The 56,613-nt window shown below is 68.6% G+C and carries 46 protein-coding genes and 2 tRNA genes (1 of these 48 cut by a window edge); 30 read left to right on the top strand and 18 right to left on the bottom strand.

Annotated elements, in window-relative coordinates; translation table 11 throughout:
* The 5 genes from ACZ5MC_RS18130 to ACZ5MC_RS18110 all read left to right on the top strand — a co-directional run.
* A protein-coding gene (locus ACZ5MC_RS18130; protein WP_464516444.1) for a bifunctional 3,4-dihydroxy-2-butanone-4-phosphate synthase/GTP cyclohydrolase II crosses the window boundary here: on the top strand, positions 1-1,074 show its 3' portion. The gene continues 132 nt to the left of window position 1, outside the view; only the last 1,074 of its 1,206 coding nucleotides appear in the window; its start codon lies off the left edge, out of view; the stop codon is at positions 1,072-1,074.
* Positions 1,075-1,110: 36 nt separating this feature from the next.
* Positions 1,111-2,361: a porin gene (locus ACZ5MC_RS18125; RefSeq protein WP_464516443.1), complete on the top strand. Its 1,251-nt coding sequence runs from the start codon at positions 1,111-1,113 to the stop codon at positions 2,359-2,361.
* A complete protein-coding gene (gene ribD / locus ACZ5MC_RS18120; RefSeq protein WP_464516442.1) occupies positions 2,361-3,464 on the top strand; it encodes a bifunctional diaminohydroxyphosphoribosylaminopyrimidine deaminase/5-amino-6-(5-phosphoribosylamino)uracil reductase RibD in 1,104 nt (367 codons plus the stop codon). The genes ACZ5MC_RS18125 and ribD overlap by 1 nt, the downstream gene beginning before the upstream one ends.
* Before the next feature lie 69 nt (positions 3,465-3,533).
* The gene (locus tag ACZ5MC_RS18115) at positions 3,534-4,220 is read left to right on the top strand and encodes a transposase (RefSeq protein ID WP_464516441.1); all 687 of its coding nucleotides are present in this window, start codon (positions 3,534-3,536) and stop codon (positions 4,218-4,220) included.
* Positions 4,220-4,657 carry a transposase gene (locus tag ACZ5MC_RS18110; RefSeq protein WP_464516440.1) on the top strand — a complete coding sequence of 146 codons (438 nt, stop codon included), beginning with the start codon at positions 4,220-4,222 and terminating at the stop codon, positions 4,655-4,657. The genes ACZ5MC_RS18115 and ACZ5MC_RS18110 overlap by 1 nt, the downstream gene beginning before the upstream one ends.
* A gap of 15 nt (positions 4,658-4,672) precedes the next feature.
* Here ACZ5MC_RS18110 and ACZ5MC_RS18105 read toward each other — a convergent pair whose 3' ends face one another.
* Together ACZ5MC_RS18105 and ACZ5MC_RS18100 are read right to left on the bottom strand one after the other, a co-directional pair.
* Positions 4,673-6,457: a CocE/NonD family hydrolase gene (locus ACZ5MC_RS18105; protein ID WP_306601883.1), complete on the bottom strand. Its 1,785-nt coding sequence runs from the start codon at positions 6,455-6,457 to the stop codon at positions 4,673-4,675.
* A 13-nt stretch (positions 6,458-6,470) separates the two neighbouring features.
* Positions 6,471-7,337, bottom strand: a complete 867-nt coding sequence (locus ACZ5MC_RS18100; protein ID WP_306601882.1) for a hypothetical protein — start codon at positions 7,335-7,337, stop codon at positions 6,471-6,473.
* Positions 7,338-7,463: 126 nt separating this feature from the next.
* On the opposite strand from ACZ5MC_RS18100, the gene murC reads away from it, so the two are divergent.
* Complete coding sequence (murC, locus tag ACZ5MC_RS18095) at positions 7,464-8,831, top strand: UDP-N-acetylmuramate--L-alanine ligase (protein WP_464516439.1); 1,368 nt, start codon at positions 7,464-7,466, stop codon at positions 8,829-8,831.
* A 51-nt stretch (positions 8,832-8,882) separates the two neighbouring features.
* Here the strand turns inward: murC and ACZ5MC_RS18090 are convergent, their stop codons facing one another.
* The gene (locus ACZ5MC_RS18090; RefSeq protein WP_464516438.1) at positions 8,883-9,137 is read right to left on the bottom strand and encodes a hypothetical protein; all 255 of its coding nucleotides are present in this window, start codon (positions 9,135-9,137) and stop codon (positions 8,883-8,885) included.
* A gap of 394 nt (positions 9,138-9,531) precedes the next feature.
* Between ACZ5MC_RS18090 and ACZ5MC_RS18085 the strand changes: the two genes are divergently transcribed.
* The 4 genes from ACZ5MC_RS18085 to ACZ5MC_RS18070 are packed head-to-tail and all read left to right on the top strand — an operon-like array spanning position 9,532 to position 15,090.
* Complete coding sequence (locus ACZ5MC_RS18085) at positions 9,532-10,950, top strand: YfcC family protein (RefSeq protein ID WP_306601879.1); 1,419 nt, start codon at positions 9,532-9,534, stop codon at positions 10,948-10,950.
* 11 nt (positions 10,951-10,961) lie between these two features.
* Positions 10,962-13,550, top strand: coding sequence for a M14 family zinc carboxypeptidase (locus ACZ5MC_RS18080; RefSeq protein ID WP_464516437.1), 2,589 nt, complete (start codon positions 10,962-10,964; stop codon positions 13,548-13,550).
* A 14-nt stretch (positions 13,551-13,564) separates the two neighbouring features.
* Complete coding sequence (locus ACZ5MC_RS18075) at positions 13,565-14,140, top strand: UbiX family flavin prenyltransferase (RefSeq protein WP_306601877.1); 576 nt, start codon at positions 13,565-13,567, stop codon at positions 14,138-14,140.
* The gene (locus ACZ5MC_RS18070; protein WP_306601876.1) at positions 14,140-15,090 is read left to right on the top strand and encodes a YheT family hydrolase; all 951 of its coding nucleotides are present in this window, start codon (positions 14,140-14,142) and stop codon (positions 15,088-15,090) included. The genes ACZ5MC_RS18075 and ACZ5MC_RS18070 overlap by 1 nt, the downstream gene beginning before the upstream one ends.
* A gap of 57 nt (positions 15,091-15,147) precedes the next feature.
* Here ACZ5MC_RS18070 and ACZ5MC_RS18065 read toward each other — a convergent pair whose 3' ends face one another.
* The 3 genes from ACZ5MC_RS18065 to ACZ5MC_RS18055 all read right to left on the bottom strand — a co-directional run bounded on the left by ACZ5MC_RS18065 (position 15,148) and on the right by ACZ5MC_RS18055 (position 16,965).
* Complete coding sequence (locus ACZ5MC_RS18065) at positions 15,148-15,726, bottom strand: superoxide dismutase (protein ID WP_306601875.1); 579 nt, start codon at positions 15,724-15,726, stop codon at positions 15,148-15,150.
* Positions 15,727-15,800: 74 nt separating this feature from the next.
* On the bottom strand, positions 15,801-16,346 hold the full coding sequence (gene folE, locus ACZ5MC_RS18060; RefSeq protein WP_306601874.1) for a GTP cyclohydrolase I: 546 nt from the start codon (positions 16,344-16,346) through the stop codon (positions 15,801-15,803).
* A 31-nt stretch (positions 16,347-16,377) separates the two neighbouring features.
* A complete protein-coding gene (locus tag ACZ5MC_RS18055) occupies positions 16,378-16,965 on the bottom strand; it encodes a hypothetical protein (protein ID WP_464516436.1) in 588 nt (195 codons plus the stop codon).
* Positions 16,966-17,057: 92 nt separating this feature from the next.
* On the opposite strand from ACZ5MC_RS18055, the gene purM reads away from it, so the two are divergent.
* From purM to ACZ5MC_RS18040, 3 genes are all read left to right on the top strand, one after another.
* Positions 17,058-18,095 carry a phosphoribosylformylglycinamidine cyclo-ligase gene (gene purM, locus ACZ5MC_RS18050; RefSeq protein ID WP_306601872.1) on the top strand — a complete coding sequence of 346 codons (1,038 nt, stop codon included), beginning with the start codon at positions 17,058-17,060 and terminating at the stop codon, positions 18,093-18,095.
* 19 nt (positions 18,096-18,114) lie between these two features.
* Complete coding sequence (locus ACZ5MC_RS18045) at positions 18,115-19,155, top strand: acyltransferase family protein (protein WP_464516435.1); 1,041 nt, start codon at positions 18,115-18,117, stop codon at positions 19,153-19,155.
* A gap of 65 nt (positions 19,156-19,220) precedes the next feature.
* Positions 19,221-20,828 carry an ABC-F family ATP-binding cassette domain-containing protein gene (locus ACZ5MC_RS18040; protein WP_464516434.1) on the top strand — a complete coding sequence of 536 codons (1,608 nt, stop codon included), beginning with the start codon at positions 19,221-19,223 and terminating at the stop codon, positions 20,826-20,828.
* Positions 20,829-20,954: 126 nt separating this feature from the next.
* On the opposite strand, the gene ACZ5MC_RS18035 is transcribed toward ACZ5MC_RS18040, so the two are convergent.
* The 3 genes from ACZ5MC_RS18035 to ACZ5MC_RS18025 are packed head-to-tail and all read right to left on the bottom strand — an operon-like array spanning position 20,955 to position 23,063.
* On the bottom strand, positions 20,955-21,827 hold the full coding sequence (locus ACZ5MC_RS18035) for a DUF4037 domain-containing protein (RefSeq protein ID WP_464516433.1): 873 nt from the start codon (positions 21,825-21,827) through the stop codon (positions 20,955-20,957).
* Positions 21,815-22,387 (bottom strand): DUF4125 family protein, encoded by a 573-nt coding sequence (locus tag ACZ5MC_RS18030; RefSeq protein WP_464516432.1) that lies wholly within the window; start codon positions 22,385-22,387, stop codon positions 21,815-21,817. The genes ACZ5MC_RS18035 and ACZ5MC_RS18030 overlap by 13 nt, the downstream gene beginning before the upstream one ends.
* Positions 22,374-23,063, bottom strand: coding sequence for a tetratricopeptide repeat protein (locus ACZ5MC_RS18025; protein WP_464516431.1), 690 nt, complete (start codon positions 23,061-23,063; stop codon positions 22,374-22,376). Before ACZ5MC_RS18025 ends, ACZ5MC_RS18030 begins: the two co-directional genes overlap by 14 nt.
* A 422-nt stretch (positions 23,064-23,485) precedes the next feature.
* Between ACZ5MC_RS18025 and hpdB the strand changes: the two genes are divergently transcribed.
* The 7 genes from hpdB to ACZ5MC_RS17990 all read left to right on the top strand — a co-directional run bounded on the left by hpdB (position 23,486) and on the right by ACZ5MC_RS17990 (position 34,020).
* Entirely contained in the window at positions 23,486-26,200 is a 2,715-nt protein-coding gene (gene hpdB, locus ACZ5MC_RS18020; protein ID WP_306601866.1) for a 4-hydroxyphenylacetate decarboxylase large subunit, read from the top strand.
* Positions 26,201-26,202: 2 nt separating this feature from the next.
* Positions 26,203-26,475, top strand: coding sequence for a 4-hydroxyphenylacetate decarboxylase small subunit (gene hpdC / locus ACZ5MC_RS18015; RefSeq protein WP_306601865.1), 273 nt, complete (start codon positions 26,203-26,205; stop codon positions 26,473-26,475).
* Positions 26,476-26,590: 115 nt separating this feature from the next.
* On the top strand, positions 26,591-28,051 hold the full coding sequence (locus ACZ5MC_RS18010; RefSeq protein ID WP_464516430.1) for an MFS transporter: 1,461 nt from the start codon (positions 26,591-26,593) through the stop codon (positions 28,049-28,051).
* A 22-nt stretch (positions 28,052-28,073) separates the two neighbouring features.
* Positions 28,074-29,024: a glycyl-radical enzyme activating protein gene (locus ACZ5MC_RS18005; RefSeq protein WP_306601863.1), complete on the top strand. Its 951-nt coding sequence runs from the start codon at positions 28,074-28,076 to the stop codon at positions 29,022-29,024.
* 31 nt (positions 29,025-29,055) lie between these two features.
* On the top strand, positions 29,056-30,387 hold the full coding sequence (locus ACZ5MC_RS18000) for an alginate export family protein (protein ID WP_464516429.1): 1,332 nt from the start codon (positions 29,056-29,058) through the stop codon (positions 30,385-30,387).
* Positions 30,388-30,494: 107 nt separating this feature from the next.
* Positions 30,495-32,411 (top strand): sigma-54 interaction domain-containing protein, encoded by a 1,917-nt coding sequence (locus tag ACZ5MC_RS17995; protein ID WP_464516428.1) that lies wholly within the window; start codon positions 30,495-30,497, stop codon positions 32,409-32,411.
* A gap of 22 nt (positions 32,412-32,433) precedes the next feature.
* Entirely contained in the window at positions 32,434-34,020 is a 1,587-nt protein-coding gene (locus ACZ5MC_RS17990) for a methyl-accepting chemotaxis protein (protein WP_464516427.1), read from the top strand.
* Between the two features lie 10 nt (positions 34,021-34,030).
* On the opposite strand, the gene ACZ5MC_RS17985 is transcribed toward ACZ5MC_RS17990, so the two are convergent.
* A complete protein-coding gene (locus tag ACZ5MC_RS17985) occupies positions 34,031-35,359 on the bottom strand; it encodes a hypothetical protein (protein WP_306601859.1) in 1,329 nt (442 codons plus the stop codon).
* 154 nt (positions 35,360-35,513) lie between these two features.
* Here ACZ5MC_RS17985 and ACZ5MC_RS17980 point away from each other — a divergent pair, with 154 nt between their 5' ends.
* Together ACZ5MC_RS17980 and ACZ5MC_RS17975 are read left to right on the top strand one after the other, a co-directional pair.
* Complete coding sequence (locus tag ACZ5MC_RS17980) at positions 35,514-36,086, top strand: sigma-70 family RNA polymerase sigma factor (RefSeq protein ID WP_306601858.1); 573 nt, start codon at positions 35,514-35,516, stop codon at positions 36,084-36,086.
* 53 nt (positions 36,087-36,139) lie between these two features.
* Positions 36,140-38,908: a serine/threonine-protein kinase gene (locus tag ACZ5MC_RS17975; protein ID WP_306601857.1), complete on the top strand. Its 2,769-nt coding sequence runs from the start codon at positions 36,140-36,142 to the stop codon at positions 38,906-38,908.
* On the opposite strand, the gene ACZ5MC_RS17970 is transcribed toward ACZ5MC_RS17975, so the two are convergent.
* From ACZ5MC_RS17970 to hrcA, 5 genes are read right to left on the bottom strand one after another with little or no spacing between them, the layout of a single operon-like run.
* Positions 38,909-39,700, bottom strand: coding sequence for an alpha/beta hydrolase family protein (locus ACZ5MC_RS17970; RefSeq protein WP_464516426.1), 792 nt, complete (start codon positions 39,698-39,700; stop codon positions 38,909-38,911).
* A gap of 22 nt (positions 39,701-39,722) precedes the next feature.
* Positions 39,723-40,892, bottom strand: coding sequence for a molecular chaperone DnaJ (dnaJ, locus tag ACZ5MC_RS17965; protein ID WP_464516425.1), 1,170 nt, complete (start codon positions 40,890-40,892; stop codon positions 39,723-39,725).
* 12 nt (positions 40,893-40,904) lie between these two features.
* A complete protein-coding gene (gene dnaK, locus ACZ5MC_RS17960; protein WP_306601854.1) occupies positions 40,905-42,770 on the bottom strand; it encodes a molecular chaperone DnaK in 1,866 nt (621 codons plus the stop codon).
* A gap of 39 nt (positions 42,771-42,809) precedes the next feature.
* Positions 42,810-43,511: a nucleotide exchange factor GrpE gene (locus ACZ5MC_RS17955; protein ID WP_306601853.1), complete on the bottom strand. Its 702-nt coding sequence runs from the start codon at positions 43,509-43,511 to the stop codon at positions 42,810-42,812.
* 35 nt (positions 43,512-43,546) lie between these two features.
* Complete coding sequence (gene hrcA, locus ACZ5MC_RS17950) at positions 43,547-44,605, bottom strand: heat-inducible transcriptional repressor HrcA (protein WP_306601852.1); 1,059 nt, start codon at positions 44,603-44,605, stop codon at positions 43,547-43,549.
* A gap of 84 nt (positions 44,606-44,689) precedes the next feature.
* On the opposite strand from hrcA, the gene ACZ5MC_RS17945 reads away from it, so the two are divergent.
* From ACZ5MC_RS17945 to mtnA, 3 genes are read left to right on the top strand one after another with little or no spacing between them, the layout of a single operon-like run.
* On the top strand, positions 44,690-45,544 hold the full coding sequence (locus tag ACZ5MC_RS17945; protein WP_464516424.1) for a hypothetical protein: 855 nt from the start codon (positions 44,690-44,692) through the stop codon (positions 45,542-45,544).
* 9 nt (positions 45,545-45,553) lie between these two features.
* Positions 45,554-46,198, top strand: a complete 645-nt coding sequence (locus ACZ5MC_RS17940; protein WP_306601850.1) for a class II aldolase/adducin family protein — start codon at positions 45,554-45,556, stop codon at positions 46,196-46,198.
* Complete coding sequence (gene mtnA, locus ACZ5MC_RS17935) at positions 46,195-47,208, top strand: S-methyl-5-thioribose-1-phosphate isomerase (protein ID WP_306601849.1); 1,014 nt, start codon at positions 46,195-46,197, stop codon at positions 47,206-47,208. The genes ACZ5MC_RS17940 and mtnA overlap by 4 nt, the downstream gene beginning before the upstream one ends.
* 156 nt (positions 47,209-47,364) lie before the next feature.
* Here the strand turns inward: mtnA and ACZ5MC_RS17930 are convergent, their stop codons facing one another.
* The 3 genes from ACZ5MC_RS17930 to ACZ5MC_RS17920 are packed head-to-tail and all read right to left on the bottom strand — an operon-like array spanning position 47,365 to position 49,943.
* Positions 47,365-48,120: a cupin domain-containing protein gene (locus tag ACZ5MC_RS17930; protein ID WP_464516423.1), complete on the bottom strand. Its 756-nt coding sequence runs from the start codon at positions 48,118-48,120 to the stop codon at positions 47,365-47,367.
* Positions 48,117-48,722, bottom strand: a complete 606-nt coding sequence (locus ACZ5MC_RS17925; protein ID WP_306601847.1) for an RNA polymerase sigma factor — start codon at positions 48,720-48,722, stop codon at positions 48,117-48,119. The genes ACZ5MC_RS17930 and ACZ5MC_RS17925 overlap by 4 nt, the downstream gene beginning before the upstream one ends.
* Before the next feature lie 9 nt (positions 48,723-48,731).
* Positions 48,732-49,943, bottom strand: a complete 1,212-nt coding sequence (locus ACZ5MC_RS17920; RefSeq protein ID WP_306601846.1) for a sensor histidine kinase — start codon at positions 49,941-49,943, stop codon at positions 48,732-48,734.
* Between the two features lie 97 nt (positions 49,944-50,040).
* Between ACZ5MC_RS17920 and ACZ5MC_RS17915 the strand changes: the two genes are divergently transcribed.
* The 5 genes from ACZ5MC_RS17915 (at position 50,041) to ACZ5MC_RS17895 (ending at position 55,963) form a co-directional block, all read left to right on the top strand.
* Positions 50,041-51,474 carry a sensor histidine kinase gene (locus ACZ5MC_RS17915; protein WP_306601845.1) on the top strand — a complete coding sequence of 478 codons (1,434 nt, stop codon included), beginning with the start codon at positions 50,041-50,043 and terminating at the stop codon, positions 51,472-51,474.
* Between the two features lie 71 nt (positions 51,475-51,545).
* On the top strand, positions 51,546-53,564 hold the full coding sequence (locus tag ACZ5MC_RS17910) for a S46 family peptidase (protein ID WP_306601844.1): 2,019 nt from the start codon (positions 51,546-51,548) through the stop codon (positions 53,562-53,564).
* Between the two features lie 13 nt (positions 53,565-53,577).
* Positions 53,578-55,644, top strand: a complete 2,067-nt coding sequence (locus ACZ5MC_RS17905) for a S46 family peptidase (protein ID WP_464516422.1) — start codon at positions 53,578-53,580, stop codon at positions 55,642-55,644.
* Between the two features lie 116 nt (positions 55,645-55,760).
* A tRNA-Lys gene (locus tag ACZ5MC_RS17900) sits at positions 55,761-55,837 on the top strand.
* Between the two features lie 51 nt (positions 55,838-55,888).
* Positions 55,889-55,963: transfer RNA gene (locus ACZ5MC_RS17895), tRNA-Glu, on the top strand.
* The last annotated feature ends 650 nt before the right edge of the window (positions 55,964-56,613 follow it).

The following is a 56,613-nucleotide window of genomic DNA, read 5'->3' as shown; positions in this document are numbered from 1 at the left end:
ATCAATTTCATGGCCACGCACGGCAGGGGCCTGGTCTGCCTGAGCCTCACCCGGGAGAAGGCCGCCTCGCTGGGCCTCGCTCCCATGGTCTCCGACAACTCCTCGCCCTTCCAGACGGCCTTCACCGTCTCCATCGAGGCCCGGGAAGGGGTCACGACCGGCATTTCCGCCTTCGACCGCGCCACGACCATACGCGCGGCCGTCGACGCCCATGCGGTCCCCGAGGACCTCGTCCATCCGGGCCATGTGTTTCCCCTCATCGCCAAGGACGGAGGCGTGCTGGTGCGGACGGGCCAGACGGAGGGATCCGTCGATCTGGCGCGCCTGGCCGGCCTGGCCCCGGCCGGGGTGATCTGCGAAATCATGAACGAGGACGGCACCATGGCCCGCATGCCGGACCTGGAGGTCTTCGCCGCCGTCCACGGCCTGCGGATCATTTCCGTGCAGGACCTCATCGCCTTCCGCCTGCGCAACGAGCGGAGCATCACCCGCCTCGGGGAGACCTCCATGCCCCTGCGCGTCGGCGGGGACTTCCGGGCCATCGCCTACCTGGACGGGGTCAGCGGAAAGACCCACATCGCCCTGGTGAAGGGGGAGATCGATCCCTCGGTGCCCGTCCTGGTGCGGGTCCACTCCGAATGCCTGACGGGGGACGCCTTCGGTTCCATGCGCTGCGACTGCGGCGAACAGCTCCAGGCCGCGCTGCGGCTCATCGAGGAGGAAGGCTCGGGAATCGTCCTCTACATGCGCCAGGAGGGCCGTGGCATCGGCCTGGGCAGCAAGATCAAGGCCTACGAGCTCCAGGACAAGGGCATGGACACCGTGGAGGCCAACGAGAAGCTCGGCTTCAAGGCCGACCTCCGCGACTACGGGGTCGGCGCCCAGATCCTCCGGGACCTCGGCGTGGTCGAGATGAAGCTCATGACGAACAACCCCAAGAAGATCATCGGCCTGGAGGGGTACGGGCTGCGCATGGTGGAGCGCGTCTCCATCGAAGTGGCGTCGAGGACGAGCAATGTCCGGTACCTCCTCACCAAGAAGCGGAAGATGGGGCACCTTCTGAGCATGGTGTAGCCCCGCCCCCCAACGAGACAACCGAGAGGAAACCCCATGAACAAGCGAATCGCAACCTGCCTGGCGGGAGCCTGCGCCTTCCCCGCCCTGGTCTTCGCCCAGGCCGGCCCCGTACAGATCTACGGCACCCTGCTGCCCTTCCTGGACAACGTGCAGACCTCCGGCGCCACCGCCCCGGGACTGTCCCCGGCCACCGGCGGCGCGAGCCTCGTGCCGGCCTCGGCCTACACCGGCATCAACCTGCCCTCCCGCAACCGCATCACCTCGGGCACCTCGAACCTGGGCTTCCGGGGCTCCCTGCCCGTCAGCGGCGATCTCAAGGTGATCTTCCAGATCGAGAGCGCCGTGAGCCCCGACGGCGACGCCCCCAACACCCTGGCCGGGCGCAACAGCCGCCTGGGCCTGGAGGGCGCGTGGGGCACGGTCTTCTACGGCAACTGGGACACCCCCTACAAGTTCCCCCTCCTGGCCGTGGGCCCCCTGCGCGGCCTGAGCCCCTTCGACAACGCCCTGACCACCAGCCCCGGCTTCAACGTCCCCGGCACCACCACCCAGACCGGCCGCATCAACGGCAAGGCCGACGCCGCCTTCAACCGCCGGCAGGGCAACAGCGTGCAGTACTGGAGCCCCGACATGAGCGGGCTCAGCTTCCGCCTCGCCTACTCCGTCAACGAGGGCCGGACCGTGGCCTCCCCCACCGCGCCCTCCATCAGCCCGGACATCCTGTCGGGCCTGGTGTCCTACCGCAGCGGCCCGCTGGTGGTGAGCCTGGGCTACGAGCGCCACAACGACTACTTCGGCCTCTCCCAGTTGGGCGGCGCCGCCGGCGCGACCCTGACCAACGCCTCCTCCCACGACGAGGGGCAGGAGCTCGTGGCGTCCTGGACCTTCTCCACGGGCACCAAGATCTCGGGCATCGTCGAAAACCTCACCTACGACACGAACGACACCGTGGTCGGCAACGTCAACCAGTACAAGCGCACCGCCTGGTACGCGCTGGTCCAGCAGCGCTTCGGGCCCCACCAGCTCTTCGCGTCCTTCGGCCAGGCCTCGGCCGGCAGCTGCACCAAGGTCGGCGGCGCCTCCGCCTCCACCGACGGCCTCGCCGGGCGGCAGTTCTCGCTGGGCTATACCTATTCGCTCAGCAGGGCGGCGGACCTCTTCGTTTCCTACTACGGCATGAACAACGACCGCTCCGCCTCCTACGCGGTGTTCCCCTCCCCGGGCACCGTCGCCCCCGGCGCCAGCACCAAGGGCTTCGGCATGGGCCTGCTCTACGCGTTCTGATGGACGCGGGCGCCCTGGCCCCCCGCGAGGCGGCGCTCCTCTGGAGCGCCGCCACCGGGGGGCCCTGGCCCGATCCCTCGGGGCTTGAAGGGGACGCCAGGTTCATGGCCATGGCCCTGGCCGCGGCCCAGGAGGGCGTGGGGCTGGCCAGCCCCAATCCGCCCGTGGGGTGCGTCATCGTCAGCGGGGGCCGGGTCATCGGAACCGGAACCCACCTCCGGGCCGGAGGCCCCCACGCCGAGGTCGCGGCCCTGGCCGACGCAGAGGCCCGGGGGGAGACCGCCCAGGGGGCCACGGCCTACGTGACCCTCGAGCCCTGCTGCCACCAGGGCAGGACGCCGCCCTGCACCGCGGCCCTGCTGAAGGCGGGGCTCGCGCGGGTGGTGGTGGGCGTCAGGGACCCCAATCCCCGCGTGGACGGCGGCGGCATCGCCCTCCTGAGGCACCGGGGCGTCCAGGTCACCGTGGGCGTCCTGGGACCGTCCTGCGCGGCGTTCCACGCACCCTTCTTCAAGCTCATCGGCACCGGGCTGCCCTGGGTGTCCTTCATCCTCGATCCCGGGGACCGCCCGCCTCCCGTGAAGCACATCGGCCAGGCCGTGCGCCGCTGCGCGGAGGCCGTGGTCATCGGACGCAGGACGGCCGAAGTGCGGGACCCGAGCCTCCGGGACGGCTGGCCCGTCCCCGCCCCTCCGCACCGCCTCCTGAGGCGCGTGGTGCTCGACGCCGGCGCCAGCCTCGACCCCTTCCGCCGGGTATGGCGGCCCCTGGACCACCAGCCCGTCCTGCGCGCCACCCTGGACGCCGCCCTCCCCCTGCAGGGCGTGGAGGACCTCCGCCCCGGTCCCGGGCCCAACGGCCTCAGCCTGGACGGCCTCCTGCGGAACCTGGCCGCCCGTGGCGCCGGCAGGGTCCTCTTCGAGGGGGGCGGGGACCTGGCCCGCAGCCTCCTGGCCCTGGACCTGGTGGACGAGTTCCACCGGTTCCGCCGGGAAGGCCCGGCCTTGCCGCTGTTCAAGGACCCGGTGCTGCGCTGGGCGGGCCGGACCCGGCTCAGGGTGGCGATCCCCGGCGGCACCTGGGAGGTCCTGAACCGGCCCTAAGAGGGTGTCTGCAAAATAACTTGACTTTCCCCGAAACCATGCGAAACCTATGTAGGCCTGGAGGTGCGCATGACCAAAGGGGAAAGCAAGGACAAGGGAGGACGTCCACCATCGTTCACCGAAGAGGACCTCGAAAGACTTCGGGCGCTCATCATGGCGGATCCACGCCTTACCCTCAGGGCCTTGGCAGCCCACATGGAGCAGTTGAACGGGAAGCAGTATTCGCCCATGGCAGTTTCCCGCGGCTTGGCCCGGCTGGGCTTTTCAAAGGTCGCGGCAAAGAAAATGATTGTGGCTCCCGCGCCATCACCTGAGGCCTCGGAAACGCGTTACCGTCCCGTGCATCGTCGCGAGCCCTCGCCTGGCTTATATCCGTCGAGCCTGACGGATTATGAATGGGAAGCGCTCGAGCCCCTCGTCGAGCGGCAGGGCGGTCGTGGGCGCCCTTCGGACCATGACCGGCGAATGATGTGGGACGCCGTTTTCTATCTTGTGAGGAGTGGTGCTCCCTGGCGCATGCTGCCTGCCGACTACCCTTCCTACAAGGCTGTATACGCATTCTTCGCGCGCGCACGTGATTCCGGACTGCTGGGCCGCGTCTACGACCGTCTGCACCATCTCTGGAGAGAAAGGGCCCAACGGGATCCACTGGCCAGCGCAGGGGCCATAGATAGTCAATCGGTCAAGACGACCGAAAAGGGGGGCCCCGGGGTTTCGACGCGGGCAAGAAAGTCAAGGGGCGCAAAAGGTTCGTAGTGGTGGATACGCTGGGCTTGCCCGTGGCAATCCAGATTCAGCCTGCCTCTGTCCAGGAGCGTGACGGAAGCCTACCTGTCATTGCGGAAGCCAAGCGCCGAGATGCACGCCTGGCCTTGATCTGGGGCGACAGCGGATTCGCATACGACCGAGTTGACAAGGCATGCAGGGAGGCCGGGATCGCGCTTGAGATCACCAGACGTCCCGGGGAAGGCATCCAATGGGTGTGGGCCTCGGAAGGGGAAGAGCCCGTGGTGAACGTTCCAGCCTTCCAGGCCCTGCACCATCGGTGGGTCGTGGAAAGGACCTTCGCATGGCTTGGCCGGTATCGAAGGCTGTCCAAGGAGTTCGAGGCAACAGTGGCCAGCAGCTTGGCCTGGATTGAGGTTGCCCTCATTCGTTTGCTTGTTCAGCGGTTTGGAGATGTGGCCGCGTGAATTTGCAGACACCCTCTAAGGCAGCACGCCCAGCACCAGCCTTGAGGGATGCTTCTCCCCGACCAGGATCTGCTGCTCCGCCTTCCGGAAATCCTCCGGCTTGGCGTGGTAGATGTCGGTGAAGACCTGGGGGTTGCGGTCCATGAGGGGGAACCAGGAACTCTGCACCTGGACCATCAGGCGGTGGCCCTTGAGGAACGTGTGGCACACGTCGTTGAGGGCGAAGGCCACCCGGGTGGGCCGGCCGGGGACGAAGGGCTCGGGGCGCTCGAAGCTGTTCCTGAACTTCCCGCGCATGACCTCGCCCCGCACCAGCTGTTCGCATCCGTCGGGGCGCACGTCGATGACCTTGACCACCCAGTCGGCGTCGGTGCCGGTGGTGGTGACCCAGAGGTCGGCCCGGACGGGGCCGGCCACCGGAAGGTCGCCTTCCAGGAGGGCCGTGCTGAAGGTGGCCACGTCGGGCCGGCCGTCCACGAAGCGCTGGTCGGCGGTCATGTACTCCTTGGGCATGCCGATGTCCACCCCGTCCCAGAAGGGGACGGGGTGGGCGGGGTCGCTGACGTAGGACGCGGCGCCCTCCGGGCCGGGGCCCTTGAAACCCAGGCGGGCCCCGGCCTGGAACCAGAGGCTCACGGGCCTGGCTTCCTGGGGCGGCCAGCTCGAGAACCGGCGCCAGGCGTTGGACCCGGTCTGGAAGACGTAGGCCCCGGGAAGGTGGGGGTCGGGCGCGTCCTTGAGGTGGTGCATGAAGAACGGGAATTCGATGCGGGCCTGGTAGAACGTGGAGGTGGCCGAACCGAACTCCACGCCGCCCAGGCGCTCCCCGGAGCTCCGGCCCCAGCCCCCGTGGAACCAGGGGCCCATGACCAGCCGGTGGTCGGTGGCGGGGCTCTGGCGGTCCAGGGTCTTGTGCACCTGAAGGGTGCCGAAGAGGTTCTCCGCGTCGAACCAGCCCCCCACGGTGAGGACGGCGGGGCGGACGTCCTTGAGGTGGGGCCGCAGGTCGCGGGCCTTCCAGAAGGCGTCGTAGGTGCCGTGGGCCATCACGTCGTTCCAGAAGGGGATGCCCCCCTTGAGGTAAAGCTCGTTGGCCCCCGTGAGGGGTCCCATGGCCAGGAAGAAGGCGTAGCCGTCCCGGGTGCCGTGCCGGAAGGGCGTGGGCCATTTCTCCGTGGGATGCGGACGGGGGCGGCCGAAATCGGCGATGAAGTTGAAGAGGTGGGGCAGCCAGAGCGCCCCGTTCCGGTGGAAGTCGTCCCCCGCGAACCAGTCGGCGATGGGGGCCTGGGGCGAGACGGCCTTCATGGCGGGGTGCGCCCCCGCCAGGGCCGCGGCGGCGTAGAAGGCCGGGTAGCTGATGCCCCACTGGCCCACCCTGCCGCTGGAGGGCACGTTCTTCAGCAGCCAGTCCACGGTGTCGCGGGTGTCGGTGGCCTCGTCCACCCCCGCGCCGTCCAGCACCGGGGTCAGGTCCACGAAGGTCCCTTCGCTGCGCATGCGCCCGCGCACGTCCTGGTAGACGAAGATGAAGCCCTCGCGGGCGAAGAGCTCCGAGGGCCCCAGGGTGTCCGGGAAGGTGTCCTCGCCGTAGGGACCGGCCCCGTAAGGGGTGCGCTCCATGAGGACCGGCAGCTTCCCCTGCGCCGCGCGGGGCGTGTAGATGGCCGTGAACAGCCGCACGCCGTCCCGCATGGGCACCATGGCCTCGCGCTTGACGTAGTGGTCCCGGATCCAGGGCACGCCCTGGGCCGGGGCCTGGAGGGACGCCAGGGCCAGCAGGGGGAGCCAGGGCCTCATGCCCTGCCCGCCGTCATGGGGCGGGGGCCTTGGCCGCTTCGGTGTCCGCGGGGGTCGGCTCCTTCACCTCGAGCTTGGCCTGGGCCCAGATGCCCATGACCGCCGGCAGCGCTGGCGCCGGAGTCGCCTTGGGATCCCAGCTGCGGTCCACCTTGAGGGTGAAGGGGTTCTCCTTCGTGGCCATCCAGCCCGGGTCGTCCACGATGACGTAGACGGTGTTGGCCAGGTCCACCGGGTTGGTGTAGGAGACCTCGGGGTTGCCCGTGGGGATCAGGTTCTGGAGCATGCCTTCGCGCAGCTGGCCCCACCGGTCCACCATGGCCAGGCGGAACCAGCCTTCGTTGGAGTGGTGGAGCCGCACGTGGAGCTTCTGCTTGCCGGGGACCACGAAGGCGTAGGCCCTCCAGCCGGCCGGGAAGTAGGACGACCCGACGATCTCCTCCGCTTCGCCCCCGGCGGTCACGGGGATGAAGCCCCTGCGGGCCATGTGCTGGATCTCTCCCATGATGTCCCGGGTCTGCCAGTACGAGGTCTCCGGCCACAGCCTGACCCTGGGGGTGGCCCGGGGGATCAGGACCTGGGACGACGACGGGGGGGGCAAGGTCCTGGGGCGGTCGACGCGGACCATGCCGCGGGGGACGGTGTGCTGCACGCCGGGGTGGGATCCCCGGTGGGCTCCGCCCTCCCCGCGCTGCGCGCCGGGCGTGAAGGTCCGGGTGTCCTGGGACGCGGGCGGGGCCGGGGCCGGGGGCGGGCTGGGCATGGACCGGGGCTCCATGGTGCGCCTTTCCGTGGCTGGGCCGGATTTCTGGGCCAGGAGGGCGCTTCCGGCCAGGGCCAGGGCGAGAACGGCAAGTGCGGGGCGGGCTGCGGTTCGCATGGGTTGCTCCCTGGATGGGGAATCGGATGTCGCCATCGAGCGGTTCCGGGGTAAAAGATCCTCGGTTGGGGGCCTTGGTTTACGCCCCTTGAAGGTATCCTGGAATATATCTGCAGGGAGTCGAAGGTGTTCGGGAAAATCCAGCATATCCATTTCGTGGGCATCGGCGGCATCGGGATGTCGGGCATCGCCGAGGTGCTCGTGAACCTGGGCTACCAGGTGAGCGGTTCGGACCTCAAGGAGAGCGCGGTCACCCAGCGCCTTTCCGGCCTGGGGGTCCAGGTGGCCGTCGGGCATGATGCGAAATGCATCGAGGGCGCCCAGGTTGTGGTGATTTCCAGCGCCGTGAAGGGCGACAACCCCGAGGTGGTGGCCGCCCGGGCCGCCAAGATCCCCGTGATCCCCCGGGGCGAGATGCTCGCCGAGCTCATGCGCATGAAGTACGGCATCGCCATCGCCGGCTCCCACGGCAAGACCACCACCACCAGCATGGTGGCCCAGGTGCTCAGCCAGGGCGGCATCGACCCCACCATCGTCATCGGCGGCAAGCTGGGCGCCATCGGCAGCAACGCCAAGCTGGGCAAGGGCCCCTTCCTGGTGGCCGAGGCCGACGAGTCCGACGGCAGCTTCCTGCTCCTGTCCCCCACCATCGGCGTCATCACCAACGTGGACCGGGAGCACCTGGACCACTACAAGGATCTGGCCGAGATCATGGACGCCTTCTCCCAGTTCGGGAACAAGGTGCCCTTCTACGGCTCGGTCTTCGTGTGCATGGACGACCCCAACGTGGCCATGCTGCGGCCCCGCCTCAAGCGCCAGGTGCGCACCTACGGCACCAACCCCCAGGTGGACATCCGCGCCCTGGATATCCGCATGGAGGGCTGGCGCGCCCTCTTCCGGGTGCGGGCCTTCGGGGAGGATCTCGGGGAGTTCTCCATCGGGGTCCCCGGCCACCACATGGTCCTCAACGCCCTGGCCACCATCGGCGTGGCCCTGGAACTGGGCGTGGAGCGGGACGTCATCCGCGCCAGCCTCGCCAGCTTCACCGGCGCCGACCGGCGCTTCCAGAAGAAGGGCGAGCGCAAGGGGGTCACGGTCATCGACGACTACGGCCACCACCCCACCGAGATCGCCGCGACCCTGGCCGCCGCCCGCAAGGGCTTCCCCGACAAGCGCATCGTGGTGGCCTTCCAGCCCCACCGCTATTCCCGCACCCAGGCCCTCCTGGAGGAGTTCGGCCGGGCCTTCTTCGACGCGGACGTGGTGCTGGTCACCGACATCTACGCCGCCAGCGAGCCGCCGATCCCCGGGCTCACGGGCCGCTCGGTCGTGGACGCCATCCTGGCCCACGGCCAGCGGGACGCCAGCTACGTGCCCCGGGTGGACGACCTGGCCAAGGTCCTGGACGGGCTCACGGAAGCGGGCGACCTGGTCATCACCATGGGCGCCGGCACCATCACCACCGCCGGTCCCGCCTTCCTGGCCCTGCCCTGAAACGGCAGCGGCCCGCTTCGCAGCGGGCCGCTCGTCAGGCTTGTGAGTTGATCACTTGCCCTTGTAGTCCTTGAGCCACTTGACGTCCACATCGGCGGCCTTCTTGGCGGCCTTCTGGGTCATGAGCCACTTGCCCATCTCGTTCAGGTCGCCACCCTTCTTGGGGGCGCCGACATGGCAGGAGGCGCAGTTCTTGACGGAGTCGATGCCGGCGGCCTTGGCGGCGGCCACGAAGGGCATCTTGGCCTGGGCGGGGATCGCCAGGGCGAAGACCGCGGCGGCGAGGAAGAGGGTGGATTTGCGCATGTTGCCTCCGTTGGGAAAGCCGACCCGGGTGCGGGCGGGTGGACCGGATGAACCAGGATAGATGCAATCGAGAGGTGTGCATCCTGATATCAGGTTATCAAGATCGATGCCAATCTCCGGGGGATTCCGGAGTGGATCCTCTTAAAATAAAAATATTCATAAAAAATAGTTAATGAAAAAAAACTTCCATCATTCAAAATGGAGGTCATTCCCCTCTGCGCCCCAGCGAATCCTCAGCGCCTCTGCGTTTAATTCTTTTCTTGGTTGAGCTTGGGCGATTGGGTAATGGACTGGCGAGCAGACAGGGTCTTGAAAGAAAACGAAACGCAGAGGCGCTGAGGGTTCGCTGAGGCGCAAGGGAAAGAATTTCAAATCGGGTTGGTTCGGAGGTCCCATGCAGGGCGGACTGGTGCAGTCGCTGAAGAAGATGAAGATGCCCCACACCCTCGTGGTGGTGGAAACCTTGGTGCTGCTGGTCCTGGTGCTTTCCTGGCTGATCCCTTCCGGGGAGTTCACCCGCGTCGCCGTGAACGGGCGCATGGTGCCCGACCCCGCCACCTACCACGTGCTGGTGCCCAAGATCTACGTGAGCGCCTCCATGCTCCTCCTGGCGCCCATCCGGGGGTTCCTGGACGGGGGGCTGCTCATCGCCTTCCTGCTGGTGATCGGCGGGGCCTTCAACGTCCTCAACGACACCGGCGCGGTGGAGTTCGGCATCAAGAAGCTCACCAAGGCCATCGCGGCCCGGCCGACCCTGGAGTTCCTGCTGATCCCCGTGCTCATGGTGGTCTTCTCCCTGGCCGGGAGCATCTTCGGCATGGCGGAGGAGCTGATCCCCTTCGTCATCATCTTCATCCCCCTGGCCCGGAGCCTGGGCTACGACTCCATCGTGGGCATCTGCATCCCCTTCCTGGGCGCGGCGGCCGGGTTCGCCGCGGCCTTCTTCAACCCCTTCACCGTGGGCGTGGCCCAGAAGCTCGCGGGGCTGCCGGTGAATTCCGGCCTGGGCTACCGCGTGTTCAGCTGGTTCGTCGGCACCGCCGTGGTCACCGCCTACGTCATGCTCTACGCCCGCAGGATCAAGAAGGACCCTGCCAAGAGCCCCGTGTACGAACTGGACCTGGCCCGGGGGCCCGTGGACCGCAATCCCGAGGCCGAGGAGCCCTGGACCGTCCGCCACCTCCTGGTGCTGGGGATCTTCGCGGCCGCGCTGGTGCTCCTGGTCTACGGCATCATGGCCAGGAACTGGGACATGGACGCCATGGCCGCCATGTTCCTGGGCATGGGCATCGTCCTGGGCCTGGCCTCGGGCATGGGCGGGTCCCGCATCGCGCAGTCCTTCGTCGCCGGCGCCAGGGACATGGTGGGCGTGGTGTTCATCGTGGCCTGCGCCCGGGCCCTCCTGGTCATCGCCCAGGACGCGCGGATCCTGGACACCATGCTCTTCCACAGCAAGAACCTCATGTCCGTGCTGCCCCGGCCCGTCATCCCCCAGACCATGTTCCTCATCCAGGCCGTGATCAACTTCTTCATCCACTCCGGCACGGCCCAGGCCGCGCTGACCATGCCCATCATGGCCCCCCTGGCCGACCTGGTGGGGATCACGCGCCAGACGGCGGTTTACGCCTTCCAGCTGTGCGAGTTCGTGAACCCCATCCTGCCCACCTCGGCAGTGACCATGGGCGTCCTGGGCGCGGCCAAGATACCCTGGGAGAAGTGGGCGGGCTGGTTCCTCCCGCTCCTGGGAATCGTCATGGTGATGGGTTTCCTCCTGCTGATCCCGCCGGTCCTGTTCCACTGGGGCCCCTTCTGAAGAGCCGCCCCATGCGCATCCTGCCCGCCCTCGTCGCCCTGCCGCTGGCGGCCCAGATCACGTACCCGGGCAGGACGTACCGGCCCGAAGTGCCCAGGCCCGCGGTGGGCCGCGCCTACACGCCGGACGCGGCCCTGGCCGCGGCCCTGGCGGGCATCGCCTCGGCGAAGGACCGGGTTCGCGTCTACACCTACAACGTCACCGAAGAGGGCAGGCCCCAGGTGCTGCTGGCCATCTCCAGCCCGGAGAACCTCGCCAGGCTCGACGCCCTGAAGGCCGACAACGCGCGCCTGGCGGACCCGCGGACCCTCTCCGAGGCCGAGGGCAGGGCCCTGGCGGCGCGGAACCCGGCCTTCGTGTGGCTGGGCTACTCCATCCACGGCGCCGAGCCCGCGGGCACCGAGGCCGCGCTGGCTGTGGCCTACCACTTCGCGGCCTGCCAGGATCCCGAGGTGCTCGGGCAGCTCGGCCGGACCGTGCTCCTCCTGGACGTGACGCAGAATCCCGACGGCCGGGCCCGGCACCTCCAGGCCGTGGCCGAGGTGACCGAGGGGGAGAACCCTTCCGATCCCCAGGACGCCCAGAACCAGGCCCGGTGGCCCACCGGCCGCTTCAACCACCGCCTCTTCGACCTCAACCGCGACTGGGTCTGGCAGACCCAGGGGGAGAGCCGCGCCAAGACCGCCCTCTTCCTGTCCTGGAACCCGCAGGTGCTGGCGGACCACCACGAGATGAAGCCCGAGGGCAACTACTTCTTCCCGCCCGGCATGGCGCCGGTGCACCAGGCGCTGCCCGCGCCCTTCGGCGGCGGGTGGCAGAAGACCTTCGGCGAGGCCCTCGGCAAGGCCTTCGACGCCCAGGGCTTCGCCTACTTCACCCGGGAGATCTTCGACCTCTTCTACCCCGGCTACGGCGACTCCTGGGGCTGCTTCCAGGGGGCCGTGGGCATGACCTACGAGTGCCCCAGCCCTGGCGGCCTGGCCTACCTGCGCAAGGACGGGGACCTCCTGACCCTGGAGGCCCGCGTGCGCCGGCACGTCACGGCCAGCCTCGCCACCGTGGCGGTGGCCGCCGCCCGGCGCGAGGAGCTGCTCCTGGACTACCACCGCATGCGCCGCGAGCGCCTGCGCGCCCAGGGCGCCTTCCTCCTGGGCCCCGGCGCCGATCCCGGGCGCACCCTGGCCCTGGTGCGCCTCCTGCAGCGCAACGGCATCGAGGTGGTCCGCACCACCGGGGCGGTGCCGTCGGCGGGTCTCGAGGCCGTCCTGCCCGGAGCCGTCCCGGCCCAGATTCCCCAGGGCAGCTACCTAGTGCCCCTGGACCAGCCCCGGGGCGGTCTCGCCGAGGCCCTCCTGGAGCGCCGGGCCGCCTTCGGCCCGAAGCCCAGCTACGACGCCACGGCCTGGAGCCTTCCCCTGGCCTTCAACGTGCCCGCCTGGCGCGCCCCGGTGCGGCCGAAAGTGGGGACCGAGCCGGTGCGGGACGCCGCCGACGCGCCGCTGCCCCGGGCGGGCTACGCCTACCTGGTGTCCTCGGGCGCCGAGGGCCGGGACCGGGTCCTGGAAGGCCTCCTGAAGGACGGCTTCCGGGGCTCCGCCGCCCCCGCGCCCTTCGTGGCGGGATCCCGCGCCTACCCCGCGGGCACCGCCATCTTCACCCTGCTGCGCAACGACGCGGCCCGGCTCGAGGCCCGCGCAAGGGACCTGGCCGCCCAGGCTCCGGGGGTCGTCACCGCCGTGGATTCCAGCGCGGTGGCTTCGGGGCCCGACCTGGGCTCCGTGAAGTCCCTGGCGCTGCGGGCGCCCCGGGTGGGCCTGGTCATGGACGCCCCCGCCGACCCCACCGCGGTGGGCGCCGTGATGCAGGCCCTGCTCGAGGCCGGCATCCCCTTCACCCAGCTGCGCGCGGGCCGGCTGGCCCAGGCCGACCTGCGCCGCTACAGCCACCTCATCCTCCCCGACGACAACGGCCTGGGCGCCAAGTGGCAGGCCGCGCTGGGACCCGCGGGCGCGGCCCGGCTCAAGGCCTACGCCATGGACGGCGGGGTGCTGGTGGCCATGCAGGGCGGCAGCGCCTTCGCGGCGCGCTCCGGCGTGAGCGAGGCCGGCGTGAGCTTCCTGGCCCGCAGGGACGAGGAGGCCCGCCTCAAGGAGAAGGATCCCAAGCGCGAGGCCGCCGCCCCGCCCCTGCCCGAGCGCACCCTGACCTGGGCCCAGCGCGAGGACCAGGGCCTGATGGAGTCCATCCCCGGCGCCATGCTCAAGGCCGACATCGACGGAACCCATCCCCTGGGCTGGGGCCTCAACGCCGCCGAGGGCGCCGTGCTGGACTCCAGCGATCCGGTGCTGGAGCTGAGCCCCGGCGGGGAGAACCCCCTGCGCTTCGGCACGGGCGACCTGAACCTCTCAGGCCTCCTGCCCCCGAAGCTGGAGGCCAAGGTGCGCAACTCCGCCTACGCGCTGAGGGAGCACAAGGGCCGGGGCGCGGTCATCCTCTTCTCCGGGGACCCCGTGCACCGCGGCTGCGCGCCCCTGACCACCCGTGCCTTCTACAACGCGCTGTTCTTCGGGGCCTACGCGCCCCAGGACGACGAGGACTAGGTATCCTGTAGGCCATGGAGAATCGGCGCATCATCCTCGCCATCACCGGCGCCACCGGCGCGGCCTTCGGCGTGGCCGTGGCCCGGCGCCTGGCGGCGAACCCTCGGGTGGCGCAGGTGTCCCTCCTGCTCTCGCCCACCGGGCGCCGCTGCCTGCTGGACGAATGCGGGCTGCGCGCGGAGGATGTCGTGGCGCTCTCCCCCAAGCTGCGCCACCTGGACGAGCGCAACGTGGGCGCCGACATCGCCAGCGGCAGCCACCGCCAGGACGGCATGGCCATCGTCCCCTGCAGCGCGGGGACCCTGGGGCGCATCGCCTCGGGGGTGAGCGACGGCCTGGTCACGCGCGCGGCCGACGTGTGCCTCAAGGAGCGCCGCCCCGTGGTGCTGTGCCTCCGGGAGACGCCGCTCAACCGCATCCACCTGGAGAACATGCTGCGCGTCCATGACGCCGGCGCCGTGGTGATGCCGGTCATGCCGGGGTTCTACCACAAGCCGGAGTCGCTCGACGACCTGTACCAGGCCTTCGCCACCCGGGTCCTGGACCAGCTGGGGCTGCCCGAGGCCGACGCCCGCAGGTGGGGCGGCTGATGGAACGTGCGCGGCCCGGGCTGGCCTGCGTCCCTCCGCCGTGGGCGAGGGGCGCCCACCTGCAGACCATCGCCGCCCAGTTCCTCCCCAATCCGCCCGCCGACCTGCCCTGGGAACGCCTCCGCCTGGACCTGGGCGACGGGGACGCCCTGGCGCTGCGGGCCCTGGACGGCACCTCCGGCGTGGCGGTGCACCTCTTCCACGGCCTGGGCGGGAGCGTGGACGGCCACTACATGCGCCGCCTCGCCGCCGTGCTCCACGCCCGGGGCCACGCGGTGCTGGCCGCCAACCACCGCGGCGCCGGCGAGGGCGCCGGGCTCGCCAGGCAGACCTACCACAGCGGGGCCACCGGGGACATGGCGGCGGTGCTGCGCCTGGGGCGCCGGCGCTTCCCGGGCCAGCTTCAGGTGGCCGTGGGCTTTTCCATCAGCGCCAACATCCTCCTGCTCCTGGCCGGGCGGGACCGGCACCTGGACCTGCCGGACCGGGCCATCGCGGTCAATCCCCCAGCGGATCTGGAGGCCTGCTCCGTGCGTCTGGGGCGGGGCTTCAACCGGGTCTACGACCAGTACTTCGTCCGGCGCCTGCGCCGGGAGGTGGCGGGGCGCCCAGGGGGCGAGGCCGCGCGCGCGGCGCGGACGCTGCGCGCCTTCGACGCGGCGTACACGGCCCCCCAGGCCGGCTTCCCCACGCGGGAGGCCTACTACGCGCTCTGCTCCTGCGGCCCCCACCTGGCCGGGATCGACGTGCCCACGGTGATCCTCACCTCCCTGGACGACCCCTTCGCACCGGCCGGGGACATCCTCGTCCAGCCGCGCTCGGAGGCCGTGCATCTGCACGTGGAGGCCACCGGCGGGCACATGGGCTACGTGACGCGGAACCTCCCGGGCCACCGGTGGCTGGACTACGCGGTGGGCCACTACCTGGACGGCCTCACGGCCCGTTCCTGAGTTCCGCGCACATGCGACGGGCCCCCGGTGGGGGCCCGTCGCAGGTACCGGAGCGGCCTACTTCGCGAAGCGCTTGGAAACCTCGGCCCAGTTGATGTTCTCGTTGAAGGCGTTGATGTAGTCGGGGCGCTTGATGCCGTAGTCCACCATGAAGGCGTGCTCCCAGCTGTCCAGCACCAGGAGCAGGTCCTGCTCGATGGGCAGGCCCAGGTGGTGCTCGGCGACGAAGTAGGTGTGGAGCTTGCCGTCGCGGCGGTTGCGGGTGAGCAGGGCCCAGCCGGGGCCGCCCAGGGCGGTGGCCTTGAGGTCGGCGACGAGCTTGTCCTTGCCGCCCTGCGCGTCCAGGGCCTTCTGGAGCTCGGGGGAGATGGAGCCGTTGGCGCCCAGGTTCTCGAAGTAGAGCTCGTGGAGGAAGGAGCCGTTGAAGGCCACGGCCTCGCGGCGCTTGAGCTCCGTGTACTCGTTGAAGGAGTAGTTGGGCTTGGTGTTGTCGGCCTCGGCCAGCTTGGACTCGATCTCGTTCAGCTTGGCGATGTAGCCCTTATAGAGGGTGAAGTGCTGGTCCAGCTGGCTGTCGCTGAAGCCTTTGAGGGCGCCGCCCTTGAGATGATCGTAATTCTTGGGTTCATAAGCCATGTATGCCTCCGAAGCATGCGCGAGTGCGTCGCGTATATCCTACCAAACAAGTCGGGATCGGAAAAACAAATTACTTAAGAATTGAAACTGGACGGCGGGTGGGCCAGCCACTGGCCGCCCAGGACCACGGTGGTCACGGGCACATTGGGGGTCTTGAGGCCCCGGTGGGACATGCAGGTGTGCACCGCCACCAGCTTCACCCCCCAGGCGGCGGGCCGCAGGTGGGTCTCCAGGGCCCGGGCGATCTGGTGGGTGAGGCGCTCCTGCACCTGGAGGCGGTTGGCGAAGCCCTGGATGACCCGGACCAGCTTGGAGAGGCCCACCGTGCCGCCCTCCCCCGGGAGGTAGCCGATGGTGGCGTAGCCCTCGAAGGGGGCCAGATGGTGTTCGCAGGTGCTCACGAAGGGCACCCGCTCAAGGATCACGGGGCAGGGGGCCAGGTCCCCGGGGAGGGGCTGCAGCTCCAGGGCCGGATCCTGCGCGTAGCCCCCGAGGCGTTCCGCCCAGAAATCCGCCACCCGCTGGGGCGTCTCGGCCAGTTCGGGCGAGGCCGGGTCCGCCCCGAAGGCCTTCAGGAGCTCCCTCACCGCCGCCGCCGCACCCGCCGTGTCGAACGCCATGGACACCTCCAGGTGTCCAGGGTGCCACCAATCAGGCCAGGAGGGTGAAGGTGTTGTTCATTGCGGCCAACTGGGCGGCCGCCGAAGCCTGGAGCAGGTAGGTCTGGCTGGTGGACGTGCCCGCTCCGGAGGTCTTGTCGGCCGCGGCGGCATTGGCGGCGGCCTGGGACGCGGCGTCCGCCGTGAGGTTCCCGCCGCCGTAGGCCTTCTGGGCCTGGGCCGCCAGGAGGGCGAGGGCCGAGCCGCTGGCGGTGGCCGGGCCGAATCCCGAGAGCCCCGCCGAGCTGTCCCCGAACAGCTCGGACAGGGAGGAGGAGCTGGTCGTGCTGGAGAGGCCTGAGACGAGCTGGGAGGTGCTGAGGCCCAGGAGCCCGGTGGCGGTGGTGCCGGCGTCGGCCGTGCCGGCGGCCTGGAGGGCCTTGCCCTGGGTATAGATCGCCGAGACCAGGGGGGCGTTGTTGGTCTGGCTGATCAGGGACGTGAGGGGGTCGGAGGAGGTGCCCTGGGCGTTGGAATAGGCCTGGGCCAGGACCTGGAAGACCGCGTTCGCCCGGCTCGTCGTGGCCAGGGTCGACTGGTAGCTGTAGGTGCTGAGTGCGGAGGTCGCGTCGATGGTCATGGTCCACCTGGTCTGCTTATCGGCAGGGCGGGGCGGTTCCGATAGGGCAAATCCGGCCTTTCTTGTGGGATCATCGGAGCCTGGAGAGTTCCATGCCCGAGACCAAAGTCACCTACGCCGCCTCCGGCGTGGACATCAACCGCCAGGACGACGCCCTGGCCCGGATCAAGCCCCTCGTGAAGGCCACCCGGACCCCCGGCGTCCGCAGCGACCTGGGCCTCTTCGGAGGCCTCTATTCCGCGAAGTTCGAGGAGGGGGACCCCATCCTGGTCAGCTCCATGGACGGCGTGGGCACCAAGATGAAGGTGGCCCGCCTCGCCGGCACCTGGGACACCGTGGGCGCCGACCTGGTCAACCACTGCATCAACGACATCCTGGTGCAGGGCGCAAGGCCCCTCTTCTTCCTGGACTACGTGGCCGCCCAGCGCCTGGAGCCCGCGGTCATCGAGCAGATCGTCCGCGGCATGGCCGGGGCCTGCTCCGAGGGGGGCCTGGCCCTCATCGGCGGCGAGATGGCGGAGATGCCCGGGGTCTACGCGGAGGGCGAGGTGGACGTGGCCGGGACCATCGTCGGCGTGGTGGACGAACCCCTGCTCCTGCCGCGCCTTTCCGCCATGGCCCCCGGGGACGTCCTCATCGGCCTGCGCTCCTCGGGCCTGCACACCAACGGGTACTCCCTGGCCCGGAAGGTCTGCTTCGAACTGGCCGGGCTCAAGGTGGACGACCTTCTCCCCGGCACGGACCAGACCGTGGCCCAGGCCCTCCTGGCCGTGCACCGCAGCTACCTGCGGCCCGTGCTCCCCCTGGTGCGCGCGAAACGGCTCGTCGGCATGGCCCACATCACCGGCGGGGGCCTCACGGACAACCTCCCCCGCGTCCTCCCGTCCCATCTGGACGCCGCCATCGACACGTCCAGCTGGGAGGTCCCGGCCCTCTTCCGGTTCCTCATGGAACGCGCGGGCCTGCCCCTGGACGACGCCCGGCGCTCGTTCAACCTGGGCGTGGGCATGGTGCTCATCGCCCCCGCGGCCGGCGCCGGGGAGGTGCTGAAGGACCTGCGCGAGGCCGGCGAGGCCCCGTGGGTCCTTGGCGAACTGGCGCAGGGGACCGGGAAGGTGACCTATCGCTGAGCCCACGTCCAAGGCCCGGGTGGACTCCCTGGACATCTTCCGGGGGCTGATGGCCTTCGCGGTGGCCATCTACCACTTCGCCAACTGGTATCCGGTGTTCCCCGCGGGCCAGTTCGCCGCCTACACCACCAAGAAGGTGGGCGCCTACGGCGTGGAGGGCTTCTTCATCATCAGCGGCTTCTGCTTCTTCTACCTGTACGGGGCGGAGGTCCTCACCGGGCGCGGGCTGCGGGACTTCCACCTGAAGCGGTTCTTCCGCATCGCGCCGCTCTACTACCTGGCCGTGGCCGCCAACCTCGTCTTCGGCCTCGAGGCGGGGCCCGGCCACACCCTGCGCATGGTCGCGGAGAACGGCACCTTCACCTTCGGGCTCATCCACCCCAACCACTCCCTGGTGACCGGGGGCTGGTCCATCGGCATGGAGTACGTCTTCTACCTGGCCTTCCCCCTCCTGGCCTGGGCCGCGGCGCGGTGGAGGCCCTTCCTCGCGGTGGGCACCCTGGCCCTCCTGGCCCTGTCGGCGCCCTGGTCCTTCACCTACGTCCCCCAGGCCTCCTTCGACGGCGACATGAAGTTCCACGCCTACGTCCAGGTCGCCAACCACGCCTTCCTCTTCCTCATGGGCGGGCTCGTCGCCCAGGCCCGGCTGGCCTGGAAGGGCCGCCTCACCACGCTCCAGTTCCTGGGCCTCTGCCTCGCCCTGGTGCTGGCCTTCACCCTGCGGCACCGGAACTTCTACGACGACTTCGAGATCATGGTGGGCTGGCCCCGCTACTACTTCTGCCTCGTCTGCTTCGCCGCGGTGGCCGTGTTCGCGTTCTACGACTTCCCCGACTCCCTGGTGAAGACCGCCGGCAAGTTCCTGGGCGAGGTGAGCTACTCGGTGTACCTGCTCCACCCCCTGGTGCAGGAGGGACTCCTGCACGCCGTGCCCGGGGGCCTGGGGCCCTGGACGGGGTTCTTCCTGGGGCTGGCGCTGACCATCGGGCTCTCCGCGCTGACCTTCCGCTTCATCGAGAAGCCGATGATGGGACTTGGCCGGAGGCTGTCCCGTACCTAGGCCGCAGGAATAACCCTCGATTTTTTACATGTTTCCGCTATAATCATAGGTTTGCGGGGACCTGGATGCTTGCAGTACAGAATGTGACGATGCGCTTCGGCGCCAGGATCCTGTTCGAGAACGTCACCACCACCTTCCAGAAGGGGCGGCGCTACGGCCTCACCGGTCCCAACGGCAGCGGCAAGTCCACCCTGATGAAGGTCTTCACGGGCGAGATCGAGGCGTCGGCCGGAACCATCCAGCGGCCCGGGAACATGGGCGTGCTGGCCCAGGACCAGTTCGCCTTCGACCGCTACCGGGTGGTGGACACCGTCATCATGGGCAACAAGGTCCTTTGGGACGCGCTCCACGAGCGGGACCTGATCTATTCCAAGGCCGGGATCACCGACGCCGACGGCATGCGCCTTGGCGTCCTGGAAGGCATCGTCGCCGACGAGGACGGCTACACCGCCGAGGGCGACGCGGCCATCCTGCTGGAGGGGCTGGGCGTGCCGGAGCAGCTCCACGAGCGCGCCATGGGCGAGGTCCAGGGCGGCCAGAAGGTCCGGGTCCTGCTGGCCCAGGCGCTGTTCGGCAATCCCGGGGCCCTGCTCCTGGACGAGCCCACCAACCACCTGGACCTGGAGTCCATCCACTGGCTGGAGGGGTTCCTGGCCCGGTTCAAGGGCACGGTCATCGTCATCTCCCACGACCGCCATTTCCTGAACGCCGTCTGCAACCGCATCGCCGACATCGACTACCAGACCATCACCCAGTACACAGGCGGCTACGACGACATGGTCACCCAGAAGCTGGAAGTGCGCACCCGGAAGGAATCCGAGAACGAGCAGCGGGAGAAGAAGATCGGCCAGCTGGAGGGTTTCATCCAGCGCTTCGGGGCCGGCACCCGCTCCAGCCAGGTGAACTCCCGGCGCAAGGAAGTGGAGCGCCTGGCCCTGGACGACCTGGCCTCCACCAACATCCAGCGGCCCCACCTCCGGTTCGGCGCGGAGGTGCCCGGCGGCAGGCATCCCCTGGCCCTGGAGGGCGTCTGCAAGGGCTACGACGGCGAGGACGGCCGCATCGAGGTGGTGCGCTCGTTCACCGCCGCCGTCGCCCGGGGCGAGAAGATCGCCCTGGCGGGCCGGAACGGCTCGGGCAAGTCGACCCTGCTCAAGGCCCTGCTGGAAGGCGCCCCCGGCGTCACGGAGGCGGATCGCGGCCTCGATTCCGGGGATGTGAAGTGGGGCCACGGCGTGGAGGTCGGCTACTTCGCCCAGGACTTCCGCGAATCCATCCCCGCCGGCCACACGCTGGTGGACTGGCTGCGGCAGTTCGATCCCGAGGCCTCGCTGGAGACCATCCGGAAGGTGCTGGGGCAGATGCTGTTCACGGGCGACGAGGGCCTGAAGGACACCGGGGTCCTCTCCGGTGGCGAGGCCTGCCGGCTGATGTTCTGCAAGCTCATGCTCCAGAAGCCCAATTTCCTGGTGCTGGACGAACCCACCAACCACCTGGACCTGGAGGCCGTCATCGCCCTCAACTCGGCGCTGAAGGACTACCCCGGCACCCTGCTGCTGGTCACCCACGACGAAGGGCTGCTCCACGACGTGGCGACGCGGGTGTGGTCGGTCACGGAAGGGGGGATCGAGGACTTCCAGGGGTCCTATGCCGAGTTCCTGGCGAGCCGGTAGCCCCGGGGTTTCCCGGACTCGGGATGAAGGGGGTTGTTAAGGGCAGGAAGATCCCCGTCCATCCCATGAATCCGATTGAGGGGAAAGGGCAGGATAAGGCCTGGCCGGGCCTTTCTCATGGTTTGCCTAGCCATCCACATTCGGGTTCATCGACATCAGCTCGCCAGGCAGGCCCTGGCGGAGTTCCCGGGCGTGGGCCAGGAGGAACGTATCCCGGCTCCCGGTGAGGCCGCCCAGAGCCTGGACGAGGACCGCCGACGCCGCTTCCGCGCGGTCGACGCGCTCCCCTGGCGTCCCCGCCCGCGCCAGCCCCTCCAGTTCCGCGGCCAGGGCGGGATCCGGGAGGGCCCGGAACATCCACTTGTAGAAGGGCCGGTAGCGGCGCGCCAGGAGGTAGGCCGCGCCCATGGCGTGGCGCAGGAAGGCGGCCTGGGCCAGGGCGGCGGCCACCACCTCGCCGCGGCGCAGGGCCCGGGGCAGGTTGTACTGCCCGGCCTGGGCCGCCGCCTCCAGGCACGCGGCGAGCTTGTGGAGGCGCACCGGTTCCGGGTAGTGGTCCAGGAGGCGCTGCCGGTGGGCCGTGAAGGCCCCGCAGCGGTCCGCGAAGACTTCGCCGTTGGTGCAGGCCGCCAGGGCGTGCTCGGGGATGGCCAGCCACTCCGCGGCGGTCTCCGGGGGGCGTTCCAGGCCCGTGAAGCGGCGGTAGAAGGCGCCCGCCTCCAGGACGCCGGTGCGCCCCGGGGTGGCGCGCACCGGGTACCCCTCGAAGACCTGCGGCAGGTCCGCGAGGACCGCCTCCAGGGGGGCCGCGGGATCGCCGCGGCGGAACCAGAGGCACACCGCGGGGCCCCAGTCGTGGTCCCGGGACACCTCGTCGTCGAAGCCGAAGCAGTCCGAACCCTCCCCCACCAGGCCCGCGGCCGCGGGGAGGCCCCCCAGCCGGGGCGCCACCTCGCGTTCGAAAAGGCGCCGGGAGAGCCCGAGGCCTACTGGCAGCACTTGAACTTCTGCATGCGGGTCTGCGCCTCGCTGGCCTCGATGTCCCTCCAGCCCATGCGCTGGAAGAGGTTCGTGTACCGCTCCTCCACGAGGTTGCGCCCCTCGGCCTGGGCCGACCGCATGAAGGCGTGGTACTGGAGCAGGGTCGCGTCCGAATAGGTCTCCAGGTCCGCGGCCATGTAGGTGCTGAACTGGTCGCCGCGCCCCGTGAAGGTCAGGGGGTAGCGCCGGTTCACGGCCAGCATCCAGTCCGCCTCCACGGCCACGATCTCGCCGATGAGGGGCGTGTCCTTGAGGGGCGGGATCTGGCCGGCCATGCGGGCGTACTTCTCGGTCATCAGGTTCCGGCCCTGGGCGGTGGCCTCCACCAGCTGGGCTTCCATGGGGTCCAGGACCTCGGGGGGGAGCACGGAGTGGCTCATCCAGCGCATGAGGCGGAAGGTGCCCTCCTCCTCCTGGCAGGCGGCGGGTTCGCTCGCCTTCACGCTGTGGAACATGGGCCACTCCAGGTCGATGATGCGCTGGATCTGGGGTTCGGTGACGAGGTCAGACGGCTTCATGGGGCGTCCTTTCGGGGGTCATGATCTGGGCCAGGCGGTCGGCGTAGCTGGGGGCCAGCGTCCGGAGCAGAGTCTCCTGCCGGCGGGTTTCCCCGGGGTCGCCGGCTGCCCAGGCCAGGACTCCGAGGTGGAAGTGGGGGGGAGGGAAGGCGGGGTCCAGCGCGATGGCCCGGCGCAGCACGGCCATGCCTTCGGCGTGGCGGTCCCGCATGCCCAGGGCCAGGCCCAGGCCCCACAGGGCCGGCACATGGTCGGGGTTCCTCGCCAGGGCGGCGTCGTAGGCCTCCAGGGCCTCCTCCAGCCGGTCCAGGGAGCGCAGGGTGGTGCCCAGGAAGGCGCGAACCTCGGCGGACCCGGGAAGCCGGCGCGCGGCTTCCTCCAGGGTCGCCAGGCAGGCCTGCATGTTCCCGGTCTGGCCCTGGGCCATGGCCAGCTTGATGAGGGCGTCCTCCCCGGGGAAGAGATCCGCGGACCGCCGCAGGGGCGCCTGGGCCTCGGCGAACCGCGCCAGCCTGAACAGGATGAGCCCGTGGAGGTAGTGGGCCTGGGCGTCGCCGGGAAGGGAAAGGGCGAGGTCCGCGAAGAAGGCGAGGGCCCCCTCCCGGTCGCCATCCTTGTAGCGGAGCAGGCCTTCGGCGTAACGCGGGGGCGGGGCGGAATTTTCGGTCTGGGACATGGGTCTGCCTTGCCGGAACAGATACTATATTGGTCACGGAATGCAGGCATTGCACTAAAATCGAGTGTAATAATTGCTGACATCTGCGTCAGCTTTTGAAACGTTCATCTCATGACGGATCTCAAAATTTAGGATAAGCCTTTTGTTACATGCATTTTGACGAGAAAATACCGATTTTGGCTGAAGGCTGATTTTGTCCCAAATAAAATCCTTGGGCTCAAAATTCGTTACACATTCCCAAACCGGCACCGCGGATTCCGTCCGGAGACCGTTTCCTGAATACCTAACTATTATATATTCCATCAAATAGAAAACACCGGGTTCGGGTTGGCACCAGGTTTGCATACCTGGGTTGTCCGACTCCCATGCTTTTCCGGCCGAATCGCCGGCCAATCACACATCCACCACTATGGAGGCATCTGATGCCCAAAAAACTCAAAGAGGTGCTGGTCGAAGCCGGCATTCCCATGGATTTCGAGTCGGGCGGCCATTCCCCGGCGAACCTCACGGACCGGGAAGTCGTCAAGGAGCCCCACGCCCGCGTGAAGGCCCTCAAGGACATCTTCATGCAGACCCTGTCCTCGGCCAACAACGAGTTCCCCTACTGGTATTCCCGGGAGTACTTCTCCCTGGATTCGGAGATCCCGGTCATCCGCCGCGCCCAGGCCCTGAAGACCGCCTTCAGCCACCTGACCCCGGTCATCTACCCCGGCGAGCTGCTGGTCATGCACAAGGCCCCCTTCTTCCGCGGGTCCTTCCCCATGCCCTGGCTGTCCGAGGGCTACTACATGGCCAAGGAGGACGAGCTCTACCAGGACGCCCTCAAGCGCGGTTCGGCCTCGGCCGACGAGCACTCCAAGTTCGGCACGGGCGGCGGCAACGTCACCAAGAGCTTCGGCAAGGTCGTGTCCCTGGCCGGCAAGTTCGGCATGCGCCAGGAAGAGGTCCCCGGCCTCCTGAACCTGGCCAAGAAGTGGGTCGGCAAGTCCGTCGACGACCTGGGCCACAAGTACGAGCAGATGGTCCCCGACTACGAAGTGAAGGAAGCCCTCATGCGGAACATCTTCTGCATGTTCGATTCCGGCTACACCCTGCCCCAGGGCCGGGAAGTCATCAACTACTACTACCCCCTCGAGTACGGCATCGACGGCCTCCTCGCCATCGCCCGTGAACTCAAGGACAAGGTGGCCGGCCGCGCCGACGGCGACGGCATCAAGGGCACCAACCGCCTCTTCAACTACGAAGCCATCATCCTCGTCCTGGAAGGCATCAGCACCTGGATCAGCAACTACGCCAAGGAAGCCCGCCGCCTGGAAGGGCTGGAGAAGAACGCCGTCCAGAAGCGCGAGTACAACCAGATCGCCGAGCGCCTCGAGTACCTGGCCCACGGCAAGCCCCGCGACTTCCGCGACGCCATCCAGATGATCCTCACCTTCCACCTGGCCGTGCTGAACGAAGACGCCATCTCCGGCATGTCCCCCGGACGCATCGGGCAGGTGCTCTATCCCTACTTCGAGCAGGACATCGCCGTCGGCCGCATCTCCGAGGACGAGGTCATGGAGCTCCTGGAGCTCTACCGCCTGAGCATCTCCTCCATCGACTGCTTCGCCTCCGCGGGCGTCGTGGGTGGCGTGCTCTCCGGCAACACCTTCAACACCGTCAGCATCGGCGGCCTCACCAAGGAAGGCAAGCACGCCTGCAACCGCCTGGAATACCTGCTGCTGGAAGCCGGCCTCACCAACGCCATGCCTCAGCCCACCCTGGCGCTGCTCTACGACGAGAAGCTCCCCGAGGACTTCCTCCTGCTGGCCATGGAGACCATCAAGACGGGCGTCGGCTATCCCGCGTTCATGAACAACCAGAGCGCCATGACCTTCATGATGAACCAGTACGGCGCCGAGGGCATGACCCCCGAAGAAGCCCGCGCCTGGGCCATCGGCGGCTGCCTCGAGTCCTCCGCCTGCTGCTGGAAGCCCCTGCACCTGAACGGGAAGGAATACTTCATTCCCGGCGGCGCCGGCCAGCCCACCTCCGTCGGCGTGCACTTCCTGGCCATGCCCAAGATCCTGGAAGCCGTCCTCTGGAACGGCGTGGATCAGCGCACCGGCCAGAAGGTCTTCGAGCCGCACAACCGCACGTTCACCACGTACGACGAGCTCTGGGACCAGTTCAAGCTCTACTGGCAGAAGGCCGTGGACGTCCTGGCCCTGACCAACAACGTCCAGCACGACATCTGGCGCAAGAACAACATGGCGGTCATCAACTCGCTCATGAAGCCCGATTGCATTGACACCGGCCACCTCATCGACGAGAAGGGCTACCGCTACAACGCCACCTACAACGTCGAGAGCGCCGGCACCATCACCGCCGTCAACTCCCTGGCCGCCATCAAGAAGCTGGTCTACGTCGACAAGTCCGTCACCCTCGAGGACCTGAAGAAGGCCGTCAAGGACAACTTCGGCTTCAAGACCGCCAAGGAAGTGAACTCCTTCTCCCTGTCCGACCAGGAGAAGCGCGAGGACGGACCCAGCGCCTGGGACAAGCTGCACTTCATGTGCCTGCAGGCCCCCAAGTACGGCAACGACGAAGCCTTCGCCGACGAGATCCTGCTCGAATGGGAGAACTTCTTCTGCCCCGACTGCTCCAACTACGAGTCGCTGTTCGCCCACAAGATGTATCCTTGCCAGATCTCCGTGTCCACGCACGGGGCCATGGGGTCGGCCACCATCGCCTCCATGGACGGGCGCCTCGCCGGCACGACCTTCGCCGACGCCTCCCTCTCAGCCTTCCCCGGCACCGACCGCAACGGCGTCTATGCCCTGCTGAACTCCGCGGCGATCTGGGACCACACCATGAGCCAGAACTCCCAGCTCAACATCAAGATCCACCCCAGCGCGATCCAGGGCCCCAGCGGCTCCCGCAAGCTCCTGGACCTCTGCCAGGCCTACATGCGCAAGGGCGGTTTCCACATCCAGTTCAACGTCGTGGACACCAAGGTGCTCAAGGACGCCCAGGCCAACCCCCAGAACTACCGCGACCTGATGGTGCGCGTCGCCGGATTCACCCAGTACTGGGTCGAGATCGGCAAGCCCGTCCAGGATGAACTCATCGCCCGCACCGAATACGAAGGGATCTGAACATGACGACCAAACTCAACCACCGCGACTGCCAGAACTTCGCCGCCATCGACGTGTCGAAGGGCATCTGCCACCTGACGAAGAACATCGTCCTGGCCGACACCGAACAGTGCGAGAACTGCGCCCCGCTGAGGAAGTGCTCCGGCTGCAAGCAGTTCTCCGCCACCAAGGACGTCATCGAAATGGGCGTGTGCGGGGCCTCCAAGATGGACCCGAAGTTCTTCGCCTATCCCGACATGGTCGCCACGACCTGTGAGATGTACCAGTCCCACTGAACCCAGGCGCCCCTCCAGAACCTTCCTGGCCTCCGCGGAACCTCGCGGGCGCCGGGAAGGTTTGCGGAAGGGGGAAGATCAGACACCAAATGCGTCACAAATGGGAGCAATCCTCATGGAAGAGAAAAACGCAAAATTCTACGGCTGGTCCGTGGTGTTCGCCTCCTGGCTGGCCGTGTTCTGCCTGTTCGGGTACCGGGCCACCTTCGCCATCCTCAAGGGCCCCATGGCCGTCACCCTGGGGTGGACCAGCGCCGAAGTGACGCTGGGCTATTCGCTCATGATGGTCGTCTACGCCGTGGCCGCCTACTTCAGCGGCATGATCCTGGACAAGTGGGGCACCAAGCCCGTCTATGCCGTGGCCGCCGTCTTCGGCGCCCTGGGCTTCGTCCTGACGGCCCGCATCGATTCCCACCTGGCCTACCTCTTCACCTTCGGCCTCCTGGGCGGCATCGCCACCGGCATGCTGTGGGTCACCTCCACCGTCTCCGTTCGTAAGTGGTACATCGGCAAGTCCTATGCCACCATGTGGGGCTTCGCCTTCGCCGGCGGCCCCATGGCCCAGTTCGTCCTGGCCCAGGTGGTCAAGCCGACCCTCTCCGCCAGCCAGGCCAAGCTCGACGGCGCCATCCGGCCCCTGATCGAGGGCGGCGCGGCCATGGCCCCCAAGCAGCTGGCCCTGGCCATCGCGACCAAGCTCAAGGACCCCGCGGTCCTGGCCATGGCCGACGTGAAGAGCGCCCTGCAGGGCCTCGAGCACGCCTGGCGCTACCAGATGACCATCCTGGGCGTCATCGTCCTCATCGCCCTGGTGGTGGCCGTCCTCGTGGCCAAGCAGTCCCCCGAGCGCTACGGCCTCAAGCCCTTCGGCGCCATCCCCGCCGCGCCCGGCACCGCCGCCGTGGCCGAGATCGACTGGACCATCGGCGAAGCCTTCTCCAAGTACGCCATCTGGGGCGGCATCCTCACCTTCCTCACCAGCATGATGGGCGAGTTCCTCATCTGGACCCAGGTCGTCAGCTACTGGACCCAGGACGTGGGCTACAACCTCAAGAAGGCCACCAACATCTACGCCCTCATCGGCCTTGTCGGCATCTTCTCCATGCCCATCATGGGCAAGGTGGCCGACCTGGTCGTCCAGAAGGTGGGCGTCGAGGCCAAGGGCCGCAAGATCATGCTCCTCGTCGGCCCCGCGACGGGCGTCATCGCCTGCCTCCTGCTGCTGGCGAGCCCCTCGGGCGACATCTTCGCCTACATCGCCTGCGTCATCTTCGCCATCTACTGGGCCATCGTGCCCGGCGGCGTGGTGGGCTACACCGGCGCCATCTACGGCCGCAAGACCCTGGGCAAGATCTGGGGCCTGGCCACGATGATCGTCATGGGCATCGGACCCTTCCTCGGCTCCTACATCGGCGGCTGGCTGAAGGACTTCTCCGGCAAGTACACGTACTCCATCTGGTTCGCCCTGTGCGCGTTCGGCGTCTCCATCCTGCTGGCGTCCACGCTGCCCCTCAAGGCCGAGTACAAGAAGACGGCGGCCTCCAAGCTGCCCATGGAACCCGAATTCAACAAGTAGCAGCGGAATGCCAGGAGACAAGGTGACCATCCCGACCGAACCGTCCACGCCCACCGGGCTCATTTTCGACATCCAGGCCCACTCGGTGCATGACGGCCCGGGAACGCGGACCACCGTGTTCATGAACGGATGCCCTTTCAACTGCGAATGGTGCTGCAATCCCGAAGGACTTTCCAGGAAGCCCGTGGTCATGCACCGCGACGGGCGGTGCCAGCACTGCGGGAAGTGCATCGAAGCCTGCCCCAAGGGAGCCATCTCCCTTGGGGCCGACGGCGTCGAGACCTTCGACCGGAGCCTGTGCACGGACTGCACCACGTACGAATGCGTGGAGTTCTGCTACCACGAGGGCAACGTCCTCAGCGGCAAGCGGTACACCATCGACCAGATCATCGCCATCTGCCAGCGGGACCGGGCCTACTGGGGCAGCGGCGGCGGCGTGACGTTCTCCGGGGGCGAACCGCTCCTCCAGCGGAACTTCATGCTCCCCCTCCTCAAGCGATGCCGGGAGATCCGCATCAACACCTGCATCGAGACCACCGCGAGCCTGCCCTCGGACTACTTCATGGAAGCCGCGGCCCTGCTCAACTGGATCTTCGTGGACATCAAGAACATGGATCCGGTCGCCCACAAGGCGAAGACCGGCGCCGACAACGCGCTCACCCTGAAGAACCTCAGGCTGCTGGGAGCCTCGGACCTGGACTGTTTCGTCGTGATCCGCATCCCGGTGATCCCGGGCTGGAACGACTCCGAGGCCAACATCCGCGCCACCGCGCGGTTCGTCAAGGAGTGCGGCCTGGAGGTCATCAACCTCCTCCCCTTCCACCGGCTCAGCGAGTCCAAGTGGCGCCAGGTGGGCGAGGACTATGCCTTCAAGGACATCCCGGGAATGACCCTCGAGGACCTGAAGCCCCACGCGCAGTGGGTCAGGGAAGAGGGCATCACCTGCTACACCGGCTGGGAAACCCCCTTCTGAGCCGCCCCCCCTCGAATCGAATGGAGTGACCATGCGAATGAATTGCAGGACCCTTGTGACCGCGCTGTCGGCCACGCTCGCGCTTTCCGCCCAGGCGCCGACCACCTTCGACGTGGGCTTCGAGGAGCGCGTGCGTTCCGAGGAGTGGAACAACATCACCGACCACAGTGACAAGATCAACGACGGCCACCTCCACTACCGCATGCGCACCCGTCTCTGGGGCCAGCTGAACATCGGCAAGGACCTGGAGCTGGCCGCGGGGCTGGCCCAGGAGAACCGCAAGGTGGTCCGCCCCGACGTGCCCTACAACGGCCGGCAGATATTCTTCGAGACGCTGTCGCTGAACTGGCGCTTCGCGCCGGGCTGGGCCGTGAAGGCCGGCCGGCAGGACATCATGCGGGGCGAGGGCTTCGTGTTCATGGACGGCAGCGCCCTGGACGGTTCCCGCTGCGCCTACATGAACGCCATCGACCTCACCCGGAACCTGGGCACCGCCTCGAAGCTCGAGTTCATCGCCATCTCCAATCCCCGGCAGGACAAGTACCTCCCCCGCCTGAACGACCCCAGCGACCTCAACCTGGTGCAGCGGCTCACCGAGTGGGACGAGCAGGCCCTGGCCCTCTACTACACGGGCAAGGAGATCAAGGACACCACGATCGACGCCTATGCCGTCTACAAGACCGAGACCAACGACTACCGGGCGAGGAACAACGCCATGTACCAGCCCGACCGGAAATTCACCACCCTGGGCGGGCGCGTGGACCGCAGCTTCGGCGGCGGCTGGTCGGCCAACGCCGAGCTGGCCTTCCAGTTCGGGACCCAGGCCGCCAATGCCGCCCAGAACGTGGGCTCCAAGGACATCGGCGCCTACGGCGGCTACACCCATGTGAAGAAGTCCTTCGAGGCCTCCTGGAAGCCCCGGGTGTCCCTGGGCTACATCCTCCTCTCGGGAACCGACCCCCACTCCGACAAGATCGGCGGCTGGGATCCCGTCTTCAGCCGCTGGCCCAAGTGGAGCGAGCTCTACATCTACTCCCAGCCTGCGGAGAAGGGCGTGGGCTACTGGACCAACACCGGCATGTTCGAGGCGGAAGTGCGCGTGACCCCTGCGAAGAACTTCGACCTGCGGGCCACCTACTACAAGATGTCCGCCATGGAGGCTCCCGCGGCCGTGGCCGGCCAGTTCGGCTCGGGCAAGGACAGGGGCGGCCTCGCGCAGGTGCGGGCCGACTACAAGGTCAACGACAGCTTCAAGGGCCACGTGCTCTACGAGCGCCTCACCCCGGGCAGCTACTACGGCGCCCAGGACCCGGGCTACTTCTTCCGAATGGAAGTGACCTACACGTTCAAGGCGCGGATCTGAACATGGTTCCCGCCACCGGCAGGTGTTCCTTGATGGGGGGGGTGAGGCCTGGGATAATGGCTCCCATGCCTATCAACTCCCCCCATGGAAAAGCGGCGTGCTTTCCCATGGTCTCAAGTGATTGCGCCGTCGACGAGGTTGTCGAACTCCTGCTGGTGAATGGCGGCTCCTCGGTGGAGGTGACCGGGGCCGGAGGGCAGCCCTGCGGCACCTTCGACCTGATGGGCCATCTCCTCCGGGTGCGCCAGGGCGGGTCCTGGGGGCCGGACGAGACCGTGGGCGAACACCTGGCGGCCCCCGGCGGGGAGGCGCCGCCCGCGCCGGAAGGCTTCTGGCGGGAGGTGCTCCACTCCATGCTGGCCGGGGCGGAAAAGCCCATGGTGGCCCTCACCGACGGCGCGGAGCGGGTCCTGTTCGCCAACGCGTCCCTGCGCGGGGCCTTCCCGGGCATCTTCCCGGCCGTCAACGTGCGCGTGGAGGACCTCCTGCCGGGCCATCCCGTGGGCCGGGAGGAGGACCGGGGTCCCGTCTCCTTCTGGTTCGTCCAGAACCAGCAGCGCGCGTTCATGGTCCTGCGCGTGCGCCCCGGCGCGGACGGCATCGGGGCCCTGGTGCTGTTCGAGCTCACCGCCCAGCTCAGCCAGGGCTACCGGGAGGCGCTGGACGAGGTGGACGTCCTCAAGCGCGTGCTGGACACCGTGGAGGGCCTCCAGGTGGTGGACACCCGGGGGATCATCACCCTGGTGAACGAGAGCTTCCTGAAGATCCACCACCTCACCCGCGAGCAGTCCGAGGGCCATCCCGTCACCGAGGTCATCGACAACACGCGCATGCACATCGTGGCCCGGACCGGCGTGGCCGAGGTGGACGAGATCCAGACGATCAACGGCCACGAGTACGTGGTGAGCCGGATTCCCATCTTCAAGGACGGGAAGTGCCTGGGGGTCGTGGGCAAGATCGTCTTCCAGGACTTCCAGGAGATCCAGCGCCTGGCCCTCAAGGCCAAGCGGCTCCAGATGGAACTGGAGGCCCTGCGCAAGAGCAAGGGGAAGCCCCACTCGGACACCCGCTTCTCCTTCGAGGACATCATCGCCACCTGCGAGACCAGCCTCCAGGCCAAGGAGCGCGCCATGATGGGAGCGCCCACCGCCTCCACCATCCTCCTCCTGGGGGAGAGCGGGGTGGGCAAGGAGGTGTACGCGCACGCCATCCACAACCTCAGCCCGCGGTACAGCCGCCCCTTCGTGCGCGTCAACTGCTCGGCCATCACCGAGACGCTCATCGAGAGCGAACTCTTCGGGTACGAGGACGGCGCCTTCACCGGCGCCAGGAAGGGCGGCCGGGCCGGAAAGTTCGAGCTGGCCGACACCGGCACCATCTTCCTGGACGAGATCGGCGACATGCCCCTGGCGGCCCAGGCCAAGCTCCTGCGGGTGCTCCAGGAGCGCGAGATCGACCGGGTGGGGGGCGAAGGCACCATGCCCGTGGACATCCGGGTCATCGCCGCCACCAACCAGGACCTCTGGGCCATGGTGGAGCAGAAGAAGTTCCGCCGGGACCTCTTCTTCCGGCTCAACGTCATCCCCATCGTCATCCCGCCCCTGCGGGACCGCCCGGGGGACGTGAAGGCCCTGGCCAAGCTCTTCTGGGCCGACCTCCAGAAGACCCACGGCATCACCACCAAGTTCCTCACCGAGGGGGCCAAGCACCTGCTCCAGGACTATCCCTGGCCCGGCAACATCCGCGAGCTGCACAACGTCCTCGAGCGCACCTTCACCATCGTGCGGGACAACCTCATCAGCGAGGACCAGGTGCGCATGATCCTCCAGGGCGTGGGCTCCAGCGCGGGGCATGTGTGCGAGAACGAGGACTGCCCCCTGGACGAGGTGGTGGAGAAGGCCGAGCGCCGCGCCATCGGCTTCGCCCTGGCCCGCACCAACAACAACAAGGCCCAGGCCGCCAAGCTCCTCGGCATCTCCCGGCCCCTGCTCTACCGGAAGATGCACCAGTACGACATTTCCTAAGCCTTCGACACGGGAGAAATTCATGTCCGCATTCCTGGACGGCCTTCGGCTTCGTTCCAAATTCATCCTCATCCTGGCCACCCAGGCCATCCTCCTGGTCTCGGTGGCCGCCCTGGCCTGGCGCAGCCTCGCCCAGCTCCACGGAAGCCAGGTCGTGCTCTCGGACAGCCTCGAGAAGGCCTCCCGCATCACGTCCGCCATCGGGGACGCCAACCGGCTCCGCGTCCTGCACGTGGCCATGCTCGGGGCCGCGAGGTTCCCGGAGCACACCCAGAAGCTGGCGGGCATGGCGGAAAAGGTGGACGCGCGCTTCGTGAAGGAGCTGGATGAACTCCAGGCCCAGGCCTGGGATCCCTCCGACCGGGCCAAGGTGCGCAGCCTGGTGGCCCTCCTGGGGACCTACCGGAGCGGCTTCGCGGGGGCCTTCGCCGAGGCCCGCCGCGACCTTTCCCGCCTCCCGGCCCTCATGGACATCGGCTCCGCGGAGCTGGCGGAGGCCCGGTCCCAGCTGGAGGCCCTCCAGGAGGACCAGCGCCGCAGGGCCCAGGACATCGTGGCCCGCGACACCGCCTACGCCGCCACCCAGAAGGCCATCGTCGCCGGGGCCGTGGCCCTCGCCCTGGCGCTGGGGATCCTCATCACGCTGACCCTGAGCCGCAGGGTGGAACGGGCCGCCAAGGAGATCGGCGAGGCCATGGACGCCCTCCGGAGGGGTGATCTCACCCGGGCCCCGAAGGTCCTGGGCGGCGACGAGCTGGGCTTCATCGCCCGGAGCCTCGGCGAGGCCCTCCAGCAGCTGCGGGAGGACCTGAAGGCCATCGCGACCATCGCGGAGCGCTCCGCCTCGGGCGCCCTGGAGCTCTCCACCACCGCCACCCAGCTGGCCTCGGCCACGTCCGAGATCAGCCAGGGGGCGGAGCGCCAGCGGGAGGAGGTGGGCCAGTCCACCTCCGCCGTCCGGGCCCTGGCGGCCTCCCTCCAGGAGGTCCAGGCCGTGGCCCTGTCCGCCAGCACCCTGGCCGCCAGTTCCCTGCAGGCCAGCGCCCGCGGCCTCGGCGAGGTGGACGCCTCCGTGGAGGCCATGAAGGGGATCCTGGACAGCTCCCAGAAGGTGGGCCGCATCAACGGGGTCATCTCCGACATCGCCCGGCAGACGAACCTGCTCTCCCTCAACGCGGCCATCGAGGCCGCCAAGGCCGGCCAGCAGGGCAAGGGGTTCGCCGTGGTGGCCGAGGAGATCCGCAAGCTGGCCGAACGCAGCGGCAGTGCCGCCAAGGAGATCCAGGGCCTCATCGCGGAAAGCGGCGAGCGGGTGGACGTCGGTTCCCGGGCCGTGCGCATGGTCAGCGACAGCCTGGGGACCATCGAAGGCAACCTGAAGGAGCAGGCGGATTCCGCCATGGGGGCCGTGGGGGTGCTGGAGGCCCGGTCCGCCGAGAGCCAGGCCATCCTCGCCGGCATGGCCTCGACCCTCGGCATCACCGAGCGCACCGCCACCGCGACGGTGCAGCTGGTGTCCAGCCTGGAGGAGACCGGGCGCACCGTCGAGGACCTCTCGGCCGTGGCCCAGGACCTGCGCCAGCGGCTCACCCGGTTCCAGTACGCCTGACCGGAGGCCTTCAGTAGTCGATGCCCTTCCAGAAATTCGGCGTCTGGACGACCTGGTAGCGCTCGGGATTGGCGCGCACCAGGGCGTCGGCGGTGGCGTTCCACGCGGTGCCGTGGGCGTTCTGGCGGGTGTCCAGGATCACGGTCTGGTCGAGCAGGTAGTTGTGGAAGCCGGCGTTGGTGCGGTCCCGGCTGTCCTGGTTCGCGCGCCAGGCCTGGTGCTGGCGCTCGTTGGCGGCATTGGAGGCGTCCGAGGCGGCCTTGGCGGCGGCGCCGATAGCCTTGATGCGGGCGATGCCGGGGGCGGCGATGGCGGTGGCCTGCTGATTCACGACGGCCGGGTTCATCTCGAAGCTGGCGAAGAGGGACTCCAGGGTGGCCCGCTCCCGGTCGGCCAGGGCGACGGGACAGAGGGTGATGAAGATGATCACCAGGTAGGTTCCCGAGACGTAGTTGCCGGTGCTCAGGACCACGTTCATCTCCCGCATGCCCTTGCCGTCGGGGTTCACCTGCCCCGTGGCGTGGACGCAGGATTGGCCCCTGGGACTGGGCACCTGCTCCACCTTGTCGAAGCGGCAGTTGCCTGAGTTCAGGGTCAGGCCGTTGAGCTTGTAGAACTGATGGAACCGGTCGGGGAAGGCCTTGACCGGGTCCACGTTGAATGGGCAGACGATCGAGCCGGCCGTATGGGGGCGGATCCCGCTCTGGGCGAGCCGGCGGGTTCCGGGATCGGTGAGGTCATGGGCCATCCGGGTCTGGTTGAAGTAGACGATCTGCCCCTGGGGGCCGGTGACCTTCGCGCTGCCGCCGCCGCTCTGGGGATCGAGCTGCCAGCCATCCGGAACGGCGAGGGTGGCCGACCGGTCCCGCAGCGTGAGGGTGTGCATGGGGGCGATGCGGCCCCGGGCCGGGGCCGGTGCCGCTTCCCCGGCCGGGCTCCAGACCCCGAAGAGCTGGGTCAGCATGGGGTTGACCGTTTTCCCGAAGCGTTCAGCGTCATCCGTCACCAGGGCCGCCTCCAGGTGGCCCGGGGCGCCGTCGGCGGCGATCACCATGCCCGCCACGGCCTTGTTGCCCCGGGTGCGGCGGGTGACCGTGAAGAAGACCGCCACGGAGCGGGTGCCGCGCACCTGGAAGGGCTTGCCGACCTTGGGCCGCTCGCCGCACTGGGTGTGCACGGAGCGGAGCACCGAGCCCATGGCTGCCGCCTGGCTCCTGGCGCCCTCCACCTGCCCGTAGACGATGATCCCGCCCTGGGGGCTTTCGAGGGTCTTGAGGCCCGCCCGGGCCGGCGGCGCGGTCAGGACCAGGACGGGCACGATCAGGCACGGCTTGAACATGGTTCACTCCTCGAGCTGGAAGGGGGGCTTCTTCACTCCAGACAGCGCAAAGCCGGGCGGAAATGCCTCGCGACTTTTCCCCGGCGGCACCCGGGGAATGCTAGACTCTTGGAAATTATTCATACATTTTCTCGCGGACCCCGGAACGTTGCCAATGGAAACGCAACCTGGCGAGATCACCCTCCTCCTGGCGAAATGGCGGGACGGGGAGGCCGATGCCTTCGAGCAGCTCGTCCCCCTGGTCTACCCCCACCTGCGGGAGGTGGCTGCCGCCTATGTGCGGCGGGAGCGGGATCCGGGTCTCATGCAGGCGACCTCCCTGGTGCACGAGCTGTACCTGCGGCTGCACAACCAGCGCAAGGCCGCATGGGAGGACCGGGTCCACTTCTACACCTTCTGCGCCAAGGTCATGCGCATGATCCTCATCGACCATGCCCGGGGCACCCAGGCCCAGCGGCGCGGGGGGGCCGTCCAGCATGTTCCGCTCAGCGACGACCTGGCCTGGGTGGGCCTCGGGAGTCCGGAGCTCATCGAACTGGACGCCGCGCTGGACGCCCTGGGGCTCCTGGACCCCACGAAGGTCCAGCTCATCGAACTGCGCTATTTCCTGGGCTACACCGCCGAGGAGACCGCTTCCTTGATGAACCTCTCAAAGGCCACGGTGGACCGGCACCTGAGTTTCGCCAAGGCCTGGCTCTTCCGCCGCATGAACCCGCCCAAGGGCTGAGCCAGCCCGGCCCCGCTTCGCGCAGTCTTGATCAGAATCCCTGGAGTGCCGCCGTGTCCTCCGCCTCCTCCTCAGCTGGGAACGATCGCCCGGAACCCCTGCGGCGGGCGGAATCGCTCTTCCACGAGGTGCTCGAGGCGCCGGGGCCGCAGAGGGACCGGGCCCTGGAATCGGGCTGCGCGGGGGACGCGGCACTCCGGGCGGAAGTGATGTCCCTGCTGGAGGCCCACTACGCGGAGGAGGCCCTGGCGTCGCGGTGGTCCGGCGGAGGGCTGCGGGCCGCGGCGGCTCCCGACCTGCGGCGGGTCGGGCCCTACCGGTTGGGCCGGGTGCTGGGGCGGGGCGGCATGGGGGCGGTGTACCTGGCGGACCGGGTCGACGGCCAGTTCGACCAGCAGGTGGCCGTGAAGCTCATCGACCTGCCCCTGGCCACGGAACTGTTCCGGGAGCGGTTCCGGCAGGAACGGCAGATCCTGGCGGGGCTCGTCCACCCCTACATCGCCCGGCTCCTGGATGGCGGCGTGAGCGAGGAGGGCGAACCGTACCTCGTGATGGAGTATGTGGACGGCATCAGCCTGGAGCGCTTCTGCCGGGAGAACCGCCTCACGGTGCGGGACCGCCTCCTCCTCTTCCAGAAGGTGTGCTCCGCGGTGCACTTCGCGCACCAGAACCTCATCGTCCACCGCGACCTGAAGTCGGACAACATCCTGGTGCTGCCCGACGGCACGCCCAAGCTCCTGGATTTCGGCACCGCCAAGCTCCTGGCGCCCCAGCCCCTGCCCGGGGACTTCACCCGCCTCGGGCTCCAGGCCTTCACGCCCAGCTATGCCAGCCCCGAGCAGGTGCTGGGCGAGGCCATCACCACCGCCTCGGATACCTATTCCCTGGGGGTGCTCCTTTTCCTGCTCCTGGCGGAGAGGCCGCCCTACGAATTGAAAGAAGGCACCACGGCCGAACTGCTGCGGGTGGTCTGCACCGAGCAGCCGCCGAAGCCGTCCGCGGTTTGGCGCTCGGCCGAGCCCCCCGACGCCGACCTGGACGCCATCGTCCTGAAGGCCATGCGCAAGGAGCCCCAGGAGCGCTACCACTCGGTGGACGGGTTCGCCCGGGACATCCAGGCCTTCCTGGACGGGCGGCCGGTCCTGGCCCGGAGGGGCAGCCATGCCTACCGGGCCGCCAAGTTCATCCGCCGCAACTGGCTGGTCCTGGGGGCCGCCGCCCTGCTGTGCCTCAGCCTGGTGGCGGGCCTGGCGGGCGTACTTTGGCAGGTGCGGGTGGCCCGGCTGGAACGCAAGCGGGCGGAAGCCCGCTCGGAGGACATGAGGCAGCTCAGCAACAGCCTCCTTTCGGAAATCGACGAGGCGGTCAAACAGCTTCCCGGCTCGACGCCCGTGCGCCGCCTCCTGGTGGAGCGGGTCCTGGAGCACCTCGATCACATGGCCCGGGACGTGGCCGGGGACCGGCGCACCCGCCTGGATCTGGTGAACGCCTATACCCGCCTGGGCAACCTGCAGGGCAACCCCTACGACCAGAACATCGGCGACCGCGAGGGGGCGCTGGTGAGCCTGGGCAAGGCCCTCGTGCTGGCCAGGGCGCTTTGCGCCGGGGCGCCGGGGGATCCCGACCTCCTCGGGGTCCTCGCCCTGGCGGAGCAGTCCCGGAGCGAGGTCCTCTTCGGCATCGGACGGACCAGCGAATCCGTCGTCTCCATGCGGGCGGCCGTGGACGCCTTCGTGGCGAGAGCGGCGGGGCCGGGCGCCACGGCCACCCAGATCGCGGACGCCGGGTCGGCCTGGGGCGGCCTCGGCGACCAGTTGGGCCAGACGGGCGTGCCCAGCCTGGGGGATCCCGAGGGCGCCATCCAGGCCTACCGCATGGGCCTGGCCTGCGCCCAGCGGGCCCTGGCCGTGGACCCCGGCCACCTCCGGTCCAGGCGGGCCTTGGCCATCAGCCATTTCAAGATCGCCAACGTCCTCGCCGAAGGCGACCCCGTCAAGGCCGTGGAGGCGTACCACCTCTCCCTGGCCGCCTGGGAGGCCATCCCCGCCGCCGACCGGGCCGGCGCGGCCTTCCGCCGGGGCATCGCCCACACCTGCCGGAAGCTGGGGTTGGCCCTGAAGGAGATCCACGAGTACAAGGCCGCCCTTGCCGCGTTCCGGGAGGCCCGCGCGACCTACGAATACTTCGCCGGGGCCGATCCCCGGGACACCCGCGCCCAGTACGACCTCACGGTGGAACTCTCCAACGAGGCCGAGACCCTCTGGACGATGGCGGACCGGGACCTGAACCCCCACCCGGAGGACCCGGCCGGCGCCACCCGGTCCGCGGTGGAGCTGCTGGTCCGCAGCATGGCGGTGCTCCGGCGCCTGGTGGTCCTGGACCCCGGCAACCAGGGATGGGTCACGAACCTCGCCTACGACGAGGTGATGGCGGGCACCCTCGCCCAGGACCTGCCGTTGCGGGCCCAGGGCGCCCAGTGGTCCGCCTCGGGCATCGCCGTCCTGAAGGCCAGGGCCCAGGAGAAGGACGCCGCGATCCCGACGCTGGACCATGCCACGTCGGCCCTGCTGAGCGTGCGCCCCGAGCACCTGCGCAACCCCGGCCTGGCCGTCCAGTTCGCGCAACGCCTGGTGGCCATCAGCCGCCGCCGCAAGCCCGATTTCATGCTCAGCCTGGCCGAGGCCTATCACGCCCAGGGCAGGCTGGACCTGGCCCGCTCCACCGCAAAGGAGGGACTCGCCCTCCTGCCCCCGGTCCAGCCCGGGGCCGTGCGCTCCCGGTTGCGCAAGCTGCTGGAACGGGAGCTCCGGGCGAAAGGCTAGCTATTTCACATCTTCGGCCGGCACCTTGAGGGGCGCTGCCTTCGAAGGCACGGCCACGGGGTGCCTGCCCAGGATCTCGCCGAACCAGCCGCCCAGGGTGCCCGTGAGCTCCGGCAGGTAGGCGAACCCGTGCTCCTTGCCGGGCCGGATGCGGGTGTAGACGCCGAAGACGCCCTTCAGGGCCTGGGCGTTGGCGAGGGCGGCCGGGTCCTCCTCGGCGGCGGCCACGAACACGGAGGCCTTGGCCTGCTCCACGGCGCGGACCATGCGCAGCTCGGGCTTGTCGCCCCAGCCGCCGGCGGGGCTGAGGGCCAGGACGGCCACGGCGCGGACGCCGGGGGCGGCCACCAGGGCGGAGTACGCCCCGACGCTGGCTCCCGCGAGACCCAGGCGGCGGCCGTCGATGCGGGGCTGCCTGCGCACCCACTGGGCGGCCTGGACCAGGTCGCTGGGGATCAGGTCGAAGCGCACGGTGGCCGAGGACGCCGCGAAGTCGGTGGTGACGGCGACGTTCGCGTCGCCCTTTTTCGTGCTCTGGCCGTGGCCGCGCAGGTCCAGGGCGAGGGTGGCGATGCCCCGGGCGTTCAGGTCGTCCACGAGGAACTTCCACCCGGTGCGGTCGGACCCGAACTGGTGCGCCAGGATCACCACGGGGCGGGGGCCCGCCTGGGCGGGGATGGTGAGGGTGCCCTTGAGGGCGAACCCGTCCCTGCTCACGAGGCTCATGTCCAGGGCCGCGGGCTGGGCGGCGGAGAGCAGGGCGGGGAGGGACAGGAGGAGGCCGATTCGCATTGGAGCTCCTTTCTGCGAGGGTCTAGCGTTTCTTCTTGTTCTTCTTTCCCTTGTCGGAACCGAAGACCTTGGCGAGGAAGCCCTCTTCCTGGGCCCCTTCGCCGTCCACGGCGCCGGGTTCGAGGAGCTGGCGCACCAGCGCCTCCTCCTGGGAGGTGAGCTTGGTGGGCACGGCCACGCGGAGGTGCAGGAACAGGTCGCCGCGGCCCGAGGCCCGCAGGCGCGGGACGCCGGCGTTGGGGACCTTCATGATCTTGTCGGCGGGCGTGCCCTTGGCGATCCGGACGGTCTCGGTGCCGTAGGGGGTCTCCACCGGATGGTTGCCGCCGAGCACCATGAGGGGCCAGGGCACCTCCAGCTTGCGGTGGAGGTCGAAGCCGTCCCGTTCGTAGGTGGGATCGTTCTCGATCTCGAAGAGGATGAAGAGGTCGCCGTGGCCGCCGCCGCCGGTGCCGGCCTCCCCCTCGCCCTGGAGGCGCAGGCGCTGGCCCTGGTCCACGCCGGCGGGGATCTTGAAGTGGACCTTGGTGCGCCGGTTGACGCGGCCCGCGCCCCGGCAGGAGGGGCAGGGGCTGGGGATGATCTGGCCCCGGCCCTCGCAGCGGGGGCAGGTCACGGCCATCTGCAGGAAGCCCTGGCGCACCGCCACCTGCCCGTTGCCGCGGCAGTTGGGGCATACCTGGGCGCTGGTTCCCGCGGCGCAGCCGGACCCCTTGCAGGTGTCGCAGGCGTCCTGCCTCGGGATCTCGATCTCCTTGTTCTCGACCCCGAAGATGGAGTCCTTGAACGAGATGCGGAGGTTGTACTGGAGGTCGGAACCCCGTTCGCCGCCTCCGGAGGAGCGCCTGCGGCCCCCGCCCCCGAAGAGGTCGGCGAAGATCCCGCCGCCGCCCCCCCCGAAGAAGGACCCCAGGAGGTCCTCGAAGCCGGCGAACTGGTTGGGGTCGAACTGGAAGTTCTGCCCCTGGCCGCCGGAGGAGGCGAAGCCGTACTGGTCGAAATGCTGGCGTTTGGCGGGATCGGAGAGGACCGAGTAGGCCTCGGCGGCCTCCTTGAACTTTTCTTCCGCTTCCTTGTTCCCGGGATTCTGGTCCGGGTGGAACTGCATGGCCAGCCTGCGGTAGGCCTTCTTGATCTCGTCGAGGGTGGCTTCCTTGCCTACGCCCAGTACTTCATAGTAGTCGCGCTTCATCCCACCAGAATATCACCTGGGGCGGTTTTCCGCTCCATCCTCCCCGTCCAGGGAGTTCATCATGGACTCGCTGGCCACGAGGACGGCGTTGGTGAGCAGCTTCTGCACTTCGAGGAGCTGCTCCTCCGAGGACTTGACGGCGGCCATGTCCTTGTTGGCCACGGCCATGCGCACGGCGTTGAGCGTGTCGCGCACCAGGGTCTGCTCCTCCAGGGCCAGGAACTTCCCGCACTCGGTGAAGCTGCGGTCGCAGGAGAAGAGGAGGCCCTCGGCGGAGGCGATGTACTTGAGCTCGTCGCGGCGCCTCGCGTCGGCCTCCTGGTTGTTCTGGGCCTCCCGGAGCATCGCCTGGATCTCCAGCTCGGACAGGCCCGAGGAGGGCCGCATGCTCATGCTCTGCTCGAGGCCCGTGAGGAGGTCCTTGGCGGAGACCTTCACGATGCCGTTGGAGTCGATCTCGAAGGCCACCTCGATCTGGGGCACGCCCTTGGGCAGGGGCGGCAGGTTGATGAGGTCGAACCGGCCCAGGCTCTTGTTGTGCTCGGCCAGCTCGCGCTCGCCCTGGAGGACGTGCACCTCGACCCGGCTCTGGTTGTCGGTGACGGTGGTGAAGGTCCGGCTGTCCCGGGTGGGGACGGTGGTGTTGCGCTGGATGATCTTCACGTAGCCGCCGCCCTGGGTCTCGATGCCCAGGGAGAGGGGCGTCACGTCCAGCAGCACCAGGTCCGTCACCTCGCCGGTGAGGACGGCGCCCTGGATCGAGGCGCCCGCGGCCACCACCTCGTCGGGGTTGATGTCGCGGTTGGGCTCGCGGCCGAAGAAGTCCTTCACGACCTGCTGCACCAGGGGCATGCGGGTCTGGCCGCCCACGAGGATCACCTCGTCCACGTCCAGGGCCGTCTTGCGGGCCTGCTTCAGGGCGTCCTGCACGGGGCCCATGGTGCGGGCCACGAGGTCGGCCACCATGTTCTCCAGGTCCTCCCGGGTGAGGGTGGACTCCAGGTGCTGCGGGCCGGTGGGGCCCTGGGCGATGAAGGGCAGGCGCACCTCCACCCGGTCCAGGGTGGAGAGCTCGCACTTGGCCTTCTCGGAGGCCTCCTTGAGCCGCTGGAGGGCCATGCGGTCCTTGGTGAGGTCGATGCCGGTCGAGTTGCGGAAGTGCTCCACCAGCCACATGAGGATGGCCTGGTCGAAGTCCTCGCCCCCCAGGAACGTGTCGCCGCTGGTGGCCAGCACCTCGAACACGCCGTCGTTCATCTCCATGATCGTGAAATCGAAGGTGCCGCCGCCGAAGTCGTAGATTGCCAGGGTCTGCTTGAGGCCCTTCTTGTCCAGGCCGTAGGCCAGGGCCGCGGCGGTGGGCTCGTTGATGATGCGCTGGACGTTGAGGCCGGCGATGCGCCCGGCGTCCTTCGTGGCCTGGCGCTGGGCGTCGTCGAAGTAGGCCGGGACCGTGATGACGGCGTCGGAGACCTCCTCGTGGAGGAAGGCCTCGGCCGACGCCTTCAGGGCCTTGAGGATGATGGCCGAGATCTCGGGGGGGGCGTAGCCGCGGTCGCCCACGCCGAGCCAGGCGTCGCCGTTGGGGGCCTTGACCACCGGGAAGGGCAGCTTGCCCATGGCCTCCTGCACCTGGTCGGAGCCGAACTTCTGCCCGATGAGGCGCTTGACCGCGAACAGGGTGCGCTGGGGGTTGGTGACGGCCTGGCGCTTGGCGATGTGCCCCACCAGGACGTCGCCCTTGTCGGTGAATGCCACCACCGACGGCGTGGTGCGGCTCCCCTCCCGGTTGGGGATGACGCGGCGCTCTCCGCCTTCCATGACGCACGCGCAGCTGTTGGTGGTTCCCAGGTCGATTCCGATGAGCTTGCCTGCCATTGCGTTACTCCCGAGTGGGCGATGTGGGCGTTACGGTGTTCAGGAGGGATCCTGCGTGGGATCCCCTTCGGGATGGTTGTTGACGATGACCCGGGCGGGCCTGAGCAGCTGGTCGCGCAGGTAGTAGCCGCGCTCGTAGATGGCGGCCACGGACCCGTCGGGGAGACTGGCCTGGCTCGTGGTGGTGAGGGCCTCGGCATGCTGGGCGTCGAAGGGGTCGCCGACGTTCAGGGTCAGGGGCTCCACGCCGGCCTTGCGCAGGGCCTCCTGCATCTGGCGGTGGATGAGGACCACGCCGGCGTGGAAGTCCTCGAGGCTGGTGTAGGTGGCGTTGATGCAGCGCTCGAAGCTGTCCAGCACGGGCAGGAGCTCCAGGAGCACCTTGCGCTCGGCCAGCGTCACGGCCAGCTGCGTCTCGCGGCCCACGCGGTTCCGGTGGTTGGTGAAGTCGGCCATGAGGCGGTGGTGCTTGTCCTTGTGGTCGGACTCGGCCTTCTCCAGGGCCTCGAGGCGGGCCCGGGCCTTGGCCAGCTCGGCCTCCAGGTCCTCCCGGCTCATGCCCGCCGTCTCCGCGGGCGCTTCGGGCGCGGGCGGCTCGTAGTCGCCGATCTCGTCGGCGAGGGCCTGCAGATCCGCCCCTTCGCCAAACTCCTCCTGGGTCAGATCGACGGTGAGGTCATTTTCCGGGAGGAGGGGATCGGCGGGGAAGTCCGTGGTTTGGGGTTGGATTTTTTCGGTCATTGAGTACTCGATAATGAAATGTTAAGGGGACTGCGTCAAACAGATGTGGGCTTCCGTCTCTGGATTTCATCCGACCACCACGCCAGGCTCCCCGCCACCTTCCGGTAGTCCAGGCGCAGGGGGCCCACCAGGGCGAAGGTGACCTGGGCGCTCCTGTTGATGGTGACCGTGCGCAGGGCGGTGGCCAGGGGCATCTCCTGGAAGAAGGGGTTCTCCGAACCCAGGAGGAGCTGGACCTCGGACGTGGCCGCCACGGCGAAGGCGTTGAGGAGGTGGGCGAGGCGCTCGTGCTGCTCGAAGGCCTCCACCAGGTTCCGGAAGCGGGAGGGGTCCAGGAACTCCGGGCACCGGCCCATCTCGCCCAGGCCGGCGACCACCAGGGGGGAATCCATGGGCTGGGTCATGCGGGAGGCCAGTTCCGACAGCCGCCGGCTGAGTTCCCGGGCGTCGGAGGCCTGGCCCTCCAGGTCGGTGATGAGCCGGTCCCGCATCTCGGGAAGGGAGCACCCCCCGAAGTGGGCTGTTGCGAAGTTCCCCAGTTCCACCAGTTTGGTCGCGGGGAAGCCCCAGCGGTTCTCCATGATCTGGTGTTCGACCTCGCCGCCGGTGCCCACCCACACCGTGACGATGCGGGCCGGGGGCTTCCCCGGGCCCAGGGGGACGAATTCGAGCCGCACCAGGCGGCTCCGGGTGAGGTGCATGGGCAGGGCGACGCAGATGCCCTTCATGGCCTCGCTCAGCACCCGGCTGGCGTTGCGCAGCCACTGGGCGTCCCCGGCCTGCCCCTCCACGCCTCCGATGGCCTCGGTGAGCCGGGCCCCCAGGATGGGGTCGGGGCGGATGGGCTGGACGAAGTGGTCCACGTAGTAGCGGTAGGCCTTTTCCGTGGGCACGCGGCCCGCGGAGGTGTGGGGCTGGTCCAGGAGGGCCTCGTCCTCCAGGTCCGCCAGGACGTTGCGGATGGTGGCCGAGGAGAAGGAACCCGGGATGCGCTTGGACAAGAGGCGCGATCCCACCGGCTCCCCCTCGACCAGATAGGTCTCGATGAGCGCCTTCAGGACGGATTCGCTGCGAGGAGAAAGGTTGAGCGCCAAGGTGGGAATTTCCGGGTCGCAGACGGTGCCCGTCGTGCGTGTCCCAACTATACTTCATTTTTCGCTCTTTCCTGGAGGTCCCCCATGACGTTTAGATCATCCCTCTTGCTTACCGGGATCCTTGGTTCCTTCATCATCTGCGGGCAGCTTTCGTGCGACCGCAAGCCCACCGAGGCCGAGATCCAGGCCCAGGCCGCCGCCAAGGCCGCCGATGAACGGGTGGCCCAGCTCGAAAAGGAGATGGCCGACATCAAGGCGGGCAAGCACGCTTCGGCCGGCGACGCCGACACGGTCCAGCACATGTCCAAGGCCCAGATCAAGGCCCTGGACCGCCGCCTGGCCGATGCCAAGAAGAACGCCACGCTGGCCCACCAGGACGTCCAGACCCTGGCGGCCGCCCCCAAGGCCGAAGCCGTCAAGGCCGTCATCGTGGACGTGCCCGCCGGGACCCAGGTGGCCGTGGCCCTCGGCCGGGAGCTGAGCACCGAGAAGGACCAGGCGGGGGACGCCTGGGAAGGCACCCTGGTCGAGGACGTGACGGTGGGGGGCCGGGTGGCCTGGCCCAAGGGGACCCCCGTCAAGGGGGTCGTGGCGCAGAGCACACCGGCCGGCCGGCTGCAGAGCGGGCAGGGCGGGCTGGGCATCCAGCTCTCCACCGTGGGCCGCAATGACGTTGAGGCCGGCACCTACCTGGTGGTGGGCGACAAGCGCGGCGAGCGCAACGCCAAGTTCATCGGCGGCACCGCCGCCCTGGGCGCCCTGGTGGGCATCCTCTCCAGCGGCAAGCACCAGGGCGACCACGCCCTGGGCGGCGCGGCCATCGGAGCCGCCGCCGGCACCGCCGTGGCCGCGGGCACGGCCGACACGATCATCCGGATCCCCGCCTCGAAAACGGTGACCTTCACCCTGAGCCAGCCGGAACGGGTCATCCTGAAATAGACTGGAGGCATGTACAAGCTTCTGGCCTCCATCTGCGACGTCTGCCGCCGCCTCCACGCGCGCAACCTCCTGGCCGCCGCCGACGGCAACGTCAGCGTGCTCCTGGACGACGGGCGGATCGCCATCACCCCCTCGGGCGTGGCCAAGGCCCGCATGGCGCCCGGGGACCTGGCCTACCTGGCCAGGGACGGCCGGATCGTCTCGGGCCGGCCCAGCACGGAGCGCCTCATGCACCTGGCGGTGTACAAGGCCTGCCCCGAGGCCCGGGCCGTCGTGCACGCCCATCCCCCCACCGCCATCGCCTTCAGCCTGGCGCATCCGGAGTGGTCCAGCCTGCCTTCGGACGCCCTGCCCGAGGTGATCCTGGCCGCCGGGACCATCCCCTTCGTGCCCTACGCCCGTCCGGGAACGGCCGCCATGGGGGAGGTCCTGGCCCCCTTCCTGCCGGACCACCGCCTCCTGGTGCTGGCCCGCCACGGCGCCCTGGCCTGGGGAGAGACGCTGGAAGAGGCGTACAACGGCATCGAGCGCCTGGAGCACGCCTGCCAGATCCTCAAGACCGCCATCGATCTGGGCGGCGCGCAACCCCTGCCGGAGGCCGAGGTGGAAGCCCTCCGCCAGGCCCGCCGGAAATCCGGAAGGAAACTCCTGTGAAGCAAGCCGACTCCCTCGCCCTCCGCCACGACGGCCGCAGGCTGTGGATCCTCGACCAGACCCTCCTCCCCCACCGGGAGGAATGGCTGGAGGTGGGCGATCCGGACGCCATGGTCCTGCACATCCGGCGCCTGGCGGTGCGCGGCGCGCCGCTCATCGGCGTGGCCGCGGCGCTCTCCCTGGCGACCTTCGCCCAGGACGGCGCCGGCCCCGACCGGCTGCGCCTGGCCGCGGCGCACCTGCGCCGGGCGCGCCCGACGGCCGTGAACCTCATGTGGGCCATGGACCGCCTGGGAGCCGTCCTGGAGGGGGGCCGCTGCAAGGACGACGTGGTGGTGGCCGAGCTGATCGCCGAGGCCGAGGCCATCTTCGTGGAGGACGTGGCGCTGTGCGAGGCCATGGCGCGCCAGGGCCTGCCGCTGTTCGGCGCGGGGGAGGCCGTGCTCACCCACTGCAACTCCGGGGGCCTTGCCACCGCCGGCATCGGCACCGCCCTGGGGGTGATCCGCCGGGCCTGGGAGGCCGGGAAGGTCAGCCACGTGTTCGTGGACGAGACCCGGCCCCTCCTGCAGGGGGCCCGCCTCACGGCCTGGGAACTGGCCCGCCTGGGCATCCCCCACACCCTCCTCACCGACAGCATGGCGGCCATCCTCCTGCGGGACGGCCGCGTGCAGCGGGTGCTCCTGGGCGCCGACCGCGTGGCGGCCAACGGCGACTTCGCGAACAAGGTGGGCACCTACGGCCTGGCCGTGCAGTGCCGCCACCACGGCGTCCCCTTCCACCCCGTGGCCCCCTGGTCCACCGTGGATCTGGCCTGCCCCGACGGCGCGGCCATCCCCATCGAGCAGCGCGACGCCGCCGAGGTGCGCGGCGCCTGGGCCGCGTCCACGACCCCGGCCTTCAATCCCTCCTTCGACGTGACCCCGGCCGACCTTGTAACCAGCCTGGTGACCGACCGGGCAGTCCTCCCAGCCGCCGAACTCGCAGCTGGCCGGTTAGCAACCCTTTGATTCCTTATCTTTTATCCCCGTCCCCGGCCATCCCCGGCGAAAGATCCTCCGGGGCTCGGCGACAACCCTCCCAAGGACAGGCACCCGGTTTCATTAAGCCATTAATAGCCAGGGTTGGACGGGGATAAAAGATGATAAAAAAGAATTTATATCTGCCTATTTGACTGCCCGGTTCATCCTCAGCCAGTCCAGGGGACCCGTGGCCTCGATGCCGCCCTCTTCCCGGATCAGGCACCAGCAGTCCTCGTCCCGGATCTCGGGCGCGTGCACCGATCCCCGGGCGTGATGCACCCAGTCGCCCGCGGTGAGGGCCAGGCCCTTGTCGTTCATCCTGCCGGCGAGGACGAGGATGCTCTCCGAGCCCAGGTGGCGGTGGGCCTTGGCCCGGACGCCGGTGGGGGAGAAGGCCAGGATCAGCCGGAGCCCGCGCTGGGGGTCCTTCAGGAGCTCCACGCGCCGCCTGCCCTGGGCGCCGTCCACCCAGTGCCACTGGTCCTCGGGGGGCAGGCGGTCCAGGATGCCCTGGGGCAGATGGTAGGGACCGGGCTGGGGCCCCCGGGCGCTGGCCACGGTCTGGTGGGCCTGGGCGAGGATGGCCAGCGGCAGGTCGGGCCCGGCCTCCAGCAGGTCCCGGGCCTCGGCGGGCACGGGCGTGGCGGGCCAGGCCCGGGGCCCGGTGCGGCCCAGGGCGGCCAGGGCGCCGTCGAGGGCGGCCTCGGCGGCCTCGGGCGCCGCGGGTTCCAGGTCGTCCATGAGGACGGGCAGGGCGCGCATGGTGGCCAGGATGGCCCGGCAGGAGGGACAGAAGAGAAGGTGGAGCCGGACCAGGAAGGCCTGCCACAGGGAGAGCGACCCGTCCTCGAAGTCCGAGAGCAGGGTGCTGGTAGCTTCGCACGTCAGGAACAAGCTCATCCCCGCCTCCCCGTCATGAACGCATCCAGGAATCCCCTCAGGCCCAGGCGGGCCCGGTGCAGGCGCTGTCGAACCAAGCCCCTGCTGATGCCGAGCTTGGCGGCCACTTCGTCCGTGTTCATACCTTCCAGATCCCTCAGAATGAAGACAGCGCGCTGGTCGTCGGAAAGCTGGTTGAGTCCTTCGCGGATCTTGGCCCGCAGCTGGTCCCGCTCCACGGACACCAGGGCGATCGCGTCCTGGCTCCAGTCCCGCATCCTGTCCGTATTCATGAGATGCCCGTCGGGCGAGAAACGTGGCAAAAAATCTTCGATGGCGTCTTCGCGGCGGCGGATCCGTGATCTGCGTAACATTAAGGCTTCATTTATGCAGATGCGGTAGGCCCAGGTGGAGAACTTGCTCTTCCCCTGGAACCGTCCCAGCTCCGTGTGGATGCTGATCAGGGCTTCCTGCAGCGCGTCCTGGGTGTCCAGGGTGTCCTGGAGGATCCGGTGGATGCCGGCGTAGAACAGGCCGAGGTAGGGGCGCACCAGGACGCTGAAGGCTTCCCCGTCGCCCTCCTGGGCATCGGTGATGAGCTGGCTTTCAAGCGGAGGATTCATCCAGATAACCTAGCGCGGGGAGAGGGGAATGCGAACGGTGAAGGTGGCGCCCAGGCCCGGACCGGGACTGGACGCCTTGATCTGGCCCTGGTGGAGGGTGACGATCTCCCAGCAGAGAAAGAGCCCCAGGCCGGTTCCGGGCACCTGGCGGGTCATCTCGTCGCCCACCCGGTAGAACCGCTGGAAGACCCGCGGGAGTTCCCGGGGGCTGATCCCGTTCCCGCTGTCTGTGACGGTGATGATGGCGTATTCGCCGTCGGAGTCCAGGGTGATGAGGGTGGACCGGGGCTCCGGGGCGTATTTGAAGGCATTGGACAGGAGGTTGTCGATGACCTGCCCCATGGCCTTGCGGTCCATGTCCGCATGGATGCCGATGCCCAGCTGGAGGTCCAGGCCGAGCGATCCCGCCCCCAGCCGGTGGTCCATGGACTCGGCCACCTCGCGCAGCCAGGGGGCCAGCTCCGTGGACTCGAACTTCAGGTCGAGGCTGCCCGCGTCCGCCCGGGCCACCTCCAGCAGGTTGCCGACCAGCTCCGTGAGGCGCACCAGGTCGCCGTCCATGAGCTTCTGGATCCGCGCCCGCCGCTCGGGTCCCAGCTCCCGTGTGTAGAGGGTCTCGATCCACACCCTCAGGCTGGCGATGGGCGTCTTGAGCTCGTGGGTGACCGAGGCGATGAAGTTGCGCTGGCGGAGCATGAGCTCCATCTCGGAATTGAGCTTGCGGTAGATGTAGCTGAGGCCCAGGAGCACGGCCAGGACCATGATGGCCGCCTCCCCGCCGGCCCTCCACAGGGCCAGGGTCCGCTCCCGCTCCATGGCCGTCAGGATCTCGACCCGCAGGGTGAGGTAGGCGGACTGGTCCAGGAGCATGGGATCGTCCGGCTCCACCGGGCCCGGGACCACCGCCACGTAGGGGAAGCGGCCCTCGATGGCGGCTTTGCGAACGGGCAGGGGAGGGAACTGGGGGAGCTTGGCCTCCACCGACCCCGGCTTGGCCGTGCCCGGGTCCCCCTGGAACACGATGCGCAGGATCTCGGCGCTGTCCATCTGCCAGGCCTCGGCCCGGCCCGCCCTCATGGTGGCGATCCGGGCGTTCTGCAGGTTCCTGGATTCCCGGATCTGGAGGCTGATCCACCAGGCCATCTGACTGAGCAGAATGAAGGCCACGCTCCAGAAGATGAGGCGTTCGGTGGCGGGGGGTTTGAGGTGGGCCGCTTTCATCCAAGGCTTATCATGTTGAAAAAACAGTCTGAGGCTACCTCCGGGAAATCCACAAGAGATCTTGCAAAGCGCCCCTGGACGGGCATGCTTAAAACGAATGACGTCCATCCCTCCCAACCCGTTCAAGCCGGGATCCTCCCCCAACCGCCCGGCCCCCGCCGGGCCGGTCCCCGCCGGCCTGAACCCGGGCCAGAACAACGAACTGCTGGTGGAGCTGCTCCACGGCCAGCGTCTCGTGTCCTCCCTCACCCAGGAGGTCGCCGAGCTCAAGACCCGGCTCGCGCGCAGGTCGCACCAGATGGGCGTGCTCCAGCACGTGGCCGAGATCCTCGCCGCCACGCCCAAGGCCGCCCAGGTGGCCAGCGTCGTGCAGGACGTCTTCGTCCAGGAGTTCGGGGCCCGCACCTGCATCGTGTGGATCATGGAGGACACCGGGGCCTGCTACGAGCCCCGCAGCGCCTACGGCCTGCCCCGCGCCGTGGGGGCGCGCCTGCGGCTGCCCGCCCCCAATCCCTTCCCCGGCGCGCCCATGGTGCTGTTCCAGGACCAGTGGCTGGACCCGTCCGTGCACAAGGGCTACCTCGACCCCCTCAAGCCCTCCGAGGACACGGCCCTCTACTACGTCCCCTTCGAGAACCAGCTTCTCCTCATGGGCTTCGCCATCATCGGGCTGGACGCGGGCCGGATCCTGGAGGAGGACCAGAACTCCCTCACCATCCTCCAGCGGCAGGTGGCCGCCAGCATCTACAACGCGTGGCTCTTCCGGGACCTGGGGGACCAGCGCGACACCCTGAGGCGCCAGGCCGGTGAGCTGGAGAAGGCCAACGCCGCCCTGCGGGAGGCGGACCGCTTCCGCAGCGAGTTCCTGGCCCTCACGAGCCACGAGCTGCGCACGCCGCTGACGGGCATCATGGGCTTCACCCGCCTGGTCATGGACGGCCTCTACGACGACGAGGAGGAGATGAACCGGATGCTGGCCGACAGCTACAACTCCGGCAAGCACCTCCTGGACCTCCTGAACGACATCCTGGACCTGGCCAAGATCGAGAGCGGCCGGATGCAGATCCGCATCGAGTCCTGCGCCCTCGCGGGGCTGCTGGACGAGGTCAGGACCATCGTCCAGGCCTACCCGCGCAAGCCGGAGGTGGACCTGGTCTGGCCCGAGGACGTGGACCGGATGCCCGAGATCATGGCGGACTCGGGGCGCCTGAAGCAGGTGCTCATCAACCTCCTTTCCAACGCCCTGAAGTTCACCAAGGAGGGCGCCGTGACCGTGTCGGTGGAGCGGGGCTTCGGCGAAATCGCCGTGCTCGTGACCGACACCGGCATCGGGGTGTCCAAGGAGGCCCAGACCCGCCTGTTCCAGAAATTCGTCCAGGCCGACGGCGGCCACTCCAGGGAGTACGGCGGCACGGGCCTGGGGCTGGTCATCTGCAAGCACCTCATGGAAATGATGAACGGCACCATCGCCCTGGCGAGCGAGGGAGAGGGCAAGGGGACGGCCATGACGCTCACCCTGCCCATCGCCTGAACCGGCCTCTGGAATCCCTCCTTGTATGGAGATTCGAGGCCTCGTAAACTGATGCATCTTCGGAGCCCGGCATGAACCGCAGCGCCCTTGGCATCGCCCTTACCCTAGCCGCCCTCACCGGCCTCCGCGCGGACGAGGGGATGTGGACCTTCGACAACCTGCCCCTGGCCCAGATGAAGGCGAAGTACGGTTTCACCCCGGACGCGGCCTGGCTCGACCACGTGCGCCTGGCCACGGTGCGCTTCCCCGGCGGCACCGGCAGCTTCATCAGCCGGGACGGCCTGGTGCTCACCAACCACCACGTGGGCCACGGCTGGATCGAGCGCGTCTCCGACGCCGCCCACGACTACGTCAAGAACGGCTTCGTGGCCGCGGACCGCAAGGACGAGATCAAGGTCCCCGGCCTGGAGCTGGCCACGCTCATGGCCATGGAGAACGTCTCCGCCGCCGTCGCCCAGGCCGCCGGAAGCCCCCGGGAGGCCCTGGCCCGCCTCGCGAAGGAGGCCGAGGCCCGCACCGGCCTGCGCTGCGAGCCCGTGTCCCTCTACCAGGGCGGCGAGTCCTGGATCTATTCCTACAAGGTGCACAAGGACGTGCGCCTGGTCATGGCCCCCGAGTACGGCATCGCCGCCTTCGGCATGGACTGGGACAACTTCTCCTTCCCCCGCCACGACCTGGACTTCAGCCTCTTCCGCGTCTACGAGGACGGAAAGCCCTACGTGCCGCCCCACCACCTGGCCTTCGCGGCTTCGGGACCGAAGTACGGCGACCTGACCCTGGTGGTGGGCCACCCCGGCCGCACCTCCCGCCTGGAGACCCTGGCCCAGATGGAGGCCTACCGGGACGCCCTGAACCCCGCCCGCATCCGCGCCCTGGACCGCACCCGCAAGGCGCTCCACGCCTTCGCGGCCAAGGGCCCCGAGAACGCGCGCATCGTCTCCGGCACCCTCATGGGCCTGGAGAACTCCTACAAGGTCTTCGTCAACGAGACCGTGGGCCTGAAGGACAAGGACGCCATGGCCGCCGTGGCCAGGGCCGAGAAGGAGCTTCGGGAGGCCGTGGCGAAGGATCCGGCCCTGCAGGCCTCCACGGGCCCGGCCTGGGACCTGGTGGCCCAGGCCATGGCCCGGCGCAGCGCCATGGCCCGGGAGGAGGTCGTGGCCGGCGGCAGGTTGCCGGGCTACGTCCACAGCCTGCTCCGCCTGGAGGAGGAGGCGGCCCTGCCCGCATCCCGGAGGGGCGCGGGGTACCGCACCGACAAGGAGCTCGCGGACCGCAGGGCCTCCCTGCGCAGGCACAGGATCGAGAACCCGGACCTGGAGCGGGAGTACTTCCTCGTGGGCGCCAAGGGCGCGCTGGAGGAGCTGGGTCCCGACCATCCCTTCGTGAAGGCGCTCCTGGACGGCCGCACTCCCGAGGCCGCGGCCCAGGCCCTTTCCGCCTCCGCCCTGCTGCGTGACCCCGCCGCCCGCGCCAAGGCCGCCGAGGCCGGCGTGAAGGACTCCACCGACCCCCTGGTGGTCCTGGGACGCCGGCTCCATCCCTTCCTCCAGTCCCTCCGCCAGATGCAGGAGGAGACGGGGGCCGTCATCGCCGAACAGGGCGCCCGGATCGCCCGGGCCCGCTTCCAGGTGCGCGGCCGGTCCGTCTATCCCGACGCCACCTTCACCCTGCGCCTCTCCTACGGCGCGGTGGAGACCTATCCCGCCAACGGCACCCTCGTTCAGCCCTTCACCACCTTCGGCGGCCTCTACGACCGCGCCGACGCCTGGGGTCCCGAGGCCGAGAACCATTCCTGGGAGCTGCCGGCGCGCTGGAAGGAGGCCCGGGGCCGGCTGGACATGTCCACCCACTTCGATTTCATCAGCACCAACGACATCATCGGCGGCAACTCCGGCTCTCCCGTGGTGGACCGCCTGGGCGAGGTGATCGGCCTGGCCTTCGACGGCAACATCGAATCCAACGCCGGCCGGTATTTCTTCGACCCGAAGGTGAACCGCTGCATCTCCGTGGATGCCTCGGCGATCCTCGCTGCCCTCGACAAGGTCTACGGCGCGCGCCATCTGGTCACCGAAATCAAGTCCAAGTAACCCTGGAGTCCCCATGAAGACGCGCTTCCTCCTTCTGCCCCTGGCGGCCATCCTGGCCTCCGCCCCCAGCCTCCGCGCCGACGAGGGGATGTGGACCTTCGACAACCTGCCGGTGCAGAAACTCAAGGCCGACTACAACTTCAGCCCCGACCAGGCCTGGCTGGACCACGTGCGCCTGTCCTCCCTGCGCTTCCCCGGCGGCAGCGGCTCCTTCATCAGCCCCGACGGCCTCGTCCTCACCAACCACCACGTGGGCCGCGGCTCCGTGCAGCAGCTCTCCAGCAAGGAGCACGACTACATCCGCGACGGCTTCATCGCCGCCACCCGCGGCGAGGAGCTGAAGGTCCCCGGCCTGGAGCTCTACACCCTCATGGCCATGGAGAACGTCACCGACCGCGTCAACAAGGCCGTGAAGCCCGGCACCGGCGACAAGGAGGCCCTCAAGGCCCGCAAGGACGAGCTCGGCAGGATCACCAAGGAGATCCAGGACCGCACCGGCCTCACCGCCGAGGCCGTGACCCTCTACGCCGGCGGCGAGTACTGGATGTACCAGTACAAGAAGCACACCGACATCCGCCTGGTGATGGCCCCCGAGCAGCAGATCGCCTTCTTCGGCGGCGACTCCGACAACTTCACCTACCCCCGCCACAACCTGGACTTCACCCTCTTCCGCGTCTACGAGGACGGCAAGCCCTACCACCCCGCCCACCACCTGAACTGGACGAAGACCGGCGTGAAGAACGGCGACCTCACCTTCGTCATCGGCCACCCCGGCAGCACCGAGCGCCTGGGCACCTCCGCCCAGATGGCCTTCGCCGGCGAGTTCTCCCTGCCCAACCGCATCAAGACCTACGAACGACAGCGCCAGGCCCTCCTGGACTACGCCAGGCTTTCCCCCGAGAACCGGCGCCAGGTGTCCTCCACCATCTTCGGCATCGAGAACGGCCTCAAGGCCATGACCGGCTACCTCTCCGGCCTGAAGAACCAGGAGGCCATGGCCCGCATCGCCAAGGCCGAGGAGGTCCTCAAGGCCAAGGTGGCCGCCGACCCCGCCTCCGACGCCGCCGGGAGCTGGGCCGCCATCGAGAAGGCCCTGCAGGTCCAGAAGGCCCTGTTCCAGGAGAGCCAGGCCCTCAATTCCCGCTCCGGCGCCGCCTACGAGAGCAGCCTCCTGGGCCACGCCCTCACCCTGGTGCGCCTGGCCGACGAGTCCGCCAAGCCTTCCGACCAGCGCCTCGAGGAATACCGCGACACCCGCCTGGAGGGCGTCAGGAAGCGCCTGCAGGTGAACCGCCCCTACTACCCCGCCCTCGAGACCGCCATGTTCACCTTCGGCCTCACGGAATCCGCCGGCACCCCGCTGGTGGCGTCCATCCTCGCCGGGCGCACCCCCGCCGAGTTCGCCAAGGCCGCCGTCGAAGGCTCGAAGCTGGGCGACCCCGCCGTGCGCAAGACCCTCATGGAAGGCGGGAAGAAGGCCATCGACGCCAGCCAGGACCCCATGATCGTCCTGGCCCGGAAGATCGACGGCCCCAACCGCGAGTTCCGCAAGAAGATGGAGGACCAGGTCACCTCCGTCCTGGCCGAGCACGGCGGCCGCATCGCCAAGGCCCGCTTCAAGGCCTACGGCAAGAGCGTCTACCCCGACGCCACGTTCACCCTGCGCATGACCTATGGCCCCGTGGCCTCCTACCCCGCCAACGGCACCCACATCCAGCCCTTCACCACCCTGGGCGGCCTCTACGACCGCGCCGCGGCCTGGGGCCCCGAAGCCGAGAACGGCGCCTGGTCCCTGCCCAGGCGCTGGATCGAGAACCGCTCCAAGGTGAATCCCGACACCCCCTTCGTCTTCTCCCACGCCGTGGACATCATCGGCGGCAACTCCGGCAGCCCCGTCATCGACCGCAAGGGCGACCTCATCGGCCTGATCTTCGACGGCAACATCGAGAGCCTCCCCGGCCACTTCTTCTACGACGGCAAGGTCAACCGCGGCATCGCCGTGGACGCCCGGGCCATCATCGAGGCCCTGGACAAGGTCTACGCCGACAAGCCCATCGTCAGCGAGATCCTCGGCAAGTAGCAGCCCGGCCCGGCGCGGGCCCCCGGAACAAGGTTCCCGGGGTCCTCGCCCCCGGGAACCATCCCTTGACCTTCCGCCGTTTCAAAGGCAAACTAGTCTTTCGCCGGCAGCGGCATGGGCCCATAGCTCAGCTGGTTAGAGCACCTCCCTTTTAAGGAGATTGTCGCCGGTTCGAGTCCGGCTGGGCTCACCACTCTCCTGGAAGTTCTTGAAAACCAGTAGATCCACAGCAAGTCCAACCCAGGGGGCCATCGTCTAGGGGTTAGGACGTCGCCCTTTCACGGCGATAACACGGGTTCGAATCCCGTTGGCCCTACCAGTAAACAAAGCACTTGAGCCCACTTCGGTGGGCTTTTTTGTGTTCACGGGAAAACTCCGGGAAATGGAGACCTTGGCCAGGGGAAGCTACGGGTGGACGAAGGATGCCCCAGGAGCCTCGCCTAGCTCCTTCGAATACTCACCGGATGTGTAACTTCCCCTTCATGGCGCGAACAAACTGGCGCCAAACAGATCCCCCACATAGTCAAGGATGAGGGGGTGTTCTTGTAATGAATTGAAAATATACAACTTGCCTATGCAGGCTCTCTAAATGTCTGAGAATCGAGCGTCACCGTATTGAATCCCGTACATCTGCATTCGAACCTTGCTACTGACCACCAGGAGGATACAGATGCCCAAGAAAATCAAGCAACCTATCAATTCCGATCCTGCCGCCGTGCGGTGGTGGAGCGTAGCCTCGTCCCTTTGATGCCTTGCTGGGAACCGGTGTTCAGCCCTCCATCCCGTTTCGCAAATGGATGGCTTCTACCATCACAGGGCATTACGACGAGGATCAAGTGTCGGCCAAGGAATACCACCGAAACCACTTGCGTGCCCGCTACCGGGGGGGCATGAACACGGAGAAGCTCGTACCGTTCACTGAGCCCGTGCGCTTGGACTTCGGCACATTCTCCTTCAATGCGCGTTTCC

This window comes from Mesoterricola sp. JemC181, from assembly GCF_055384585.1.
This window is presented reverse-complemented; position numbering and strand designations above follow the sequence as displayed.

Bases quoted from the DNA above. Each gene is read 5' to 3' on its own strand.
- ACZ5MC_RS18125 (WP_464516443.1), top strand. From the start codon at position 1,111: ATGAACAAGCGAATCGCAACCTGCCTGGCGGGAGCCTGCGCCTTCCCC.
- ribD (WP_464516442.1), top strand. From the start codon at position 2,361: ATGGACGCGGGCGCCCTGGCCCCCCGCGAGGCGGCGCTCCTCTGGAGC.
- ACZ5MC_RS18115 (WP_464516441.1), top strand. From the start codon at position 3,534: ATGACCAAAGGGGAAAGCAAGGACAAGGGAGGACGTCCACCATCGTTC.
- ACZ5MC_RS18105 (WP_306601883.1), bottom strand. From the start codon at position 6,457: ATGAGGCCCTGGCTCCCCCTGCTGGCCCTGGCGTCCCTCCAGGCCCCG.
- ACZ5MC_RS18100 (WP_306601882.1), bottom strand. From the start codon at position 7,337: ATGCGAACCGCAGCCCGCCCCGCACTTGCCGTTCTCGCCCTGGCCCTG.
- ACZ5MC_RS18090 (WP_464516438.1), bottom strand. From the start codon at position 9,137: ATGCGCAAATCCACCCTCTTCCTCGCCGCCGCGGTCTTCGCCCTGGCG.
- ACZ5MC_RS18085 (WP_306601879.1), top strand. From the start codon at position 9,532: ATGCAGGGCGGACTGGTGCAGTCGCTGAAGAAGATGAAGATGCCCCAC.
- ACZ5MC_RS18080 (WP_464516437.1), top strand. From the start codon at position 10,962: ATGCGCATCCTGCCCGCCCTCGTCGCCCTGCCGCTGGCGGCCCAGATC.
- ACZ5MC_RS18075 (WP_306601877.1), top strand. From the start codon at position 13,565: ATGGAGAATCGGCGCATCATCCTCGCCATCACCGGCGCCACCGGCGCG.
- ACZ5MC_RS18070 (WP_306601876.1), top strand. From the start codon at position 14,140: ATGGAACGTGCGCGGCCCGGGCTGGCCTGCGTCCCTCCGCCGTGGGCG.
- ACZ5MC_RS18065 (WP_306601875.1), bottom strand. From the start codon at position 15,726: ATGGCTTATGAACCCAAGAATTACGATCATCTCAAGGGCGGCGCCCTC.
- folE (WP_306601874.1), bottom strand. From the start codon at position 16,346: ATGGCGTTCGACACGGCGGGTGCGGCGGCGGCGGTGAGGGAGCTCCTG.
- ACZ5MC_RS18055 (WP_464516436.1), bottom strand. From the start codon at position 16,965: ATGACCATCGACGCGACCTCCGCACTCAGCACCTACAGCTACCAGTCG.
- purM (WP_306601872.1), top strand. From the start codon at position 17,058: ATGCCCGAGACCAAAGTCACCTACGCCGCCTCCGGCGTGGACATCAAC.
- ACZ5MC_RS18040 (WP_464516434.1), top strand. From the start codon at position 19,221: ATGCTTGCAGTACAGAATGTGACGATGCGCTTCGGCGCCAGGATCCTG.
- ACZ5MC_RS18030 (WP_464516432.1), bottom strand. From the start codon at position 22,387: ATGAAGCCGTCTGACCTCGTCACCGAACCCCAGATCCAGCGCATCATC.
- ACZ5MC_RS18025 (WP_464516431.1), bottom strand. From the start codon at position 23,063: ATGTCCCAGACCGAAAATTCCGCCCCGCCCCCGCGTTACGCCGAAGGC.
- hpdB (WP_306601866.1), top strand. From the start codon at position 23,486: ATGCCCAAAAAACTCAAAGAGGTGCTGGTCGAAGCCGGCATTCCCATG.
- hpdC (WP_306601865.1), top strand. From the start codon at position 26,203: ATGACGACCAAACTCAACCACCGCGACTGCCAGAACTTCGCCGCCATC.
- ACZ5MC_RS18010 (WP_464516430.1), top strand. From the start codon at position 26,591: ATGGAAGAGAAAAACGCAAAATTCTACGGCTGGTCCGTGGTGTTCGCC.
- ACZ5MC_RS18000 (WP_464516429.1), top strand. From the start codon at position 29,056: ATGCGAATGAATTGCAGGACCCTTGTGACCGCGCTGTCGGCCACGCTC.
- ACZ5MC_RS17995 (WP_464516428.1), top strand. From the start codon at position 30,495: ATGGTCTCAAGTGATTGCGCCGTCGACGAGGTTGTCGAACTCCTGCTG.
- ACZ5MC_RS17990 (WP_464516427.1), top strand. From the start codon at position 32,434: ATGTCCGCATTCCTGGACGGCCTTCGGCTTCGTTCCAAATTCATCCTC.
- ACZ5MC_RS17985 (WP_306601859.1), bottom strand. From the start codon at position 35,359: ATGTTCAAGCCGTGCCTGATCGTGCCCGTCCTGGTCCTGACCGCGCCG.
- ACZ5MC_RS17980 (WP_306601858.1), top strand. From the start codon at position 35,514: ATGGAAACGCAACCTGGCGAGATCACCCTCCTCCTGGCGAAATGGCGG.
- ACZ5MC_RS17970 (WP_464516426.1), bottom strand. From the start codon at position 39,700: ATGCGAATCGGCCTCCTCCTGTCCCTCCCCGCCCTGCTCTCCGCCGCC.
- dnaJ (WP_464516425.1), bottom strand. From the start codon at position 40,892: ATGAAGCGCGACTACTATGAAGTACTGGGCGTAGGCAAGGAAGCCACC.
- dnaK (WP_306601854.1), bottom strand. From the start codon at position 42,770: ATGGCAGGCAAGCTCATCGGAATCGACCTGGGAACCACCAACAGCTGC.
- ACZ5MC_RS17955 (WP_306601853.1), bottom strand. From the start codon at position 43,511: ATGACCGAAAAAATCCAACCCCAAACCACGGACTTCCCCGCCGATCCC.
- ACZ5MC_RS17945 (WP_464516424.1), top strand. From the start codon at position 44,690: ATGACGTTTAGATCATCCCTCTTGCTTACCGGGATCCTTGGTTCCTTC.
- ACZ5MC_RS17940 (WP_306601850.1), top strand. From the start codon at position 45,554: ATGTACAAGCTTCTGGCCTCCATCTGCGACGTCTGCCGCCGCCTCCAC.
- ACZ5MC_RS17930 (WP_464516423.1), bottom strand. From the start codon at position 48,120: ATGAGCTTGTTCCTGACGTGCGAAGCTACCAGCACCCTGCTCTCGGAC.
- ACZ5MC_RS17925 (WP_306601847.1), bottom strand. From the start codon at position 48,722: ATGAATCCTCCGCTTGAAAGCCAGCTCATCACCGATGCCCAGGAGGGC.
- ACZ5MC_RS17920 (WP_306601846.1), bottom strand. From the start codon at position 49,943: ATGAAAGCGGCCCACCTCAAACCCCCCGCCACCGAACGCCTCATCTTC.
- ACZ5MC_RS17915 (WP_306601845.1), top strand. From the start codon at position 50,041: ATGACGTCCATCCCTCCCAACCCGTTCAAGCCGGGATCCTCCCCCAAC.
- ACZ5MC_RS17910 (WP_306601844.1), top strand. From the start codon at position 51,546: ATGAACCGCAGCGCCCTTGGCATCGCCCTTACCCTAGCCGCCCTCACC.
- ACZ5MC_RS17905 (WP_464516422.1), top strand. From the start codon at position 53,578: ATGAAGACGCGCTTCCTCCTTCTGCCCCTGGCGGCCATCCTGGCCTCC.